Annotated in this window: 46 protein-coding genes and 1 pseudogene (2 of these 47 only partly in view); 14 read left to right on the top strand and 33 right to left on the bottom strand. The window is 43.7% G+C overall.

Going from position 1 to position 57,671, the window contains the following annotated elements:
• Positions 1-842 carry the 5' portion of a D-Ala-D-Ala carboxypeptidase family metallohydrolase gene (locus tag ACPEGP_RS02340; protein WP_200662148.1) on the bottom strand. Its footprint begins 136 nt before the window's first position, so 842 of the gene's 978 nt are visible here — the first part of the coding sequence; its start codon is at positions 840-842; its stop codon lies off the left edge, out of view.
• A 274-nt stretch (positions 843-1,116) separates the two neighbouring features.
• Here ACPEGP_RS02340 and rodA point away from each other — a divergent pair, with 274 nt between their 5' ends.
• Together rodA and ACPEGP_RS02330 are read left to right on the top strand one after the other, a co-directional pair.
• Complete coding sequence (rodA, locus tag ACPEGP_RS02335; RefSeq protein WP_191689991.1) at positions 1,117-2,259, top strand: rod shape-determining protein RodA; 1,143 nt, start codon at positions 1,117-1,119, stop codon at positions 2,257-2,259.
• 1,219 nt (positions 2,260-3,478) lie between these two features.
• A pseudogene (locus tag ACPEGP_RS02330) lies at positions 3,479-3,826 on the top strand (septal ring lytic transglycosylase RlpA family protein); the annotation flags it as partial.
• Between the two features lie 165 nt (positions 3,827-3,991).
• On the opposite strand, the gene radA reads toward ACPEGP_RS02330, so the two are convergent.
• The 14 genes from radA to ACPEGP_RS02260 form a co-directional block, all read right to left on the bottom strand.
• Positions 3,992-5,428 (bottom strand): DNA repair protein RadA, encoded by a 1,437-nt coding sequence (gene radA / locus ACPEGP_RS02325; RefSeq protein ID WP_068404223.1) that lies wholly within the window; start codon positions 5,426-5,428, stop codon positions 3,992-3,994.
• Positions 5,429-5,716: 288 nt separating this feature from the next.
• Complete coding sequence (gene lptB, locus ACPEGP_RS02320; protein WP_190295467.1) at positions 5,717-6,427, bottom strand: LPS export ABC transporter ATP-binding protein; 711 nt, start codon at positions 6,425-6,427, stop codon at positions 5,717-5,719.
• 190 nt (positions 6,428-6,617) lie between these two features.
• Positions 6,618-7,106 (bottom strand): lipopolysaccharide transport periplasmic protein LptA, encoded by a 489-nt coding sequence (gene lptA, locus ACPEGP_RS02315; protein ID WP_180952567.1) that lies wholly within the window; start codon positions 7,104-7,106, stop codon positions 6,618-6,620.
• Positions 7,107-7,247: 141 nt separating this feature from the next.
• Complete coding sequence (lptC, locus tag ACPEGP_RS02310; protein ID WP_068404219.1) at positions 7,248-7,832, bottom strand: LPS export ABC transporter periplasmic protein LptC; 585 nt, start codon at positions 7,830-7,832, stop codon at positions 7,248-7,250.
• Entirely contained in the window at positions 7,829-8,395 is a 567-nt protein-coding gene (locus ACPEGP_RS02305; protein ID WP_144296267.1) for a KdsC family phosphatase, read from the bottom strand. The genes lptC and ACPEGP_RS02305 overlap by 4 nt, the downstream gene beginning before the upstream one ends.
• Positions 8,396-8,521: 126 nt before the next feature.
• Positions 8,522-9,514 carry a KpsF/GutQ family sugar-phosphate isomerase gene (locus tag ACPEGP_RS02300; RefSeq protein WP_423813810.1) on the bottom strand — a complete coding sequence of 331 codons (993 nt, stop codon included), beginning with the start codon at positions 9,512-9,514 and terminating at the stop codon, positions 8,522-8,524.
• A 249-nt stretch (positions 9,515-9,763) separates the two neighbouring features.
• Positions 9,764-10,300, bottom strand: coding sequence for an RNA chaperone Hfq (gene hfq / locus ACPEGP_RS02295; RefSeq protein WP_191689997.1), 537 nt, complete (start codon positions 10,298-10,300; stop codon positions 9,764-9,766).
• A gap of 372 nt (positions 10,301-10,672) precedes the next feature.
• Positions 10,673-11,866: a tRNA (adenosine(37)-N6)-dimethylallyltransferase MiaA gene (gene miaA / locus ACPEGP_RS02290; RefSeq protein ID WP_423813809.1), complete on the bottom strand. Its 1,194-nt coding sequence runs from the start codon at positions 11,864-11,866 to the stop codon at positions 10,673-10,675.
• Between the two features lie 61 nt (positions 11,867-11,927).
• Complete coding sequence (gene mutL / locus ACPEGP_RS02285; RefSeq protein WP_423813808.1) at positions 11,928-13,688, bottom strand: DNA mismatch repair endonuclease MutL; 1,761 nt, start codon at positions 13,686-13,688, stop codon at positions 11,928-11,930.
• Between the two features lie 51 nt (positions 13,689-13,739).
• Positions 13,740-14,264 carry a tRNA (adenosine(37)-N6)-threonylcarbamoyltransferase complex ATPase subunit type 1 TsaE gene (gene tsaE / locus ACPEGP_RS02280; RefSeq protein ID WP_423813807.1) on the bottom strand — a complete coding sequence of 175 codons (525 nt, stop codon included), beginning with the start codon at positions 14,262-14,264 and terminating at the stop codon, positions 13,740-13,742.
• On the bottom strand, positions 14,257-14,880 hold the full coding sequence (locus ACPEGP_RS02275) for a 6-pyruvoyl trahydropterin synthase family protein (RefSeq protein WP_423813806.1): 624 nt from the start codon (positions 14,878-14,880) through the stop codon (positions 14,257-14,259). The genes tsaE and ACPEGP_RS02275 overlap by 8 nt, the downstream gene beginning before the upstream one ends.
• A gap of 153 nt (positions 14,881-15,033) precedes the next feature.
• Positions 15,034-15,363: a YnfA family protein gene (locus ACPEGP_RS02270; protein WP_102077361.1), complete on the bottom strand. Its 330-nt coding sequence runs from the start codon at positions 15,361-15,363 to the stop codon at positions 15,034-15,036.
• Positions 15,364-15,374: 11 nt separating this feature from the next.
• Positions 15,375-16,181 carry a PhzF family phenazine biosynthesis protein gene (locus ACPEGP_RS02265; RefSeq protein WP_423813805.1) on the bottom strand — a complete coding sequence of 269 codons (807 nt, stop codon included), beginning with the start codon at positions 16,179-16,181 and terminating at the stop codon, positions 15,375-15,377.
• A 54-nt stretch (positions 16,182-16,235) separates the two neighbouring features.
• The gene (locus ACPEGP_RS02260; protein WP_423813803.1) at positions 16,236-16,697 is read right to left on the bottom strand and encodes a methyltransferase family protein; all 462 of its coding nucleotides are present in this window, start codon (positions 16,695-16,697) and stop codon (positions 16,236-16,238) included.
• A 307-nt stretch (positions 16,698-17,004) separates the two neighbouring features.
• On the opposite strand from ACPEGP_RS02260, the gene htpX reads away from it, so the two are divergent.
• Complete coding sequence (htpX, locus tag ACPEGP_RS02255; protein ID WP_423813802.1) at positions 17,005-17,919, top strand: protease HtpX; 915 nt, start codon at positions 17,005-17,007, stop codon at positions 17,917-17,919.
• 86 nt (positions 17,920-18,005) lie between these two features.
• Here htpX and betT read toward each other — a convergent pair whose 3' ends face one another.
• The 3 genes from betT to ACPEGP_RS02240 form a co-directional block, all read right to left on the bottom strand.
• Complete coding sequence (gene betT, locus ACPEGP_RS02250; RefSeq protein ID WP_423813801.1) at positions 18,006-20,246, bottom strand: choline BCCT transporter BetT; 2,241 nt, start codon at positions 20,244-20,246, stop codon at positions 18,006-18,008.
• A gap of 297 nt (positions 20,247-20,543) precedes the next feature.
• Positions 20,544-21,815 (bottom strand): saccharopine dehydrogenase NADP-binding domain-containing protein, encoded by a 1,272-nt coding sequence (locus tag ACPEGP_RS02245; RefSeq protein WP_423813800.1) that lies wholly within the window; start codon positions 21,813-21,815, stop codon positions 20,544-20,546.
• A 257-nt stretch (positions 21,816-22,072) separates the two neighbouring features.
• Entirely contained in the window at positions 22,073-23,287 is a 1,215-nt protein-coding gene (locus ACPEGP_RS02240; RefSeq protein WP_423813799.1) for a carboxynorspermidine decarboxylase, read from the bottom strand.
• A 90-nt stretch (positions 23,288-23,377) separates the two neighbouring features.
• Between ACPEGP_RS02240 and ACPEGP_RS02235 the strand changes: the two genes are divergently transcribed.
• Entirely contained in the window at positions 23,378-24,043 is a 666-nt protein-coding gene (locus ACPEGP_RS02235) for a DUF924 family protein (RefSeq protein ID WP_144296281.1), read from the top strand.
• 163 nt (positions 24,044-24,206) lie between these two features.
• Here the strand turns inward: ACPEGP_RS02235 and ACPEGP_RS02230 are convergent, their stop codons facing one another.
• A complete protein-coding gene (locus tag ACPEGP_RS02230; protein ID WP_423813798.1) occupies positions 24,207-25,091 on the bottom strand; it encodes a ribonuclease HII in 885 nt (294 codons plus the stop codon).
• A 76-nt stretch (positions 25,092-25,167) separates the two neighbouring features.
• Complete coding sequence (gene lpxB, locus ACPEGP_RS02225) at positions 25,168-26,562, bottom strand: lipid-A-disaccharide synthase (protein WP_423813797.1); 1,395 nt, start codon at positions 26,560-26,562, stop codon at positions 25,168-25,170.
• 527 nt (positions 26,563-27,089) lie between these two features.
• Between lpxB and ACPEGP_RS02220 the strand changes: the two genes are divergently transcribed.
• On the top strand, positions 27,090-28,172 hold the full coding sequence (locus ACPEGP_RS02220) for a 3-deoxy-7-phosphoheptulonate synthase (protein WP_198327847.1): 1,083 nt from the start codon (positions 27,090-27,092) through the stop codon (positions 28,170-28,172).
• A 109-nt stretch (positions 28,173-28,281) separates the two neighbouring features.
• On the opposite strand, the gene pepN is transcribed toward ACPEGP_RS02220, so the two are convergent.
• A complete protein-coding gene (gene pepN, locus ACPEGP_RS02215; RefSeq protein WP_423814232.1) occupies positions 28,282-30,897 on the bottom strand; it encodes an aminopeptidase N in 2,616 nt (871 codons plus the stop codon).
• 395 nt (positions 30,898-31,292) lie between these two features.
• Between pepN and pal the strand changes: the two genes are divergently transcribed.
• Together pal and ACPEGP_RS02205 are read left to right on the top strand one after the other, a co-directional pair.
• On the top strand, positions 31,293-31,811 hold the full coding sequence (pal, locus tag ACPEGP_RS02210) for a peptidoglycan-associated lipoprotein Pal (RefSeq protein ID WP_068404186.1): 519 nt from the start codon (positions 31,293-31,295) through the stop codon (positions 31,809-31,811).
• Positions 31,812-31,906: 95 nt separating this feature from the next.
• On the top strand, positions 31,907-32,704 hold the full coding sequence (locus ACPEGP_RS02205; protein WP_423813796.1) for a 4'-phosphopantetheinyl transferase family protein: 798 nt from the start codon (positions 31,907-31,909) through the stop codon (positions 32,702-32,704).
• A 120-nt stretch (positions 32,705-32,824) separates the two neighbouring features.
• Here ACPEGP_RS02205 and ACPEGP_RS02200 read toward each other — a convergent pair whose 3' ends face one another.
• Positions 32,825-33,670 carry a hypothetical protein gene (locus ACPEGP_RS02200; RefSeq protein ID WP_198327851.1) on the bottom strand — a complete coding sequence of 282 codons (846 nt, stop codon included), beginning with the start codon at positions 33,668-33,670 and terminating at the stop codon, positions 32,825-32,827.
• Between the two features lie 614 nt (positions 33,671-34,284).
• Here ACPEGP_RS02200 and ACPEGP_RS02195 point away from each other — a divergent pair.
• Positions 34,285-35,043, top strand: a complete 759-nt coding sequence (locus ACPEGP_RS02195; protein ID WP_068404183.1) for an IclR family transcriptional regulator — start codon at positions 34,285-34,287, stop codon at positions 35,041-35,043.
• A 287-nt stretch (positions 35,044-35,330) separates the two neighbouring features.
• Here ACPEGP_RS02195 and mmsB read toward each other — a convergent pair whose 3' ends face one another.
• From mmsB to ACPEGP_RS02155, 8 genes are all read right to left on the bottom strand, one after another.
• Complete coding sequence (mmsB, locus tag ACPEGP_RS02190) at positions 35,331-36,305, bottom strand: 3-hydroxyisobutyrate dehydrogenase (RefSeq protein ID WP_423813795.1); 975 nt, start codon at positions 36,303-36,305, stop codon at positions 35,331-35,333.
• Positions 36,306-36,401: 96 nt separating this feature from the next.
• Positions 36,402-37,634 carry an enoyl-CoA hydratase/isomerase family protein gene (locus ACPEGP_RS02185; RefSeq protein ID WP_423813794.1) on the bottom strand — a complete coding sequence of 411 codons (1,233 nt, stop codon included), beginning with the start codon at positions 37,632-37,634 and terminating at the stop codon, positions 36,402-36,404.
• A gap of 57 nt (positions 37,635-37,691) precedes the next feature.
• Positions 37,692-38,474 (bottom strand): enoyl-CoA hydratase, encoded by a 783-nt coding sequence (locus ACPEGP_RS02180; protein ID WP_191691621.1) that lies wholly within the window; start codon positions 38,472-38,474, stop codon positions 37,692-37,694.
• Between the two features lie 79 nt (positions 38,475-38,553).
• The gene (locus ACPEGP_RS02175) at positions 38,554-39,714 is read right to left on the bottom strand and encodes an acyl-CoA dehydrogenase family protein (protein WP_306495774.1); all 1,161 of its coding nucleotides are present in this window, start codon (positions 39,712-39,714) and stop codon (positions 38,554-38,556) included.
• Positions 39,715-39,908: 194 nt separating this feature from the next.
• Positions 39,909-41,393, bottom strand: coding sequence for a CoA-acylating methylmalonate-semialdehyde dehydrogenase (locus tag ACPEGP_RS02170; protein ID WP_144296291.1), 1,485 nt, complete (start codon positions 41,391-41,393; stop codon positions 39,909-39,911).
• Positions 41,394-41,715: 322 nt separating this feature from the next.
• Complete coding sequence (locus tag ACPEGP_RS02165; RefSeq protein WP_423813793.1) at positions 41,716-43,812, bottom strand: propionate--CoA ligase; 2,097 nt, start codon at positions 43,810-43,812, stop codon at positions 41,716-41,718.
• Positions 43,813-44,146: 334 nt separating this feature from the next.
• Entirely contained in the window at positions 44,147-45,811 is a 1,665-nt protein-coding gene (locus tag ACPEGP_RS02160; RefSeq protein WP_423813792.1) for a fatty acid--CoA ligase, read from the bottom strand.
• A 314-nt stretch (positions 45,812-46,125) separates the two neighbouring features.
• Positions 46,126-47,310: an MFS transporter gene (locus ACPEGP_RS02155; protein WP_423814231.1), complete on the bottom strand. Its 1,185-nt coding sequence runs from the start codon at positions 47,308-47,310 to the stop codon at positions 46,126-46,128.
• A 438-nt stretch (positions 47,311-47,748) separates the two neighbouring features.
• On the opposite strand from ACPEGP_RS02155, the gene ACPEGP_RS02150 reads away from it, so the two are divergent.
• Together ACPEGP_RS02150 and ACPEGP_RS02145 are read left to right on the top strand one after the other, a co-directional pair.
• Entirely contained in the window at positions 47,749-48,792 is a 1,044-nt protein-coding gene (locus tag ACPEGP_RS02150; protein WP_423813791.1) for a dienelactone hydrolase family protein, read from the top strand.
• 195 nt (positions 48,793-48,987) lie between these two features.
• A complete protein-coding gene (locus ACPEGP_RS02145; protein ID WP_423813790.1) occupies positions 48,988-49,734 on the top strand; it encodes a hypothetical protein in 747 nt (248 codons plus the stop codon).
• Between the two features lie 245 nt (positions 49,735-49,979).
• On the opposite strand, the gene ACPEGP_RS02140 is transcribed toward ACPEGP_RS02145, so the two are convergent.
• Entirely contained in the window at positions 49,980-50,573 is a 594-nt protein-coding gene (locus ACPEGP_RS02140) for an Rrf2 family transcriptional regulator (protein ID WP_144296295.1), read from the bottom strand.
• A 73-nt stretch (positions 50,574-50,646) separates the two neighbouring features.
• Entirely contained in the window at positions 50,647-51,900 is a 1,254-nt protein-coding gene (locus ACPEGP_RS02135) for an NnrS family protein (protein WP_068405625.1), read from the bottom strand.
• 395 nt (positions 51,901-52,295) lie between these two features.
• On the opposite strand from ACPEGP_RS02135, the gene ACPEGP_RS02130 reads away from it, so the two are divergent.
• Positions 52,296-52,532, top strand: coding sequence for a hypothetical protein (locus ACPEGP_RS02130; protein WP_144296297.1), 237 nt, complete (start codon positions 52,296-52,298; stop codon positions 52,530-52,532).
• A 113-nt stretch (positions 52,533-52,645) separates the two neighbouring features.
• Here the strand turns inward: ACPEGP_RS02130 and ACPEGP_RS02125 are convergent, their stop codons facing one another.
• The gene (locus ACPEGP_RS02125; protein ID WP_423813789.1) at positions 52,646-54,136 is read right to left on the bottom strand and encodes an aldehyde dehydrogenase family protein; all 1,491 of its coding nucleotides are present in this window, start codon (positions 54,134-54,136) and stop codon (positions 52,646-52,648) included.
• A gap of 539 nt (positions 54,137-54,675) precedes the next feature.
• Between ACPEGP_RS02125 and ACPEGP_RS02120 the strand changes: the two genes are divergently transcribed.
• From ACPEGP_RS02120 to ACPEGP_RS02110, 3 genes are all read left to right on the top strand, one after another.
• On the top strand, positions 54,676-55,278 hold the full coding sequence (locus tag ACPEGP_RS02120) for a TetR/AcrR family transcriptional regulator (protein WP_289050401.1): 603 nt from the start codon (positions 54,676-54,678) through the stop codon (positions 55,276-55,278).
• 229 nt (positions 55,279-55,507) lie between these two features.
• Positions 55,508-56,725, top strand: a complete 1,218-nt coding sequence (locus tag ACPEGP_RS02115) for an iron-containing alcohol dehydrogenase (protein ID WP_289050400.1) — start codon at positions 55,508-55,510, stop codon at positions 56,723-56,725.
• Between the two features lie 141 nt (positions 56,726-56,866).
• Positions 56,867-57,671, top strand: the 5' portion of a protein-coding gene (locus ACPEGP_RS02110; RefSeq protein ID WP_423813788.1) for an NADP-dependent oxidoreductase. 245 nt of this gene lie beyond the right edge of the window; only the first 805 of its 1,050 coding nucleotides appear in the window; the start codon lies at positions 56,867-56,869; its stop codon lies off the right edge, out of view.

Genomic DNA, 57,671 nt, shown 5'->3' with positions numbered 1-57,671 from the left:
TCGCAGAGACTATCTTGCATGCGACTTAGCTGCCATAAGTTGCCTTCATATTCAGGCACCCAGATATCCATCGCGCCTGCGGTCATGTGCTTACTCGCACTCGCCCCGCCCGCGCAATTATTTAACCCCGGACTGCGATATACTGAACGTATCTCGGTACTGGCAGGTAAAATACCTTGGCGTTTTAGCTGACTATAAAGCTGCAAGGTCGGTACAATATTTGCCCATAACTCCTGCGGTGGTAGCTGATAAGGCTCATAACCACATTTATCCCAACTACGAGCGGTCGTCAACAGCTGAGATAAGGGCGGTACATTTCTTGCGCCGACGCGTGAGCTTAAATATTGTTGATAATTGGCCACTTGGCTTGCGCGGTAACTATTACTATTTAACCATACATTAAAATCCATACTGGTAAAATCGTTATAATTACTATTTCCAAAGTTATTATTACCGCTGCTATAACGTGGCGTCCCTCTATTGGTAATGACGCGTTTGTTTTCTTCTATCGATACTGCGCTATCGAAGTTAAACTCGCGCTGTTTTTGTTGAATCAGCCCTTGCATACTGTCGCCGCTAATACCATTTGACCGACGAGCGCCTTCACTCAAGATGGTTGCGCCGCCGCTATAGCTATTGCTTTGACTGCCATAACTGCTAGCGGGTGTGATATAAGCATTGCCACTATTATTGTTCGTACCACTGCCATGACGGATTTGGATGCGGCGCTCACTATTATCACTTATAATAGCGGCGTGCACAGAAATACTGCTGGCACAAATACCTAGGACGATAATAGGCTTATAAATGTGCCTATAAATAAATTTTTTTGTCTTTATCATTACCAGAAACTACCGCTAAAAACGTTTTATCGATACTATCAAATTTTAAGCAAGCAAGCTAAACTATCGCAGCGAATTGATGGTCACTGATTCGTTATTAACACTTATCCTTATAATGTTTATATTGTCGTTACTTTATTACGGATAAATTAGGGTTTTGCTACCAAATTCTTAATTAAGCTGCCCGATAAATATTTTGCCCTCGTTGATTGCTTACTTATCGTTTGTCAAAGCAGACTTTTCTTTCACGCCAATTATCAGTCACATATCACCTATGCCTTCTAACCTCCAGTACCGTTTTTCTCGTCAAAGCCATCACTTTGGTCGAGGTCGTGCGCCGACGCTTTGGCAACGTATCCATATTGATCCGTGGCTGACCTTATTGCTATTGACCGTTTGTTGCATTGGCTTGACGATTTTATATAGCGCAGCAAGCCAAGACACTGATATGGTCATCCGCCAAGTCATTAGTTATGGCGTGGCATTTACGGTGATGTTTACTATGGCGCAGATACCGCCTAGCCTTTATCGTACCTTTACGCCCATATTTTATGTATTGGGGCTGATATTGTTGGTGTTGGTCGATATCATTGGCGAGGTGCGTATGGGTGCGCAGCGCTGGATTAACTTACCTGGTTTTGGTAGCGTTCAACCTTCAGAGTTTATGAAGCTTGGTATGCCAATGATGTGTGCGTGGTTTTTATCCAAACGTGACTTACCGCCTTCATTATCAAGTATTGCCATCACCTTAGCGTTAATTGTCGTGCCGGTATTATTAATCGCCAAAGAGCCTGACCTTGGTACTTCCTTGCTGGTCGCAGCCAGTGGCATTTTTGTATTGTTTTTAGCGGGTCTATCATGGCGCTTGATTGCTAGTGCGGCAGCATTAGCCGTGCCATTGGTGGCATTTGCTTGGAACTTTTTATTACACGACTACCAACGTACGCGCGTTTTAACGCTATTCAATCCTGAAGCTGACGTCCAAGGTGCTGGATGGAATATCATTCAGTCCAAAACCGCCATTGGCGCGGGCGGTTTGACCGGTAAAGGCTATTTAGAAGGCACGCAGTCGCATCTACATTTTTTACCAGAAGGTCATACTGACTTTATTATTGCTGCCTTTTCCGAAGAGTTCGGGCTGCTTGGCGTGATATTGTTGATGTTTATATATGCTTGCCTGCTTATGCGTGCTTTATATATCGCATTTTCGCACCCTGATGTTTATAGTCGATTGCTGGCAGGTGCACTTGCGATGTCTTTTTTCGTATATATTTTTGTCAATGTCGGCATGGTTGGCGGCATCTTACCCGTTGTTGGGGTACCTTTACCTTTTATCAGTTATGGCGGTACTGCTATCGTGACGTTAATGGCAGGTTTTGGCCTACTAATGTCAATTCATACTCACAAATCCAGCTAAGCCATAGCAGGTATTATTTACAATCTATTCACCTGTAAAGTTCATCTTTAATAACCAATATTACATTCGATAATCTCGATAAACTTGGGTTTAAATGTCTATATAACTTCCTTATATAGACAGGGTTAAAATGGTACGTTAACAAATTTGCCTAGAAACTGAAGCAAAATGTGCTTGGCTAAGTAATCTAATGTAATAGCGAAATTGCTCAAATTAAATGAATATCTACTTTTTTAAGCCTTTCTTATTTGTCATTAATTCTCCATAAATTACTATTAAAACCTTAACTTTCTTGCTTTAGAAATAACCATAAGTTGTTGTTATTTATAGCTATTATTCTTCTTATGTTTTGGCAAAACCCAGATGAAGCCCTATTAGTGACCGATTAGTACTGTTAGGTTTTATTCCTTGTTTTTTACAAATAATTGCGTTACCCTCCTTTTATTGTAGTTTGATACACAACGCGTACATAGCTACTAAGAAAGATATCATTTAATTATATTGCAGTTGTAGCTCGTCCGTATAGTTAGCAAATTGTAGATTTTGGGCTTGCAAAGTCAGTACTTAATTAACGGTTTAATAACAAAGTAATACGCAACATACTTTAAACCCTTTATTAACTTAGCAATGCAAAAAAGTCCTTTATCGATTGGTGCAACCTTACTTTGGTTGTTTGATTACTATTGTTAACTATCATTTGAGCGTGTCATAAGTGGGTTTTGCGAGTCGTATATAACGAGAATTCCCGAGCCACTTATGATGATATAAATGAAAATTACCATATGTTAGAGCTTATAAAAGCCCATATTTACTATCATCGTGATAAAACAGATAGATGATAGAGCGGCTTTCGAGTTTGCGGCACTGTTAGAGTGGTCTAATATTGTCTCGCTCCCTCTAAGAGGTTTTAGAGTTAGGTTCTAATGTATACGCTATAGAGGTATTTATGAATAAGCGTTTATCTGGTTTACTTACAATGTCAGCCGTTTTATTTGCTGGCTCTGCAATCGCTACTAATGCAAATGCTGTAGAATCAAAAACCTCCCTTGCAACGATTTCGCAAGATAACGCCTCCCGTATTGACCGTGTGCTCGGTGAACTTAGTCGTCAACATGACGGCGCATCAAGCTTAGTTAAGTCTGCTCGTCAGCCCACTTCATTAGCGCTTAGCAGCCCATTGCTCGCCAGCGACACTGCCCAAGTATCCAATGATGAAGATGTTTTAGAGCGCTTAACGGCAGTCGCTTCTAATTCTGTAAGCAAATTTAAACAAACTGGTTTGGCTTCTTGGTACGGTCGTCAGTTTCATGGCCGCAAAACTGCCAGTGGCGAAACCTTTGACATGAATGGTTTAACCGCTGCTCACCGCTCGTTACCCTTGAACTGCTACGTTAAAGTTACCAATAAAACTAATGGCAAAAGCGTCGTCGTTAAAGTAAACGATCGTGGTCCATTCCATGGTAACCGTGTGTTGGATTTATCTTACGGTGCTGCCAAGCAACTTGGTATTACCAATAAAGGTGTGGGTAACGTCTCTATTGAGCGTGTTTCAGGCCCCTCTTCTTAAACCATTAACGTTTTAGACCATTCGCGGTTTAAACCTTTAACGGTTTTTTATCGAAAAAACTGCTTAACGTTAGTTGTAAAAAAAGCGCCTAACTCATTTAAAGTTAGGCGCTTTTTCGTTTTTAACGTTTGACGCTAAATAGTTAACATGGTATAGCTTTTAAAACTATAACTCAAATGCGCTTTCAATCGCATCATCGAGACGCTCAACCGCGATGACATTGATACCCTTAAACTGCGGCGCATCTTTGGCAGGCGCATTGGCTTTAGGAATAATTGCGTGTTTAAAGCCGTGTTTCATCGCCTCCTTTAGGCGCTCTTGTCCGTTAGGAACCGGTCGAATCTCCCCTGATAAGCCGACTTCACCAAAAACGGCAAGTGATGAGGGTAAAGGCTTTTCTTTGATACTAGAAGCACAAGCCAATAGTACGGCCAAATCAGACCCGGTTTCAATCACCTTAACGCCGCCAACGACGTTTACATACACATCTTGTCCGCTGGTATGGATACCGCCGTGACGATGCATGACCGCAAGCAGCATTGATAGGCGCTGAAAATCGAGCCCTAAAGCCATACGTCTTGGTGAACCTTGTGAGTCATCAACCAAGGCTTGCACTTCAACCAGCAGGGGTCTAGTACCTTCACGGCTTACCATCACCACAGAACCCGCTACGGGCTTATCATAACGGCTTAAGAATATCGCTGAGGGATTGGCGACTTCTTTGAGTCCCATATCGGTCATGCCAAAAATGCCCAGCTCATTAACTGCACCAAAACGGTTTTTTACCGCGCGAATCATACGAAAGCGTGAATCGGACTGACCTTCAAAATATAAAACCGTATCAACCATGTGTTCGAGGACACGTGGCCCTGCCAGCGTCCCTTCTTTGGTCACATGCCCGACTAAAAATAGTGCCGTGCCAGTTTGCTTCGCATAACGGGTCAAAATAGCTGCCGACTCACGAATTTGACTAACGCCGCCTGGAGCAGAATTAATGGCATCGGTATAAATAGTCTGAATCGAGTCAATAATAGCAATCGCCGGCTGCTCTTGGGTTAAAGCCGCACAAATGGTTTCAACATTGGTCTCCGCGAGCACACGTAATCTATCCGCTGGCAAATCTAAACGCTTGGCGCGCATCGCTACTTGGGCGAGCGACTCTTCACCCGTCACATACAGCGCGCTACCTGCCAATGAATCAGCCTTTGCCATATTGGTCGCAGTTTGCAGCAAAATCGTAGATTTACCGATTCCTGGGTCACCGCCGATCAAAACGACCGAACCGGCCACCAGTCCACCGCCCAACACTCGATCAAACTCACTAATGCCAGTGGGCAGGCGTGTATCTAGTGTCACGCTTACCGCATTGAGTGGCATGACCGCACTGTGCGTACCCGAATAATTGCCAGCAGGTGCACCCGCACTACGAGAAACCGCTCGGCTAGCATTCGCTTTTGCGCTACTCTTATTATGGTGCGGCATACTGACATTTGGTGCTTCTACCAAACTGTTCCATTCACCGCAGTCTGTACACTGCCCCGCCCATTTGCCAAAATGCGCCCCGCACTGTTGACAGACATAACTGCTTTTATTTTTTGCCATAACGTATGAACCTTATTGAACTGGTCAATAGAAAGTAATAAATCGCGAATAATAAATAGAATTCTAGAATGCTCTATACGAGCTTAAGTGTAAGACTAAGAGAAAAAATGAACGCGCCTTTTTTAATAACCAGGCATTAGATTATGAGAGGTAGATAGCAATTTATAGGGGGCATGGACGTTAAGAGAAAATAGACAAATATTCGTTACACCCTACAATGATAAGATATTTGGCTAATGATTCAAACAAGGCTTTATACAGGCTCACCTCTACTAAATAGCGAAGTGCTTATACGCGAAAGTCTTTACCAAGATAGACAGATTTTACCAAATCATTCTCTAACACTTCACATGACGTCCCTTCCGCAATGATGGCGCCTTCTGAAACGATATAGGCTTTTTCGCAAATGGCGAGGGTATCGCGCACGTTATGGTCGGTGATGAGTACACCAATACCGCGATTTTTTAGGGTTAAAATAACATCTTTAATATCACTAACAGAGATAGGGTCAACACCAGCAAACGGCTCATCTAATAGGATAAATTTTGGATTGGCCGCCAAAGCACGCGCAATCTCGCAGCGGCGGCGCTCACCGCCTGAGACACTCATACCCAATGATTTGCGTACATGTTCTAAATGGAACTCGCCGATCAACTTTTCAAGCTCTTGACGCTGCTCAGCGGCACTTAACTCTTTACGAGTTTGCAGAATGGCTAAGATATTATCTTCAATGGATAATTTACGAAAAATAGAAGCTTCTTGCGGCAAATAGCCAATACCAGCACGCGCGCGCTCATGCATGGCATATTTTGATAAATCCATTTTTCCTAAGGTAACGCGGCCCTTATCCATATTGACCAGTCCGACCACCATATAAAAGCTAGTAGTTTTGCCCGCGCCATTTGGTCCTAATAATCCAACAACTTGCCCTTGCTCAACAGAAAATGATACATCCTTTACCACCCAGCGTTTGCCGTAGCGTTTGCCCAAATTTTGCATTGTTAAACGGGCGACAGGCTCGGAGCTATTGGTTGCCGCTACAGAACCATTATTAAGCTCGTTACTATGAATTTCATTAGTCTTAACAACATTGTTTTTAATATCGCTCATCACTTACCTGTCAATTACTGTTAAAGTTGCAAAGTTTTTAGTATTACTATCGCTTACTTTTATATTAAAAATACTGTGCTTAGCGTATGCTGCTTCGGTTGCTGCCGCTATTGGGCGGGAAGACCAATTCTACGCGCTGACTGCCACCAGCAGTTGCTTCTACATCGCCAGCTTTTAAGCTATAACGAATGACATTACCGGCAAAACTGGCGCCATTTTGTACCAATTTTGCATTACCCGTGAGCGTCACGATACCCGTGACCGCATTATAATCAATCTTATTGGCCTGCCCTTTTGCCAAGCCCTTTTCTTGCGTCACTACCTGCTGCATAGTGGCTGGACGGCCGGTGGCGACTGCCGAGTTGATACTACGGCCTTGCGAGAGGTTGACCGTAATATCATCGGCGGTCATTTTGAACGTACCCTGCGTAATCACGACAGTGCCTGAATAGCTGGTGATACCTGTACGTTCACTATAAGTAGCCTTATCCGCCAACAGCTTAATAGGCTGATTGGCATCTGATGGCAAGGCATGGCTGTATAACGGCAATGCTAACAACATTAGCATCGGTAGCGTTCGTAAACCGTGTGTTACTTGGATAGAGCGTGTCGATAGCAAGCGTAAAGTAGGCAAAAAAGTAGATTTCATAAAAGTTACTCGTATCATTATGGGTAGTGGCGTTTGCAAACTTCCTGCTAGGTGCTGCTGTTAAAACAAAGCTTTATCTTGGCGTTTCGCGGGCGTAAATGCAACCGCGACTTGACCAAATTCATAGTCCCCAGTTTCAAGGTTGGCTTTCATGCTTGACGCCTCGAAGCGGTTCATCCCTTGTTCGACTTTTACTGGCGCATCACTATAGACTTGACCTGTTTTGGTATTGCCTTTTAAGGTAGTGCCCATGACTTTAATCGGCTCAATATCAGACTCGCCCGCTTTGCCTTCGCTAACTAAAGTAAAACCACCTGATAAGCTCATCTCACCTGTCTGTTGACTGATGGCAGCGCTGCCCGCTTCAACGCGGTAACGCTGCTCGTCTGATGGCTCCCAATTCATGGTGATGCCTTTCATCTCATCTTTATTGGTCACAGGATTATGGGTCAAGGATTCTGCACTTAGTTCGTACTCGGTCTCACCTTTTTCATTGGTCTGTACCGCCTTAATGTCAGTGGCTTCATAATCCACATCCGTCGGTTCCATACTAACGGGCGGCGTGATCTCCCCTTGCTGTTTGAAGAACCAGCCAGCAATTACAGCAATAATTAATGCTAGAACGATTAAAACACGAGTATTCACGATAAGTTATCCTCAGGTTTCGCTGCATCAAGCGTATAGTGCGCAATAAAATCTTGATAGTGACCATGACCTTTTAAAATAAGATCACATATTTCCCGTACTGCGCCGGTACCACCTGTGCGGGTGGTCACCATATCACTGCGCTTTATCACCTCTTGATGGGCATTTGGGACAGTGGCCGCAAAACCTACCGTTTGCATCGCTTTAATATCTGGTAAGTCATCGCCCATATAAGCACAATCAGCAGCGGTGATATTAAGCTCAGCATCAAGCGTCGCTAATAGCTCATTCAACGCAATCAGCTTATCATCACGACCTTGGACGATATAATTGACACCCATTTCAGCAGCACGCTTGTCCACCATAGGACTGCTACGACCAGTAATAATAGCGGTCAAAATACCATAGCGCGCCAACGATTTGACACCGACACCGTCCTGTACCGAAAAGGCTTTGGTTTCAGTACCGTTGGCATCATAAATAATTTGACCGTTTGACAAGATACCATCAACATCCATGACCAATAACTTTACTTGTCCGGCTTTTTTTATTAAGTCTTGCATCAATTTTCTCTTATTAATGATTTTATTATGAGACGTATTCTTATTAAACACTCTTTTATTAAGGCTTTTTTAATATGTTACTTCTTAATTGCGCCAATTATTAATACATTGTTTATTAAAATAGGGCTACTTAACACCGGCTTGTAATAAGTCATGTACCGTAATAATGGCCTCCAAACGCTGTTCCTCATCGATGATCAGCAGCTGGCTAATACCATTTTCATTCATCACACTTAAAGCATCGGACGCGCGCATATCCTTACTGACGCGGCGTGGATTACTGACCATCAGCTCACGCATCGTGGTTTGCAAATCAATGCCTTTTTCTAAGCCGCGGCGCAAATCACCATCGGTAAATACGCCGACGACTTTTTGTTCGTCATCAGTTACCACTGTCATACCTAGACGCCCAGAAGACATGGTCAATAAAGCGTCTTGTAGCGGTGCTTGTTGATTAATAAGCGGTAAATTTTCTGAATTGGTATGCATTAAATCTTCGACCCGCGTCAGCAGCTGGCGTCCTAAGGCGCCTGCAGGATGCGATAATGCAAAGTCTTCTGAAGTAAAATTACGCGCATGCACCAAGGCCACAGCCAATGCATCGCCCAATGCTAAGGTCGCTGTGGTACTAGAAGTCGGGGCAAGGTTGAGCGGGCAAGCTTCTTGTGATTTACCAAGCGTCAAAATGATATCCGCCGCTCGTGGTAGCATACCGCGTTTGTCTCGGCTAATACTAATCAGGGGAATATTTAGACGCTTAACCACGGGCAGTAGCATTCTAATTTCATCTGACTCGCCCGAGTTTGAGATAGCCAGTAGGACATCGCCCTGTACCAACATCCCCAGATCACCATGCCCCGCTTCCCCAGGATGCATAAAAAACGCTGGCGTGCCCGTAGAAGCAAAAGTCGCGGCTATCTTACGACCAATCAGACCCGATTTGCCCATCCCGGTCACCACCACACGTCCTTTGCAGGCTAGGATAATATCGCAGGCTTGAGCAAATCTATCATCGATTTGTTCCGTTAACAATTCTAGTGCCGCCATCTCCGTATGAATTGCTTCGATAGCAGTGCTAATAAATTGTTGATGGGTCAGGTTGCGGTGCGGATTACTCATACGTTAGCTCTATATTTTCGGTGAATCAATGAAACATTTTACTATACTATGGCTGATATTAATAATATAGGGCAAGACGTCGCTTTCATCATTGCCTACTTACTAAGCAGTGTAAATAGTCGCTTGCGCAGCCATGATTATACGTCTATTTATACAAAAAAAACCCACTATAATTAATAGTAGGTCTTAATCAGCTATATAACATTTTAATAACATACTTTCAATCAAATAGACATCAGATAGCGTTATTTATTGATTGCTATCGTCTATATCATCGTTTGATTTGTTTTCAAACATAGCATTGTCTGAAGAATTGTCGAAGCCACGATCTTGACCAAAGCCGCCGCGCTCAAAGCCGCGCTCTTGACTTTGTCCAAAGCTGCCTCGCTCAAAACCACGATCTTGGCCTTGACCAAAACCGCCACGATTAAAACCACTACGATTGGCAAAGCCGCGCTCTTCAAAACCGCCACCACCAGCAAGGTTACTACCACGCTCAAACCCACTACTCATACCACCTTGGTAACCAGTAGGTGCACCCGTTGAGGTTTGCGCACCCGTACCAGTCGTCGTGCTGCTTCTAGGATTACGGGCGGGCACGACTGTTGAAATGGCATGCTTATAAACCATTTGACTCACTGTATTTTTTAACAGCACCACGTATTGATCAAATGATTCAATTTGACCTTGCAGCTTAATACCATTAACTAAAAAAATAGAAACCGGAATACGATCTTTGCGCAACGAGTTCAAAAACGGATCTTGTAAAGTTTGTCCTTTTGACATGACATCTCTCCTAAATATTATATAATTATTTTTAGTGCCAATTATTATAAGTATTGCTTTAATTATAATGGCTAAGGGCAGATACAATAATAAGTTTTATTTATAAAACGTATCTAAATAAGCACTAATTCTTGTTAAATAATTTCACTTTACCGTGAATACGTTATTATTGTAAATAATTAAGTAACCGCTTATTTTTTAAGACTTCCTACCAACAAAAGTTAATTAACGACCGTTAAAAAAGCAATGATACCGATATAATTCACACTATTTTACTATGATTTAAATTATAGCAGTTATCCAACCTTTATTTTGAAACTAATTGTCATTATTTTTTACGGGGCTAATTAACGCGCTTTATATAATTTGGTTTTAGTATAAATACTCTCTTACTTGGGTCATGGTAGCAAACGTTTTTATTTTGATATCACCGCGCATAAGCTTGTCATCTTTTTCATTTAGCTTTATTGCAATATTTGACGCATTATCAGGCAAATTGGGCAACTGAGTAAGTTTGCGCAGCCAAGTATATTGACGCTTCGCCAGCTGTCTAGTCGCATATAATGCCTTATTTTGCATTTGCTGACAAGCAAGTGCCTCGGTTTGAGCGCTGAGCGTCAATGGCTGATCGAGCGCTTGAGTAGTGGTGTCTTGTGGTCGTTTACTTGCACTCGCCGCTTCTACTTCTGAAAAGGCGTCATAAAATTGCGCTTTATCCAAGTGCGGCTGTTTAAATATTGGATGCTTAATATGGACTAGGTATTCTAATACTTGCCGATAACCGACGCAGCGCATAGAGGGTAAGTTTGGTGTCAAAGGGTACTGCTCAAGCAATCTAATCACTTCCGCCACTAGCCCGTCATGCCACATTATATCCAAACGTTGCTCGATACGCTGATGTAGCCATGAACGTTCTGGCATCACCGCCAGCGCATGCCATTGCTGATTGGGATTATGCGCCAAGGCATGTTTGGGCTTTTGCTGCCAGTCACTGATAGGTATATTGGTTTGCAGATAAACTTCAACCGCGCGCGTGATACGCTGAGTATCGGTCGCATTAAGACGCTCGTGGCTTATCGGATCTATTTTTCCTAGATAATCATATAGTGCACCAAGACCTTCGTCTTGCCGCCACTGCTCCACACGCGCGCGCACGTCATCATCACTGTCAGGCACGGACGATAACCCATCAATAAGCGCCATGTAATACATCATAGTACCGCCAACGAGCAAAGGTATTTTACCTTTCTTATGACAGCTATCAATTAAATGAGCAACATCATTAACGAATTCAGCGACACTATAGCTTTGCATCGGGTCAATGATATCAACCAAATAATGCGGATAACGTGCCAACTCTGCAGCGGTTGGTTTGGCTGTACCGATATTCATATCACGATATATCAATGCTGAATCGACCGAAATCAGCTCATAACGCCCAGTATCGTATAGCTCATACGCTAGAGCTGTCTTGCCACTCGCCGTCGGTGCCATCAAGCACACCACGCTATTATCTGCCAAATTGGGATTGAGGCGATAAGATGAGCTAGCAGACGAGATTTGCATAGGATTACCTTTATTTTTTATAGGACTACTAAAACGTGTCCTCACTCTATTCAATGGACATCTAAATGGCTGTAGATAATAGCATCAACGCGATTAAACGCTGGTTATTTATAGACTTAAAAGCATGTTTAGCAAGTAAGTCTTCGATATCTGCGTTAAATGCCCATAAATCTTCTGTAGACATTTTTGTGGCTAAGTCAGTAAGCTGCTGATTGACAGCATTCGCATCATTAAATGAAACCTGCTCTCTAAATATATCCGACTCAAACAATAAGCTTAATTGCGCCTGCCATATTTCAGCGCCAATCAGAAAAAATTGGCTGCAACTATAAAACAGCAACCATGGTAGCGTTTTCTCACTGACACTTTTAATTGCATCTAAATCATGACCGGTATTTAAAATAACCTCCAAACAATATGGTAAAGGAGCATTTTTTACCGATAGATTTTGTGACGTATTGGCCGTACTTATTAATGTGCTGCCTGGATTTATATTTTCAGTAAAAGTTGCCTGTTCTGATTGAGCATTATCGGTATTTTCTGACAACTGATATGGCTGTTTGGGCGCTTGTACTTGCTGACTTTTCGCTGAATAAATGGTTGATGACGTCTGTTGCCTTACAGTAGCAAAGGCGTTATTGATAGATAGATGATTATCTAATACCTGACTACTTTCATCAGCGGAATTGATGGTCTGATTGATGTTCTGTTTGGTAGCAAACGTTTTAAGCTTTGCTTGAATCGCATGACTAAGATGCGCCATGATGTTATTTAGCGGGCTGATTTTGATACGCTGTTTGGACGGATGGACATTGATATTGAGCCAATCAGTTGGCAGATCAAAATACAGCGCGTAGCCAATACCTGCTAACTGCGCACTTTGGGCAAGTTGACGCAGCTGATTGCTAATCAACGCTTCTTTTACCAACCGTCCATTCACATAAATTAATTTTGGAAAAGTACTTTGAGAGTCATTGCTAAGCCATAACCAACCGTTGATGTTCGCTTGACCAGCAAAGTTATTATTCACATAGTCTTTAGGCAATTGCATCAAACTGGTAAGGTCGATGGATATTTCTAAGGCGTTGTCCGTTAATGGTAACCCAGTCGCTTGTTCAAGACGTGATAAAGGCAGACGATGAGCGTTATTGTTGCTGCTATTGGTATTATCGTTATCATTTGCAGACATTGCTCTTGAAGACAGCGATAACCGCTTTTTATTGTCATGAAACAAGGCTAGCGTCACATCTGCACGCACCAAAGCCACTTCGCGGACAGTGGTTTCGATATGACCGAACTCGGTCGCAATAGATTTTAAGTTGCCGCGGCGTGCGGGCACATTAAAGTATAAATCCTTGACGGTAATGGTCGTGCCGCGTTGATGCACGACTGGCAGCAATTTTGGCACCTCGTCCAATACACCGGCAACTTGCAACTGGCGACCAATCCCACTGTCGTCATGACTACTGGTTAAAGTCAAACGAGAAACTGCCGCAGTCGCTGCTAACGCTTCACCGCGAAATCCCAGTGTGGTAATACCATGCAAATTAGCCACATCGGCCACTTTACTGGTTGCATGGCGAGTAATGGCCATGACCATATCATCAGGATGAATACCCGTGCCGTTATCCAGCACTTCAATCATACCCATGCCGCCTTGGGTAATACGTATCTCAATATTGCTCGCGCCAGCGTCTATCGCGTTTTCAAGCAGCTCTTTGACCACAGCGGCAGGACGCGTCACCACCTCGCCCGCTGCCAATTGATTGATAAGCAGCGGCGATAGTTTTTTGATGCGGCTATTGGAGGGATTATCTGGCATTAGTGAGCGTCATACTTTTATAAAACCTCAGAGGCTGTGATGCGGTTTAACCTAAAGGTTAAGAGAAGACAAATCTAAGCCTTGCGCTTGACCCGCCTTCGATAGTCTCAGCTCAACCTGACGCGCTTCTTTATCATTATCATCGCGATCGGCTTGCGTCATATCAATAAACAAACTCGGCGGTGGTAAATAGCTGTCCGCACGACTCGCCCATTCGATAATAACCAGCGCATTCGGCTCATCTAGATATTCATCAAAGCCAATAAAAGACAGCTCTTCTGGGTCTTGCAGACGGTATAAATCTGCATGATAAACAGGTTTAATTGAACCATCTTTTTGCTCAATACTATAAGGCTCGACCAAGGTATAAGTTGGGCTTTTGACCGCACCTGTATGACCGAGCGCCTGCAACCAATAACGCGTCAAGGTGGTTTTACCAGCGCCTAAATTACCCGACAGCCACACGCTACCCGATAAGGGCAACGCTGCCAATTGCACCGCCAAGCGCTGAGTATCTGCTTCAGAATGCAGCGTCAAGGTTTTCACATGTTGGTCTTGTTTTATATTATTAGGCATCAAGCTTACCTTCCCTTACTTGCGTCTGTACTTGCATAGTCACGGCTGGATTGATAAAGCTTTCACCGCGAATCAGCTTGGCATATAGCTCGGGGTCATGCCATTCTGCCTTTACTTGCTCGCTGAACTCAAAGTCTTCTAGATGAAGCTCTCCCATTTGCGCGTTTGCCACATCTTCTGCAAAGCACTGTGCGTAACCGGTTGCGGTTTCGTGGGCAATCACCGAGTAGACGCTGACATCAGATTCACCGTTTTGCATTTGGGTTTGTTTGAGAATTTCTTGTGCCCAAAAGAAGATAACGCGTGAGAACTGCTCTGCTGACGGCGATACTGGCAAACTGATCCAGCGCGCGCTGAATTTTTTACAGGCGGTGATATATTCAGGGTCGTCTTTATTCCAAAAGCAAATCGCATGATCAAAGCTATCAATAATGTCTTTAATAGACGATTTTAATAGACCAAAATCATACACCATTTGCCCATGGTCTAATCGCTTAGCTTCAAGAATCAGCTCAATCTGATAGCTATGACCATGAATAGAATTTTTGCAGCGCTCAGAGCTACAATTACGCACGATATGCGCATTTTCAAATTTGAACAGTTTACGAATACGCATAATAATTGACCAAAACAGTAAGCTTTACCGTGTTAAACATGAATATTATAAGGGTTTACCGCGACGACACATCGGCGTGCGGCTCATTATAGCAAATCGTAATGACTGCGTAAGTAGTCACTTACTAATAGCAATATTGGCAAAACCCATTCACTAATGACGTGGTGCAAACATAATAATTGCCATGCCTAAGAGCGCGACAATAGAACCCAATATGTCCCACGTGGTTGGTCTGATGCCGTTCACCGTCCACAGCCAAATAATAGCCATCGAAATATAAACACCGCCGTAAGCAGCATAAACGCGACCAGCGGCGGTGGGATGTAAGGACAGCAGCCAAACAAAAGCGACCAAACTGAGCGCACCTGGAACCAGCAGCCAAATCGACTTACCTTCTCGCAACCATAAATAAGGCAAATAACAACCGATAATTTCAGCCAGTGCGGTCAGCGCAAACAGTCCAACGGTTTTTAATTCAGTCAAACCAACCACTCCTAAACCGTGATAAATCCTGTCATATACTGCACAGCATTACCAGAAATTAGCACCCTATCGCCTGCAACGACGCAGTTTAAAATACCGCCTCGTTTTGATGCTTGATAAGCTATTAATTCATCTTTACCCAAACGCTCTGCCCACAGTGGTGCAAGCCCCGTATGAACCGAACCCGTCACTGGGTCTTCATCGCCACCATTGGCAGGCCAAAAATAACGTGAAATAAAATCGTAATCCTTATAGTCAGCGGAGGTGGCCTGACAGGTGACCACCACATTTAACGGCGCGAGTTGTTTTAATTGCTCGTTATCACGCGTTACGTTTAAGACATCGGCTTCAGCATTATAAAGCACAAAATAGGCTTGAGTGTTTTTATAAACTTCGACTGGTGCAACAGACAATCCTGCCAACAAGCTATCGGGAATATCTTTAACCTTTTCCGGCTTAGTATTAGGAAAGTCCATTTGTATTTTGCCATCGTCTGTTTGCACGATGGTCAATATACCAACGGCTTTGGCGTAAAATTTAATGGTTTCTACATCAGGATTTTTGTTAAATAACACAAAGGCTGACGCCAAGGTTGCATGCCCGCAAAATGCAATCTCAGTCAAAGGAGAAAACCAGCGAATATGATAAATGCCGTCATCATCACGTACAATAAAAGCTGTCTCCGACAAATTATTTTCAAAAGCAATAGACTGCATTAACTTATCGGCAAGGCAATTATCTGTGATAATAACGGCTGCTGAATTGCCTTTAAAAACGGTATCCGTAAAAGCGTCGACGACATTGATTTCTAGTTGCATATTAAGCTCTTCTTTTTTATTAACATTAATTTTGGCTATTTTTTATCCCGCTGTTTATACCCAACGTCTGACTTTTGCCTTATAAACCTGATAAGCCTTGCCAAATTTCTGTGCCAACATCCGCTCTTCTGGTTGGATTTGAAAACGGGTCATATGAAGTATAAATAGAGGCAACAACACGAAGGCAAGAAAGTGCGACAGATACAATGCCCAGCTAAATAATATAAGCACCAAGCCTACATACATCGGATTTCGGCTATATTGATACACACCACTAGTCACTAAGCTTGAAACTTTTTCAAGCGCTTGCGGATTGGGTGTGGTCTGCGCTTTTTTAAATTGAGTAACACCTAAAATGGCGCTACCCAGTCCTATAGCGCCCAAACCCATTGCCAATGCCGCAGAACCTTTCAAAGAAAATTTCAAAGCAGGTGTGACTTTAGAGACGCCAGCCATGGCCGCTGCGGTGACGATAACTTGCGCGACTGGCGGTACTTTTAGCTCTAGAGAATTCATCTTAACTCCTTATAATTGCAATTTTATAAATAAGACCTTATATAGAATTAAATAATAAATGAGCGCTTAATTACTTATTATAGTATTCAGTGTTTATTTAGCTTTTCGCCTTTTATTCTTCATTAGTTAAACACTTTACACCGCTGTTGTCCCTACTCTACAAGTTTTAAGTGATGATTGATATTAGAATGAGCGGCTTTATTATCCATAGAAGGTTATAATTGCCATTTGTTTCATTTTTACCCTTTACTCTAGTGAAGGTGTTGTTTCTAAGATGTAGTTGAACTTAAATGAGGAAGTTAGCGTCATGATGCGTATTGGATTGTTCTTATTAACCAACTTAGCGGTGATTGTGGTTTTTAGCATCGTGTTTGGTATTTTATCCAGATTTTTTGGGATTGGCGGCGTCCATGGCGCAGGCGGGCTAAATTATACTAGCCTTGCTATTATGTGCGGTATATATGGCATGGTCGGCTCGATGGTCTCGCTATTTATCTCAAAATGGATGGCAAAAAAATCAACGGGCACAGTAGTCATCGAAACGCCAAGAAATGCTACGGAAAAATGGCTGGTTGATACTGTCGCTAAACACGCACAGGCGGTAAATATTGGCATGCCGGAAGTGGGAATTTTTAATAATTCGCAGCCAAACGCGTTTGCAACCGGTTGGAACAAAAACCAAGCATTGGTCGCGGTCTCCTCAGGGCTACTACAAAGCATGACACCCGATGAAATAGAAGCCGTGCTCGCGCATGAGATCGGTCATGTGGCCAATGGCGATATGGTCACCCTTGCGTTCATTCAAGGGGTGGTGAACGCCTTTGTCATGTTCTTTGCGCGTATTATTGGTAGCTTCGTCGACCGTACTGTCTTTAAAAATGAAGGGGATGGCCCAGGTATCGGTTATTTCATCACCAGTATCGTGATGGATATTTTGCTGGGGTTTTTGGCGTCTGCCATCGTCATGTGGTTCTCGCGCCTACGTGAATTCCGTGCTGATGAGATGGGGGCAAAGCTTGCCAGCCGTGAAAAAATGATTAGCGCACTGGATGCCTTGCGTCCTTCTGAGCAGCGTCCAGACCAGATGCCTGAGAGCATGAAAGCGTTTGCAATCTCGTCTGGGCAGTCTACGGGCTTTAGTGTCGCTAACCTTTTCCGCTCACATCCAACGCTTGATGAACGTATTGCGGCGTTGAGAAAGTATAATCCTAGCAAGGCTTAAGCCGCAGCCCTAACATACATGACAGATGATAGCGGATGGCTAGAACAGCAACGCTATTATCTGCATCGTTTGACCGTTATAAACAATCAACCTTTACCTGTGATTCGTACTGCCGCGGTGGCTGTGTTCACCTCTGTCTCTGGCGGACTGGTAATAAAAGTCAGATACGCTTCGTATTGTTCAAGCACATCGTCAATCACTTGCTGTTTGGTCAAGCCCATCAAATCATAACCACCAGAGCCGGTTTGCGTCGTTACTTCTAAACGATAATATACGTCGCTAACTGGTGACATCTTGCCACTAAAGGTCGGTGACGGCGTCTCGACCATAGACACTTGATAATAAAAGTCGTTTTGGGCGTCAGTAGATACCTTTAATAATGGCCCACCAACATCAATATCGCCCGCTATATGAGGAATATTATCACGATCAATCTTATAACCTTGGCGCTCAAACTCATTGGCGACATCGTTTAGCGCCGGACGGACGACACGCTCAAGAAATTGCTCCGTTTCTCGTTTGCTCGGATAAGCCAGCATTTGTCCCAAGCGCTGCTTCCAAGAACGCTCCGGTATATGCCCGCCACTTGGCGTAACAGAAGGACGACGCAGCACCGTACCTTCGCGCTCAGCCCGTTCTATTTTTAGCGCTTTAGAAAAAGAGAACATCACCAGATAAACAATAATAGTCACAGGAAGAGCAAAGATAAGCGTGGCATATTCCATGGTAATGACGCCGCCTGCAATCAACATAGAGATGGTCAATACTGCCGTCAACACCGCCCAAAAAATGCGTAGCCACTTTGGGCCATCTTCGCTTGGGTCAGGGATAGAGGTTGAAAAGTTCGACATCACCATCGCCCCTGAGTTAGCACTGGTGATATAAAACAGCAATCCTGAAAGCGTAGCTAACGCTATCAAAATAGTCGCTCCCGGAAACAGCTCAAGTAGCGCGTACCAACCGCGCTCTGGGCTTTGAACCGCAAGCTCGGCAAAGGCGGTATTGCCTTGTAATACCTCATAAAGGGCGGAGTTACCAAAGAAAGAAACGATGATAAAGTCACATAATACCGGCACTGTAATCGCGGCAATGACAAACTCACGTAATGTGCGTCCACGCGAAATACGCGCTAAAAACACCCCAACAAACGGTCCCCATGCGAGCCAAAACGCCCAAAAGAATAGCGTCCAACTGCCCATCCAATCGCTACTACCGGGAACATAGGCAAAGGTTTTAAACATCCGAGCAGGGAGTGTGACAAAGAACTGACCCAAATTTTCGACTAAGGCATTTAACAAAAACGCCGTCTCGCCAGCGATTAGGATAAACGCCATCATTGCCACCGCGCTCCATAGATTGAGCTCGGAGATCCAGCGGATACCGCGATCAACCCCTGAAGTAGTGGCCAAAATGGTCAAAACAACCGCGCCAACCACGAGGGCAATCTGTAACGTTAAGCCTTCTTCAAAACCAAATAACTTTGAGAAACCAACGTTTAAGAGTACCACGCCGATACCCATCGTCGTCGCCACGCCGAACACTGTGCCGACCAAGGCAAGAATACTAATACCATGACCGATAGGACCTTTTACCCGCTTACCGAGCAGCGGATAAAGCGCCGCCCGAATGGATAAAGGCATGCCCCAACGGTAGGCAAAATAACCCATTGCCATACCAAGCAGTGCATAAATAGACCAGCCGGCAATGCCGTAATGGAACATTGTCCAAACCACAGCGTCCTGCATAGCAGCTGCATTCGCCCCTTCGCCAGACGGCGGGGTCAAATACTGTACGACGGGGCCAGTGACTGAGAAAAACAGCATGTCAATGCCTACCCCAGCGGCAAATAACATCGCTGCCCACGTTCCCAGTTTATACTGTGGCCGCGAATCATCAGGCCCAAGGCGTATGCTACCTGCTTTAGACAGTGCTACCCACAGCACAAAACCGATGACCATCACCATGGTAATCACGTAATACCAGCCAAGATTGGTCGCAATCCAATCAACGACTGTTTTCATCGTCGTGCTGGCATTGATAGGCATCAAAATTGCCCATAACGAAAACGCCACAATCACAACTGATGAGACAATCAATACGCTCCAATTAATATGAGCCACACTGTTTTCTGACAGCTCCTGTGCTCCTTTTTTCAGATCGCTACGGGAGATTGGCACATCTTCATCAAACGGTTTTGATTGGCGTTCTGTACCGCCAAACTGCCTGCGCTCAAACGGCAGGCGCGAGCTTTCGCTAGGCTCATTTACCAATGGGTTATTTGACTCGTCAGCCTCCCTTAAGCCATCGTCATTCGGTTTGTCGCTCATTTATATTCCTTATTTTTATATGACTGTCCGTATTAGGTTCACTATATTCTACCCCTAGTTTAATGTCATTATGCTGAATGTGTTTATCCAATGATGATACAGGCTTAGCGTCAGTAGTAAAGCATCGTGAGAGAAAATCATACGTATGAAACTATTTAAAGCTAAAGTAATGAAAAAGGTTAAAGCCAAAGTAATGAAAAAGGGCACTGTCATTCACTATAAAGTTTCTTGCATAAAAAAGCCCACCTAACGCTCTTATCGAGAAATTAGACGGGCTTTTTTATGGCTTAAGATATATTACATATCAAACTCAAGCGCTCTATCACCGTTGGCGTCTTGGATACGCGTTGGCAAACCAATCTCATTTAGCAAGTTGATAAATGGCTTGGCATCAAGTTCTTCAACGTTGACCATTTTGCCTGCATCCCACTCGCCAGTCGCCACCAACATTGCAGCAGCAACAGGTGGCACGCCAGCGGTATAAGAGATACCTTGGCTACCAACTTCGTTATAAGCGTCTTTATGATCAGAGATATTGTAGATAAATACCTCGGTATCAACGCCGTTAATTTTGCCTTTAACCTTGTCGCCGATGCAGGTTTTGCCCGTATAATTTGGCGCAAGCGAACTTGGATCCGGCAGTACTGCTTTGACCACCTTAAGCGGAATCACTTCTTGCCCTTCAGCAGTCATCACCGGCTGCTCAGACAATAGACCTAGGTTTTGGAGCACAGTAAACACATTGATATAATGCTCACCAAAGCCCATCCAAAAGCGGATATTTGGCACATCTAGGTTAGCCGATAAAGAATGAATCTCGTCATGACCACTTAGGTAACTATTTTGCTCGCCAACGACTGGCAAATCATCGGTACGTTTGACTTCAAACATCTTATTCGACTGCCACTTACTGTCTTGCCAAGAATAAACCGTACCAGTGAACTCACGGAAATTAATCTCAGGGTCAAAGTTGGTGGCAAAATACTTACCGTGGCTGCCAGCGTTGATATCGATAATATCGATATCCGTCACCGAGCCTGCATCCATCATGTCATAGCCAAGACGCGCATAGGCATTGACCACACCAGGATCAAATCCAGCACCCAAAATTGCCGTGATGTTCTTGTCGGCACAGCGCTGTTTACGCTGCCATTCATAGTTGTCATACCATGGCGGCGTCTCACAAATCTTGCGCGGATCCTCATGAATGGCGGTATCAATATAAGCCGCGCCCGTTTCAATACAAGCCTCTAAAACGGTCATATTGACAAATGCCGAACCGACATTGATAACGATTTGAATACCCGTCTCTTCAATCAGCTGTATCAGCGCTTGCGTATCCATCGCATCGACTTGATGGGTATGTAATACCGCAGGCAGCTTAAAGCTATTCTTTTCTTTGACACTTTGGGCGATGGCATCACATTTATCTTGCGTGCGTGAGGCAATATGAATCTCGCCGAGCACATCGTTATGCATCGCACATTTATGCGCGACCACTTGCGCCACACCGCCTGCACCGATGATGAGCACGTCTTTTTTGTTAGGGTTGGTTTGATTTGTGTTCAATGAACAATCCTCCTTTGTGTCCCTGTCGATACCATCGATGGTGGCGAGTCAAAACAGAAACGAGTGAATGATATGCGTGAATTAAAAAGGAAGACCGAGGAAAACCCACGCACCCGTCGGGCAAAGCAGTATTTGGCTACTTGCTTTTGCCCGCGGCGATTATAACAATTTTTACCCACCTTTCGGCAATAATTAATCGATAAGATGACATCTAACTCTATTACTCAAATACCATCACCGTCATCTTAATAGCAAAATTAAGACAAGCTGGCCTTGTAATCTTGATAATCAAACTCACGCTGCACATGTATCGACCCATCTAAACGGCGGATAACGATTGCAGGCATACCCACACCATTAAACCAGTTTTTCTTGACCATGGTATAACCGGCAGCATTTCCAAACGCAATGGTATCGCCAATTTTCAAATTACTCGGTAAGGCGTACTCACCAAAAATATCGCCTGCCAAACAAGAACGACCGTAAATAATAGTGTTGTCTGCAGCGCCCTCTTTTTGATCTTTATTTACCGGCATCATATCTATTGATTCTTCATTAATGGACACAATGGGAGCAGACTCGCGATAAATGAGCAAATCAAGCATATGCGCTTCGATAGAGGCATCGACGACGGCAAGATTTTTTTCATTGTGCATAGTGTCTAAGACGGTTGTCACTAATGAGCCAGCGCCGTGAATGCTCGCTTCACCCGGCTCAAGATAGACTTGCACGCCATATTTTTCGCTAAAGCCTTTTAATCTATCAGCCAGTTTTTCGAGTGGATAATCAGGCGCGATAAAGTGAATACCACCGCCCAAGCTCACCCATTCAAGCTGCGCCAGCACCTCACCAAACCTGTTTTCGATATCGGCTAAGCTTGCGCTAAATGCCTCAAAACTATCGTTTTCACAGTTATTATGAATCATGACGCCAGTGATATCAGCAAGTACGGCGGTAATCTTATCTTTATCATGCTCACCCAAACGGCTAAAGGGACGCGCTGGATCAGCAATAATAAAGGACGAGTTGCTGGTTTTTGGGTTTAAGCGCAGCCCTACTGGAATATTCTGAGCAGCAGCTTGAGCTTTAAATGTATTCAATTGCGAGATAGAATTAAAGATTATTTTATCGGCATAGCTTAACACTTCATCGATTTCATCGGCGCTATAAGCAACGCTATAAGCATGGGTTTCTTTTTTATTATCACTGCCTCTACCTTTACCAAAGGTCTCATAGCCTAACCGCACTTCATTCAATGAAGACGAGGTTGTACCATGCAAATAAGGCTGCATGACATCAAACACGCCCCAAGTGGCAAAACATTTGAGCGCGAGCAAGGCTTTGGCGCCAGATAGCTCGCACAGACGCGCGATAATCTGCATATTGGCAACGATTGCCGCTTCATCAAGCAGATAATAGGGCGTTGCAGGCAAGGATGAGTGACTGGTTTGTAACGGTAAATTTGTATTCATAAGAGGTTACCTAATAGCTGCGGTCGGTATCATGACAGACCTAAATAATTGCGCTATAGTAGACTAAATCCATCATAAATAGAATATCTTATGGCACTCTCGACCGATTATTCTACGGCTAAAAACCCAGCCAATCTATCCCAGCTAGATCCACAAAACATCAGCTTAGAACATCTTGCTGCGGATGCGCGTGCGGTATTGGATTTTTGGTTCGATAAAGACAATGAGCAGTACTGGTTTGCGCAAAATGATGCTTTTGATAAACAGATAAAAGACAAATTTTATAATATTTGGCAGGCAGCAAAACAGGGTGAATGCGTGTCGTGGCGTATCGCAGATGCAGCGACTGATAGCAATAGCTCAGTCACAGCGCTAGCAGGACGCTTGGCAGAAATTATCGTGTTAGATCAGTTTTCGCGTAATTTATGCCGTGAGCAAGCGTGCGCTTTTGCCCAAGATGGCATGGCGCTAGCATTGGCACAAGAAGCCATTGGACAACCATATTTTGATACGCTGCCAGCGCAGTGGCGCAAATTTATTATCATGCCATTTATGCATTCTGAATCGGCCATGATTCATGAGCGCTATCTGCCGCTGTTTAAGCAATTAAATGATGCAACAACCTTAGAGTTTGAAGAGCGTCATAAAGAGATTATCGATAAATTTGGACGCTATCCACATCGTAACGACACGTTGGATCGTGAAACGACTGACGAAGAAGAAGCGTTTTTAAAGCAGCCCAACTCATCGTTCTAAGTATTTTTGGGACTTTGAAGATTTCTGTTGTTAAAGGTTTAAATAAAAAAACCATCTGTTGATTATGAACAGATGGTTTTTTTATGACTGAAAGCATTTTCTTATTTAATTTTGCTTAGGCTATTTCATTAAGCAGTCTTATTCTGCTAGCTAATGATCATTTTTAGGTCAGGCAATATTGGCTTTCGAGCACTTTTCTTACCGGTGCAAAGCTACGTCTATGCGCGGCTAATACGCCATGAGCTGCAATCGCTTCCATATGGGCGCGCGTTGGATAGCCTTTATGCTTGGCGATGCCATATTCAGGATGTCCAGTATCAAGCGCATACATGTTTTGGTCACGGCTGACTTTTGCTAAAATACTGGCCGCCGCGATACTGGTATGTCGGCCATCGCCTTTTACCCATGCTTGGCAGTCAATCGCTGACTCTTGAATACCAAATTTAGTGAGACTGGCATAATCTAAATCTGGACAACGATTGCCATCAATTAATATCTCAAACAGTGTTTTGTCACCCGTATTCAGGTGTTTAGCAACTACCGCCAATAAAACCTCAGTACATAAGCGCATCCCTAGCATGGTCGCTTGCAAGATATTGACTTGGTCGATGACCGCTGGTGGTATATCAGCGACGATGTGCGCGACTGCATGCTGCTGAACCAACGGATAAAGAATATCGCGCTTTTTTTCACTCAGCTGCTTTGAGTCCGTCAGTATAGACAATGGCGTATTTTTTAGTGGCTCATTTTCAATTAAACCTGACCACGCCGCAGGTAATATTGCCGCAGCGACATTCACACTACCCAGCAGCGGTCCACGCCCTGCTTCGTCAACGCCAATTTGTATGGCTGTTGGTTGCAAGTTTTCTAAACTTAATGAGTATTGCGCAATCAGTTCTGAGATATTGACTTGCCCTGATAACTGTATGGGCGCTGCCAGTTGTATATATCGTCCTTTAATATCAATTTGCTCAATAACTCTTTCAATCTGAACGCTATGCTTAAGCATAACTGGGCTTTTTATAGGATCATTTTCTGTAGAAGACATAGTACTCATAACTTTATTATTTTTTAACTTTACGGTTTAATAAATTTTTTGCGTGCCTAACATAATTAGCGTTTGGTTACTGAGCTTGATAATTGTCTTGGCTGTCGTAATTTTCTTGACTGACATGACCGTCTTGTCCATTAAAATCATGATTTTGATGACTGGCGCGGTTTTGAATAAACCACTGTTCGATGACGCTATGCGCAGGGTCATGATTGCTTTGTTGTTGCAATGCATACTTGGTATCAATCAGCGCTTTTAATTGTTCTGCATACGCGCGCGGCTGCAACAAACGCATCACGGTACGACAGATATTATCGCCACTTGCCTGCTCTTGGATAAGCTCAGGCACGATTGCGCTATCTGCCAAAATATTAGGCAAACCGACATAAGGGACTTTGACCAAACGTTTTGCTATCTGATAAGTCAGCTGATTTAATTGATAAATCACCACCATTGGACGCTCAAGCAGCATGGCTTCTAAGGTTGCAGTACCCGATGCCAGCATCACCATATCTGATGCCGCCATCGCCTGCTGACTAAAGGCTGGCTGACTTTCATCATAGACCACCGCAATCGCGGCCCGCAGCTGCTCTGAGCGCTTATCGATCACATCTTGCACAATATATTGATGGTTTTGATCGACAGTTGGAATGATAAAGCACAGCTTAGGATCTAGCAGTAGCAGCCTTTGGATACCATCGAGCATAAGCGGCAAAATAGCCGTTATCTCACCACGCCTAGAGCCGGGCATGACGCAAATAAGCTGACTGACCTCATCAAAGCGGTCGATAAAAAACTGCTGCAAGCCATCATTATGCCAGACCAATTCGCTACGGCGCTGATTGATGGGCGTCTCAAGTAAGGTCTGATCAATGGTTCGTAGTAGCGGATGACCAACGCAAATCGCGGGATGATTATAACGCTCGTAGACGGGTAGCTCAAATGGGAATAAGCAAAGTACCAAATTGGTCGCTGCCATAATGTTATGAATACGCGACTCACGCCACGCCCAAATAGAAGGGCTGACATACTGCACGCAAAACACCCCTTGCGGCTTTAATTTCTTTGCCACTCTGAGGTTAAAATCAGGCGCATCAATGCCAATAAACCAATCAATGCTTGCGGCTTTAAATGCGGTCAGCAGCTCTTGACGCGCTTTAAGCAAGTCCGGTAACTGCGCCACCACTTCGACCAAACCCATCACAGCCAAGCGCGATAACGGAAAAATACTTTGTAGCCCTTGCGCCTGCATCTTTGCGCCGCCAACCCCAACCCAAATAATATCATCACGCAGATTGTTCATCTGCTGCATAAAATCTGCACCCAAACTGTCGCCTGACACTTCCCCGGCGACAATCCCTATCACCAGTGGCGAGCTTGTAACCTCAGGCAATTTATCAAAAGCACTATAAGTATCTGGTGCTGGCGTTATATCAGCAGGTTGGTGAGGCGTAGCAGGATCTGTCATGATAAGCTCTCAATATTAAAGTGGTACAATTTAATTGATGCCATTTAAGTAGCACAGTTAAACAAAAAAAGATAAAATGCGTCTATCATAAGAATGATTATATAAAATATAACATAGCTTAGCCGTAATAAGATGCCCATCAAAAGGCATCTTGATAGCATTCCATGATGCTCGAACTTAGTCGTTTATATCGCCATCATACGTGACAGTGCTGGAAATAGCTAAATTAGTGCACAAAATCCAGTCAGTATCACTCATTTATATCTGCCTATAAACGTTGTGTTTAATGCAAATTTGGACTTAGGTTAGCGATAAAGCGTCATTTCACCTATGCTTTACATTGCCTTATCATTCTTATACACCTATGAATGACAGCATATTAAGACGGGTTGCAGCGATAAGGTATAACAAAGTTTTGGTCGCCACATTCCAGTTAGCAGTCAATTAACTGTACGACTGCCCTTGTCAACCAGCGCTTTTGTCCGCATAATGAATATCCCTATAAATCAGCTAGACGATATATAATCATGACAACACCAGCTACTCATAATGCAGATATTGACGACGTGAATATTGAAAAATTCATTCCTTTAATCACACCCGCTGAGCTAAAGTCTGAGCTACCTTTGTCAAATGACGCCTATAACACGGTGCTAAAAGGTCGCAATACCATCCAAGATATCCTTGATGGCAAAGACAAGCGTTTATTTGTGGTTATCGGCCCCTGCTCTATTCACGATATTAAAGCCGCCCACGAATACGCCGATCGCTTAGCCGTATTGGCCAAAGAGATTGAAGACAGCATCTTCGTTGTGATGCGCGTTTATTTTGAAAAGCCGCGTACCACGGTTGGCTGGAAAGGCATGATTAATGACCCTGATATGAACGACAGCTTTGATATCGAAAAAGGTCTGCGCACCGCTCGTAAGCTACTGCTTGATTTAAATGAAAAAGGTCTGCCGTGCGCGACCGAAGCATTAGACCCAAATACGCCGCAGTACATTCAGGATTTGATTAGTTGGTCAGCGATTGGCGCGCGTACCACCGAAAGCCAAACGCATCGTGAAATGAGCTCAGGTTTATCGTGCCCAGTTGGCTTTAAAAACGGCACCGATGGCGGCATGACCGTTGCGGTTAATGCCATGCAAGCGGTAAAAGAAGGTCATAGCTTCCTCGGCTTATCAGCAGATGGCAAAGTTTCTATCATCAAATCTAAAGGCAACCCCTACGCGCACGTAGTCCTACGCGGTGGTAATGGTAAGCCAAACTATGATGAAACCGCTGTTGCACAAGTTGAAAATGAGCTGGCAAAAGGCAAAACCAATAGTAAAATTATGATTGACTCAAGCCACGCCAACTCAGGTAAAGACCCGTATCTGCAACCAATGGTCATTCAAAACGTTGCCGAGCAGATTAAAAATGGTAATAAATCTATCATCGGTTTGATGATTGAGAGTCATTTAAAAGGTGGCAATCAAAAGCTAACGACTGACTTAAGCCAGCTTGAATATGGTAAATCTATCACCGATGGCTGCCTAGATTGGGAAAGCACCGTTAGCGCTCTACACAATCTACGTGATATGGTTAAAGACGTTCTGCCGAATCGTTAAAAGCGCTTGGTGGTAATGAATACTGATTGACCACTCACTAAAAGGCCCGTTTGATAACAGATATCAGACGGGCCTTTTTTGTGCTTTTTAACTTATAAAGTACTGCTCTTTATGCACTTGCAGAACCTTCATTTGCCGCGCCTAAAACACTGTTTAAGCTTTCAATTACATGCTTAGAAGTCGCTTGCTTTTGTAGTTCAAGCAACTGCTCATGCGCCATTTGACGACGTGGTTCAGCCAAAGTATTCCAACGTGCCAGCACTTGCAATAAGCGTGACGCTAACACCGGATTGGCGTCATCCAGCTTTTTAATCACAGCGATATAAATATCTAAACCCTCTGGTGTCCACAACACCGTAGGCTGCGAGGTAAAGGCGCTGATGACCGAACGTACACGATTGGGCGTATTCCAATCAAAATCGTTATGTGCAAGTAAGGATTTAATAGTATCGGGCGTAACCGCATCAGCAGAGGCTTGCACACTAAACCATAAATCGATGACCAAATCATTATTTTCAAAACGATGATAAAAATCCGCCAGATACTTATCAGCATTTGCCAGTTGATGATTGACCATCGCCTTTAACGCGCCAAAACGCTCGGTCATACAGCTGGCGTTATCATACTGCTGCTCTGCCCATTCAGTAGCGCCATCGACGTTAGCGGTCAGTGCCATATCAAGCACCACATTACGTAAAGCGCGATTGCCACGAGCTTCCGCACTGTCTTCATAAGCCTGCATCGGTAGCTGTTTATAAAGCTCAGACCATTGATCTTTTAACGCTAAAGCCAGCTGTTGATATAAGCCTTCACGCTGTGCTTTTACCAGCTCTGGATCGTAATCTTTATGAATGGCAGATGCCAGCTCATGTGCTGACGGAATATCAAGCAAACGCGCCGCCAACATCGCATCATTAGCAGCCAGTTCAGGTAAGGCCTGCGCCACTACTTGCAAATATATCTCAGGACTGCTTTTCGCGCCGTGACCTTGCAGTAAAATGCGATTGACCAGCATTTGCGTCACTTGCCAGCGGTTAAAACCATTGGTTTCATATTTGAGCAAAAACGCCAAGTCTTCATCTTGATAATTATAATTGAGCTGAACGGGCGCACTAAAATCACGTAGCAAGGATACGACTGGCTCGCTCATTATATTTTCAAAGGTAAAGGTTTGTGTGACTTGATCGAGAAGCAACATACGCTCGGCGATGATATGACCAGAATTTTTATCAAATAGTGCGGTCGCTACAGGAATCGGCAAGGGTTTTGGTGCATCAAAACCTGCAACCTGACGAGTTTGCTGACTCAAAGTAATAGTCAATGTCTGCGTCGCGCTGTCATAATCTTGGTAACCAGACACCACAGGCGTACCGGGCTGACGATACCAGTCGATAAAGTCTTCAATTTTGCTATCGGTAATACTAAGCGCCGATAAAAAGTCCTCAACCGTCACCGCTTGCCCATCATAACGGCGGAAATACTCGTCCGTACCTTTACGGAAGTTATCACGCCCTAGCGTATTGGCAATCATACGCACGATTTCAGCGCCTTTTTCGTAGACGGTGGTAGTATAAAAGTTGTTAATCTCAACGAAACTCTCAGGACGTACAGGGTGCGCTAGTGGTCCGGCATCTTCAGCAAATTGATGGGCGCGCAAGGTTGCCACATCGTCGATACGCTGGACAGCACTTGACTGCTGATCGGCTGAAAATGATTGATCGCGATAAACGGTAAAACCTTCTTTTAGGCACAGCTGAAACCAATCACGGCAGGTAATGCGATTACCCGTCCAGTTATGAAAATACTCATGAGCAATGATAGATTTGACACTAAAGCTGCGCGCATCTGTGGTCGTTTCAGGACTAGACAAGACACAAGCGGTGTTAAAAATATTTAAACCCTTATTTTCCATCGCGCCCATATTAAACTGACTGACGGCAACAATCATATAACGGTCTAAATCATACGCGCGGCCATAATTGACCTCATCCCACTGCATCGAGTCTTTTAAAGCTTGCATACCGACAGCACATTTATCGATATCTTCAGATTTCGCATAGAGCTCAAGCTTCACCTCGCGTCCCTCGCTCGTGGTATAGCTGTCAGTCAATACATCCAAATCAGCGATGACACAAGCAAACAGATAACTTGGTTTGTTGGTCGGGTCTTGCCAAATCGCATAATGACGCTCAGGCGCGTCCGACACTTCACCCGCTTCGAGCAAATTCCCATTACTCAATAGTGTCGGGAAACGCTTATCGGCTTCAAGCCGCGTGGTAAATCTTGCCAGCACATCGGGACGGTCCGGATAAAAGGTAATCTTGCGAAAGCCCTCAGGCTCACACTGAGTGACGAACATCGTATCGTCACCACTACCGGCGATATATAAGCCTTCAAGCGCGGTATTGGTATGGGGATGGATACGTACTTGTAATTGTAATTTGCTATGCGCTGGCGCATTAGTAATGATTAATTTACCCTCTATTTGCGTATAGCACTCACTGGTAAGCAGCTCATCATTGAGCTTAATAGATAACAGCTCAAGTCCTTCGCCATACAGCACTAAGTCGCCGTCAGTCTGACGCTGCATCATCAAAGTACTATCCACAATAGCATGGTCATCGAATAACTTAATATCCAAATCAACGGTTTCGACCGCAAAGCTTGGCGGTTGATAGTCTTTCAAATGAATTTTACTTGGCGCATGTGGCGGCACATCTGGCATGTCAGGATTGATAATTTGTGCGTCAGTTTCAGTAGTAGACATGAAAATTCCTATTATTATTCACATTTTAAACAGTCAATTGATTATTTTATAGCGCCCTATTAATAAGCACGGTGTTCGTTATAAACAGAGTTTTTAAGATAGTTACATTGACCTAAACTATGAAATTTCAAGTACGATGAGTAATTAAATTGGTCAAGGTAGAAATCAATTCAAAGGTTTTAATCAGAATGCTACATATCTTTAGGTAAACTCTCGAACTATTTACAGTAATACTACTTACATAAAGTAACATTTAGTATATGATAGATAGTAATTGCCTAAGTTTTACCGTAAGCAGTTCAAAAACAACAAATACCATTAAAACTAATGTTATTAAAATTTTAGGAGCTTATATGTCTACCAGTATTGCAAAAGTTGCTGCCCTCGCAGTATTATCAAGCGCTGTCGTATTTGCGTCAGGTTGTGCTAACAAACGTGCGACATCAGAAGTGGTCGTTGCCCCACTAGGTATCCCAGGTGGTCAAGTTGGTTATAACGGTGCGGTTATCGTTGATAATTCAAATGCCGTTATCACTGGTGCAGAAAATCTACAAGCCGTGGTTTATTTTGCTTTTGATAGCAGTGAAATCACCTCAGAAGCTGCCAGTGTATTAAACCAACACGCTAGCCTCCTAAGCTCAAATCCAAACGCTGGTGTCGTTATCGCAGGTCATACCGATGAGCGTGGTAGCCGCGAGTACAACATGGCACTAGGCGAGCGCCGTGCCCAAGCGGCTCGTAATTATCTTGCTGCTCAAGGTGTTGCGGTAAACAACGTCCGTATCATCAGCTATGGTGAAGAGCGCCCTGCTGTTGCCGGTACAACTGAAGATGCTTATGCCCAAAACCGCCGTGCTGAGTTGTCTTACTAATAGTATTTAATAAGAGTTAATCAGCCATAATTTAAAGAAGCCCAGCAATCTATTGTTGGGCTTTTCTTATTCTATTCATATTCTACAGATAAATTATGTCATCTTTAAAATTACGTGATATTGACTACCAACAACTTGACGCTACAACCTGGTATGCGTCAGCTCAGATTATCATGCCTTCTATTTTAAACTATCCCGTTTTACTCAGCGATTTACCGCTGTTATTTAATCCCAATCTATTTTTAAGTACGAGCGTGGAAGAATTGCGCCACATGCAATGGCAATATCGTATTCCTACCGTGTCTCTATCCACACGCGAGATAGCTCATCTTCAGCGCCAACAGCAGCGCACTGGCGTACGATTATTATTACAATCACTACTTAATAAGCTAGAGATGATTGATATCTTGGATGATGCAAGTTTTCCATATCGACTTGCCAATAGTCAATACTACGTCTGCTTTAGCCATACTGGCGCCCATAACAAAGTTATTTCTAATCAGCATAAAAAAAATAAACCTTTCGATTATTTAGACAATAAAGTCGCGGTGGTCATAAGTGCTCATCGTCCTGTAGGTATTGATATAGAAATAAATCCCGTTAAATGGCTGGTTGCGCAGCGCTTTTACCATGCCAATGAAATGTCTATCTTGCAGACCTTACCACCTATGCAAAGAAATATAATCGCCAAACTACTATGGCAAATAAAAGAAAGTTTTATTAAGGTTTTTCAGTATAAGTTGGCACAAGGATTAGGAAAGGACTACTCCCACCTCATTGCTGATTTAATAAAAGGTGCTACAAGAAAATCACCCTTACTGGCCATTAACGACAATGAAAGCAATTACCGTATCGCTCTTCTATACTTTCAGCAAATCGTAATTGTTTATTGATGCTACTTTAATTTAATCAAAGTAGCGCTACCTTATTTTAGACGAAAAAAAACGACCCTAAAAAGGATCGTTTTTTATTGCTACTTATCTTCTAATAACAGTCGTTAAACTGTAATTAGCTTAGAAGCGGTAAGTTGCACCAACTTTAACAATTGGCATCCACTCTAACCAGCTTTTATCTTCTAGATCTTTTTCTGCGCGATCAGCAACAATATTTGCAGCAGAGTTTGGATTATCATCAGTGCGATTGATTGTAGCGTCTACTTTACCCATATACGCTGCACCAAGTTCGCCGAATACACCAAAGTTATTGGTGATGTTAGGACGGAAACCTACAGTTAAGTAAGGGGCTAGTTTGTTACGATGTTCGATACTACCTTCTAGGTTACCAACGTACTCACCAGCAACATCTGGAGCATCTACAGGAGCTTGACCTGTATAATATCTATCACCATCAATACTGTAATAACCATCACCTTCAGCATTTGCACGAACGTCGATATCGTTGTCAGGAACGATGATACCAGCACCTACTGTGAACCAGTTGGCAGCAGGACGTAATTGTACACCTAGGTACGGGTTGCTAAAATCTGTATCTACGTCATAGTTGATGTCATTTGCATCGAAGTCACCGCCGAATAGGTCAGCAACGTCGCCACCTGCCCAACCAGCCTGTAGTTCAGTTGTCTCATTAAGACCCCAACCGATATTAGCACCATAACCTAGCGTACCCACTTCAGCGCTGATAGCTGCTGGATGAGTCACAGTTTGGAAAAAAGTTCTGTCGCTATATGAGTTTGCTGGTTGTACAACAGCAACTGGCTCAGCTTGATAAGCTACGGCAACTGGCTCAGCTTCGTATACAACCGCATCGTTGTTATCAACAACGATAACTGGTTCAGCTGCTAGTGCAGCAGTAGATGCTAATACAGCAGCAGAAATTGCTGTTAATTTAATAAGTTTCATAAATACTCTCCTAAAGTGTGAAATAACTCGCCCGTAAAAAAATGATAATTTAACTTTTTTATAAACAACCATTTTGTTGAGCAGATTAAAACAATTTTGGCTTAAAAAGTCACCCCCATGAATGCGCTTTTTATTTGCCGTTATGTAAAGATTGCATAGATATTGTAATATTTGCTACACCAACCTGCAAAACTTCGGTTTCCTGTTACACAATACTCTCAAAGCAACTGAATAGTCAGAACATGAATATTGAATCGCTTAACGCTCATGTAAAGGTATTACAAAACATGTCAGTATAATGACCTACCTCCCCCTTTAACTCAATTACAGTTATAGAGTTTATTACTACAGTTTGTTGTGGTTTGTGAGTTAACGTATCCAATGCTACCCAAAAGACAAAGTAAGACAAAAATGTGAGAAATTAGTCTGAATTATAAAAACGTAAATATATCGTTTATATCTAATAAGATAGCTTGTTTGAGTGCGTTATTATGCTAAATTAGAGCTACTAATAGATGTCTTTTTAGTATTTGCATTTTTGAAATTTTCAATAGCGTATTAATGAATTTTTCTACTTTTCGCTTTACCCTTATCATTTTTATTGAGCCATTTTTATGCCAAAAGTTTCGTCGATTACCCGTGTTTTAGAGATTATCGAAGCGGTGTCTTATGCGTCAAAACCCCTCTCACCACTTGAACTGTCGCAAGAGCTTGATATCCCAAAACCTACTATCCATCGCTTGATTCAAAACTTAGTCGATGAAGGGTTTGTGACCGTCGATATTGGCGGCGGTATTATTCCTGGCAAGCGGGTGCGTAATTTGAGCGTTGAGCTTTGGCAGCAGCGTCAATTTTTTAATGAGCGGCAAATTATTTTACAAAAATTGGTTGATGAGATTAAGGAGACTTGCGGTATCGCCATTCCTTACCAGATGGACATGATGTATACCAATCGCGCTAACACCTCGCTGCCTTTGCAAATATATCTGCCTGTCGGCGCGAAATCACCGATGTGGTGTACGGCTACGGGTAAGTTATATCTAAGCCAGTTGTCTGCGACCAGCCGCGCTAAAATACTACAAGGCCTACCGTTAGATAAATTTACCAAAAATACGATTACCGATATTGATACATTAAATGCCGAGCTTGATCGTATCGCAGAGACAGGCATTGGTATCGATAATGAGGAATTTATCTCAGAGATGGTAGGGGTGTCAGTGCCTGTACTAGACAAAAAATCTCGCTATCTGGCGTCGCTATATATCCACGCACCAACCATTCGCGTGTCATTAGATGAGCTAATGGAGCATGTGCCGCGCTTGCAAAAAGCAGCGCATGATATTCAAGCATTGGTGTATGAGCTACAAAACTAGAGTGTGTGACATTAAGAAAAAATATGACTGAATAAAAAAGGTCTGCGTTATAAAACTAGCGCAGACCTTTTTTATACTTTGTTAATAAAATGATGATAAATATAGTGAGTGAAAAGTAATATCGATAAATCACGCACTGCTGATATAAATTTTTCTTACTTGCTGTGCCCGCGCAGACAGAGGCTACAAAAAATTGATATCAGCCATACCGTCGCGTTTTTAGGATATTTTGACTATAGAAACACACTCTATGCAGAGTTGATTAAGGATTTTAAGCGTTTCGTGCTTTAAGACAAGACCGAACTGTCATGTCGCGCCATAATGCTAGAAAAATCTTTATCGCCATTTTCTACTGTGTGAGATTCATAAAGCTCAGTAGCCTTGGCTCCCATCGGCGTTTCAACATCGGTATCCCTAGCCGTTTGCATCGCAAGATTAAGGTCCTTTTGCATGAGTTTACTCATAAAGCCGCCTTTATAACCGTTGCTAGAGGGCACATTTTCCATCACCTGCGGATAAGGGTTATAAACCTCTAGCGTCCAGTTACGGCCCGAGCTTTGTAGCATAATATCTGATAGCACTTTAGGGTCGAGACCGTTTTTTACGCCTAAATTAATCGCCTCTGCCGTCCCTGCCATGAGAATACCTAACAGCATATTATTGCAGATTTTCGCCACTTGTCCGGCACCATGCTCGCCTGCATGAAAGATGTTTTTGCCCATAACGGCGAGTATTGGTTCGGCTTTAGCGAATGCATCGTCACTACCACCGACAATAAAAGTTAAAGTGCCAGCAATGGCGCCTCCTGTACCACCGGAGACTGGCGCATCTAAGAAGTCGATACCAACCTTACTTGCTGCTTCTGCCACCAATCTTGCATCAGCTGCTGCGATGGTACTGCTATCGATGACCAACGTACCCTTAGGTAATTCTGCTAGTAAACCATCAGCGCCATTATTTCCTAGATAAACAGAATGGACGTGCTTGCCCGCAGGCAACATGCTAATGATAACTTGTGCATTGCTCGCCGCATCTTTAGGACTATCAGCCACACTGGCACCTGTTTGCTGCAAGCGCGCGGTTGCCTCTTCAGATAAATCATAAACCGATAGCGTATAACCTGCCTTTAACAAGTTCTCTGCCATCGGTGCGCCCATATTGCCAAGCCCAATAAAGGCTATATTTGGCTTAGTAGTATGATTATCGCTCGCAGCAGTATTATTTGTGTCTTTATTACTTAAATTCAAATCCTTTGTACCCATCTCATCGCTCCTTGATGATTGCTTATGCCGACAGTGCTACACATAGTTTTACGTTTTTTAATTTATACCTGATTCTTATAATGAGCCGATAAGCTCTTAGCGTACAAGCTGGCTGCCTAAAGCGTCTTCACCCAACCAATCGCCTAACGGATGCTCACCTTTAGCATAAGGATTCACAAAGTGCTGATGTATATACGCCTGCCCTTCGCTACTGAGACAGTCTGCCAGTGAACGTGACCACTGCGGATTACGGTCTTTGTCAATCAGTAGCGCACGTACGCCTTCTTTAAAATCAGGATTGGCGGCACAATGCACAGCTACGTTGGTCTCTAAATACAGAACTTGCTCAAGCGATAAGTCGGTGACTTTGTGGTAAAGCGCATAGGTCAAAGCGGCAGTTACAGGGCAGCCGTGACGATAAGTAGCTACTGCGCGCTGCGTCCAGCTATCTGCTGCAAAGTCTGTATCTAATTTTGCAAGCGCTTCGTCACTTTGTAGAAGTGCATCAATATCTCCTAAGCCGCCGCTGTTCATTAATTGCTGGATAGGTTTCCAATATATCGCAAGCTTACTTGCAGGCAACTCAGCAACAGGCTGTGCGGTAAGCGCACGACTAACGATACTATGAGCGCTATTATTATGATGTTTATCATTGTTGTCAGCTGCTCCTTGCCAATTACTCTGTTTTAAACGTTGTATGACAGCATCGTAATCACTACTGGCAACAGCATACTCTGCAAGATTGGCTAATAAAGCGTCACTGCCATTACACATCGCACCTGTTAGCCCTAAGAACAAACCTGTTTTAGCAGGCATGCGCTGCAAGAACCAACTACCAGAAGCGTCAGGGAACAGTCCAATGGTCACTTCTGGCATGGCAAAACGCGTGCGCTCGGTGACTAAACGATGACTACAACCTGCCATCAGACCCATGCCGCCACCCATGATAATGCCGTCACCCCAGAGGATTAATGGCTTTGGATAAAAATGCATCTGCCGATACAAACGGTATTCATGACCAAAAAACTCTGTCGCATAAGGATTCGGTAGCGGCACACTGCTGGACATGCTGTCATACAGCTTACGGATATCACCGCCAGCACAAAACGCCTTGTCACCTGCCCCTTTTAACACCAATGCCACTACCTGATCGTCGTTTTGCCACTGCTCTAGCTGCTTGGCTAATAATTGACACATCTCAACGCTGAGCGCATTCAGAGACTTTGGCGTATTTAACATCATTATGCCAATCAGGTGACCGCACTCTGTCGGCTCAGTATTGAATAGGACCGGCGCTTCTTGTTCTATGTTTTCTGTTACTGCTGTCATAAAAGAGACCTACCAAAATTAAAATGAGTAAAGTAAATATTAAGACATCCCTACAGGCTATTTATTTTGCCAATTGGGTGTGCGCTTCTCTAAGAATGCTTGTACGCCTTCGCGCTGATCGTTGGTGTCAAATAACTTAACAAAAGCTTCACGTTCATGGATAAGGTTTTGGGCAGGCGGGGTATTTCTTGCCGCTTGGATAAGCTGTTTCGAATAACTGACCGCCACAGGTGATTGCTTAGCGACTTTTTGCGCTAAGGCTTGCGCCGCTAATAAACCGCCACCCTTTGCCGTGACTTCTTCGACTAAGCCAATGCGCAATGCTGTCTCGGCATCGACGCGCTCACCGCACAATATCATACGCTTCGCCCAACCTTCACCAACCAGTAAAGGTAGGTTTTGCGTCCCGCCTGCACAGGGCAGTAAGCCCACGCCCGTCTCTGGTAAAGCCATCTGTGCATGCGCTTCTGCGATACGAATATCGCAAGCCAGCGCGCACTCAAGTCCACCGCCCATCGCATAGCCATTGATAACCGCGATACTGACGCCGCGATAGGCTGATAAGGCTTCGAATGCCTCACCAAACGCGATAGCCATACTTATCGCACGTCCTTTATCACCGTCTGAAAAATTATTTAAATCTGCACCTGCTGAAAAGAACTTTTCCCCATCGCCATGGATAATTAAGGCATAAACATCATCATTGGCATTGAGGTCAGTGACCAGTTGCTTGAGCGCTGGCAGACTGTCCATCGTCCAGGTATGGGCTGGTGGGTTATTCAGTGTGACGGTAGCAATATGGCCGTCAATTGAGAGCTTTAAATTGGTATAATCGGTCATGGAACTTCCTTGTTATTATCTTTCTATAAAATGACTTTATTCAAAACGCTTAATAAAGCAGTTTTATAATATTGTTGGGCTAGCGTAACTGACTCAACGCATCATCTTGCATAAGCTGGCGCGAGACAATCACCCGCATAATCTCATTGGTGCCTTCTAAAATCTGATGCACGCGCAAGTCTCGTACATGGCGCTCAAGCGGATATTCATTGAGATAGCCATAACCACCATGCAGCTGTAAAGCTTCATTGGCAACATCAAAACAAAGATCAGTAGACAGACGCTTTGCCATGGCACAGTAGGTAGAGGCTTGCGCGTCATTATTATCGATTTTGCTAGCCGCTAAATACAGCATTTGCCTTGCAGTAATGGTTTGGGTGAGCATATCAGCAAGTTTAAACTGTACTGACTGTAAGCTGGCAATCGGGCTGCCAAACTGGCTACGCTCCTGCACGTAATTGGTCGCGGTCTCAAGTGCTGACTGCGCTGTACCAACTGCACAGATACCGATATTAATACGACCGCCATCTAAGCCTTTCATCGCAATACGAAAGCCTTGACCTTCCTCGCCGATGAGATTTTCTGCTGGTACTTTGACATTTTTAAAACTAATCGTTCGCGTTGGTTGCGCTTTCCAGCCCATTTTATGCTCGTTTTTGCCATACTCAATACCAGCGCTATGGGCATCTACGACAAATGCCGAGATCCCTTTTGGCCCTGCAGCGCCTGTACGTGCCATAACTACTAACACATCGGTTGAACCTGCCCCTGATATAAAAGTTTTTTCGCCATTAAGCACATAGTAATCGCCTTGCTTATCGGCTTTGGTACGTAATGAGGCGGCATCAGAACCGGCATTCGGCTCTGTTAAGCAGTAACTGCCAAGCCATTCACCGCTGACCATATGGGGCAAATACTTTTTACACAAAGCGTCGCTACCATATTCCCCGATCATCCAACCCGCCATATTATGGATACTCATATAGGCGGCAACGGCGGTATCACCCCAAGCCAGCTCCTCAAACACCATGGCAGAATCTAGGCGTGGTAGCCCTAAGCCGTCATATTCTGGGTTGGTATACAGCCCTAAAAAGCCAAGCTCGCCGGTTTTTTTGATGACATCGACTGGAAAGTGCGAAGTACGATCCCATTCAGCCGCGTTGGGCTTTAGCTCTTTTTGCGCAAACTGTCTGGCAGTTTGGCGAAAGGCGATTTGGTCTTCGGTCAATGAAAAATCCATAGAGTCATCCTTGTGCATGTATAGCAAATATGGGAAAAAAGGTTATAAGCCGTCAGTCTACTGTGGTTTAAACCGTGCTGGTTATACAGTATAGCAGCGCTATAACGACAATCATAAATCATGCTTTTGCTAAAAAATACTGAGCAAGAGTGTCGCTATATTGCTTGGACGCTGCAAATATAGTCGATTGACGACTACATTGAAATAGTGGTATTGACGCTGCGGCTTGCCTCGTCATCAAACCAGCGGGCAGTGACCGTTTTGGTTTGGGTATAGAACTGTACCGCTTGCTTACCATAAGGACCCAAATCGCCAAGCTTACTGGCACGTGAGCCTGAGAATGAGAACATCGGTAGTGGCACAGGAATCGGCAAGTTAATACCGATTTGACCAACCATAATATCTTGTTGAAATTTATGCGCAGCAGCGCCTGACTGAGTGAAGATAGCCGTACCATTACCATTTGGATTGGCATTAAGCAGCTCAATCGCTTCATCAAGGTCAGCTGCACGCATGATACACAGTACTGGGCCAAAGATTTCTTGCTGATAAATTTGCATATCCGCGGTGACGTTATCAAAGATAGTCGGGCCTACAAAGTTGCCCTTCTCAAACCCTTCAACCGTGATGCCGCGACCATCAAGAAGTAGACTAGCACCCTCTTCTACTCCCGTACCAATCAGATGCTCGACACGCGCTTTTGCAGCAGGTGAAATGAGCGGACCTAAATCCTTGTCGTTTTTGCCTGCTGAAACCACTAAGCCTTCTGCTTTGGCTTTGATATCGTCAATCCATTCACCTGCCTCACCCACTAGCACCACGACCGACAGCGCCATACAACGTTGACCGGCTGCACCAAAGGCGGCACCCGCTAGCTGATTGAGCGTTTGTTCTTTATTGGCATCAGGTAGGATAACGCCATGGTTTTTGGCACCCATCATACACTGGGCACGTTTGCCAGATTGACTAGCGCGCTCATAGACATGCTTGCCGACGTTGGTTGAGCCAACGAATGAAACTGCTTTGATATCTGGATGATCGCAAATGGCATCAACGGTTGCTTTACCGCCGTGCACGACGTTTAACACGCCTTCAGGGACGCCAGCTTCAACTGCCAACTCAACCAAACGCATGGTTACCATCGGATCTTGTTCAGAAGGTTTAAGGACAAAGGTGTTACCCGTCGCAATCGCCATTGGGAACATCCATAGTGGAATCATCGCGGGAAAGTTAAATGGCGTGATACCAGCACAGACACCAAGTGGCTGCCAGATACTATAGGTGTCGACGCCTGTTGCGACGTTTTCAACGAAGTCGCCGATTTGCAGATTGGCAATACCTGCGGCATGCTCGACCACTTCTAAACCACGAAATACATCACCGCGCGCATCAGCAATGGTTTTTCCCTGCTCTGCGGTTAAGATTTCTGCCAGCTCATCCATATGCTCGCGAATCAGTTCTTGATACTTTAAAAAAATACGCGCACGTGTGGTGATAGGCGTTTTACGCCATGTCTGAAACGCTTTTTGGGCGGCAGCGACGGCTTGATTGATTTCATCGTCAGTCGTTTGCGGAACTTTGGCGATGACTTCTTGGGTGGCGGGATCTGTGATGTCAATCCATTCGCTGGTATTAGAATCAACAAATTGACCATCGATAAGCTGCTGAACGTGATGCATAAGATATCCTTATCTTGTTTGTTTGCTCACCATTTAATGGTGGGCCAGTATTTATAAAAAAGTATTCATACAAGTATATTGTTAAAAGGGATAAAAACTGTCCATTATTACCCTTTAAATATTTTTTTAAAATGATTTATTTCGTATCGTTATTGACTATAGCAATAAATCAATTTTAGGGTCAAGCGCTTTATCAAACTTTTATTTGCGATAGTCGCCATCTATAAAATTTATCAGTCTAAAAACCAAAAAGCCCATGATGGTACATGAGCTTTTCCCGATATTAAGATGACTGAATTTTTTCAATTAATACACTATTAGATTAATAATCTTTCATCGATTTTTTAATCGCATCAATCGCCGTTGGATTGTCAAGCGTTGACATATCTCCCGTTTCATTACCTTCCGCTAAAGCACGAATAGCGCGGCGTAAGATTTTGCCAGAGCGCGTTTTGGGTAATGCTTGCGGGAAATAAATCGCCGCTGGACGAGCGATACCGCCCAAGGATTTTACTACCGCACCAATCACTTGCTGCTCAATACGGAAACGGTTTTCGGTCGTCGCCACTTGCTCATGGTCTTTTAACACACAAAAAGCAATCGGCAACTCGCCTTTTAATTGATCTTTGATACCCACGACCGCACATTCAGCCATCTCTGGATGAGTACTGATGGCCTCCTCAATCTCTTGCGTGCCAATACGATGACCGGCGACATTAATCACATCATCGGTGCGTCCTAAAATATAAAAATAGCCTTCGTCGTCGGTCACTGCATAATCTGATGTAGAGTAGTGCTTGCCATCAAACAGACCAAAATAGCTGCTGATAAAGCGCTCGTCATTACGCCATACAGTCGTGAGACAACCAGGCGGCAGTGGAGCGCGAATGGCGAGTAAGCCCTTTTCACCAGCTTTACAAAGCTCGCCGGTTTCTTCATTGATGACGTGGGCATCATAGCCATACATCGGATAACCGGGCGAGCCTTGTTTGTGCGGTTTATGATTAAATTTGGGTGTATTGCTCAAAATTGGCCAGCCAGACTCTGTCTGCCAATAATGATCTAAAATCGGCACCCCTAAATGCTTGGTTAACCAATTGGCCGTTGATTCATCGAGTGGCTCGCCTGCTAAAAAGAATGACTTCAGGCTAGAGACATCATAGCGGGTCATCCACGTTTCATCTTGTTTTTTCAGCATACGCACACCCGTCGGTGCGGTAAATAAAATATTCACTTTATTTGCTTCGACAATCCGCCACCAAATACCTGGGTTTGGACGATGCGGCAAGCCCTCATACATGACACTGGTCATGCCAGCCAGCAACGGCGCATAAATGGTATAAGAATGCCCAACTGCCCAGCCGATATCTGATATCGCCCAAAAAGTTTCGCCCGCTTTGCCATCGTAGATATAATCTATCGACGTCGTTAGCGCCACTGCATGACCGCCGGTATCGCGCTGCACACCCTTTGGCGTCCCAGTGGTGCCTGAAGTATACAGAAGATACGACGGCGTATTTGACTCTAACCATACTGGCTCAACAATGGCGTTGGCCTCACAACTGATACGGCGCTGGGCTGCATAATCGACATCGATAGATTTTGGCTCGAACGGTAATACACCACGATTGACCACTAGTACATGCTCGGGCTTGATTGTCGCTTGCTCAACACCTTGATTAACGAGGCTTTTATAATTAATCACTTTACCGCCGCGTAGACCTGCATCGACAGTGATGACCATTTTTGCCTCAGCATCATCCATACGGATGGCTAAGTTATGGGCTGCAAAGCCACCAAACACCACCGAATGCACCGCACCGATACGCGCACAGGCGAGCATGGCATAAGCGGCTTCTAAAATCATCGGCATATAAATGATGACGCGATCGCCCTTCTCGATACCATGACGCTGTAGCACATCGGCGAAGTAATTTACTTCTTTATAAAGGTCGTTATAGGTCAGGCGCCGCTTAGTATAATCGGTATAAAGCTCAACGTTATTGCCCAAATCATTAAAAGCATCAACTACGGCAGGAAAAGTTTCGATTAACTCTTGGTTAATTTCAGAGGATAGCCAAATAAAGGCATCTTGCTCAGCGCGCTCTGCAAGATGGCGATCGACACAGTTGTAGCAAAGATTGGTTTCACCGCCGACGAACCATTTGGCAAATGGCAGATTGCTGTCATCAAGGGTTTGCTCAGGCTCTTTGTGCCAATAAATCCGCTTGGCTTGCTCCGCCCAAAACTGCTCGCGATTATCAATAGAGGATTGATAAATGTCGGCAAAGCTTTGCGTGCTATCAAATGATGGGTGAGAATCTTGGCTAGAGGATTGAGTAAGGTTTTGATTATTATTGTGATTTATAGCTGGCTGGCTGGTTTGTTGAGAATTTCGACGAATGACTTGCTCGTTCATAATGGCTGTCCTTAGCGTAAACGATGGGTAATGCTGTATTTTTTTATAACAAGCGATACTATAAAAAGTGCTTTTATAAGAGATGACTTTATAAACTATAAAAAGCGCTTTTATAGAGATCATATTTATAATATGACGCTTTATAAGATACGCTCTTATTCAATACTATCATAGTATAAAACTGGCTGTCCCTGCCAGAACTGAAAAACCGATACGTTATGTATCGGTTTAAAATGTAGCAGAGCTAGTGATAAAGGTCAACTATTAAGCGTGTCAGCCATTTGATATTTTGCTTAACGCAAGCGTTTTAAACAGCTGACTATTTAATGAAGTCTTATTTCTGCTCATCGTACATTTCGCGCATGACTTTTTTATCGTGTTTACCGACCGAGGTTTTTGGCAGCTCATCGACAAACTTAAACTGACTTGGCACGCCGTATTTAGGAATAATTCCCCGCGCTACCGCCTGTTCGGCAAGCGCTTTGATGTCATCGGCGTTAGTATCTTGACAGGCAGGTTTGAGTACAATCAAAGCTAGCGGACGCTCGCCCCATTGTTTATCACGGATACCAATCACCGATACGTCAGCGACTGCGGGATGCAAGGATAAAATCGTTTCAATCTCTAATGACGATATCCACTCGCCGCCTGACTTGATGACGTCTTTTAAACGATCGGTGATTTTAATATAACCATCAGGACGCATATAGGCGATATCTTGGGTATGCATATAGCCATTTTCCCACAGCTCTTTACCAGCATCGTCATTTTTCAGATAGCTTTGTGTTAGCCAAGGCGCGCGCAGCACTAACTCGCCGGTATTGTCTTTGCCCGTACCGACGGACTCATTATCAGTATTCCATATTTGAGCGTCCACCATCAGTACTGGCTTACCCGTCATACAGCGGCGAGCGATATCTTCGTCCTCAGACATCTCAGGCTCATTTAGGCTAAATTCTGTCAAACTAATAAGCGGTGCAGTCTCAGACATGCCATAACCAGTATAAACCTCAATATCTTGCGCTAATGCTGCTCTCGCTAGGCCTTCCGTCAGTTTCGAACCACCGATAATCATTTTTAAACCATTAAAACTGGTATCGCGCTCTTGCGCTTCTTTGAGTACCATCTGCAAAATCGTTGGTACGCAGTGGGTGATACTGACCTTTTCATTGATAATCAAATCCATCAAGGCATCAGGCGCGTAACGTCCGGGATAGACTTGTTTTAAACCAACCATTGTGGCGGTAAACGGGAAGCCCCAAGCATGAACGTGGAACATCGGCGTCATCGGCATATAAACATCGCCGTAACTGACGCCTTGTTTATTGGGCAGCATACCCAAGGTCGCGGCTTCCGTCAGACTGTGCAAGACCAGTTGGCGGTGGCTAAAGAACACCCCTTTTGGATCGCCTGTTGTACCTGAAGTATAAAAAGTCGTGGCAATAGTATCTTCATCAAAATCTGGGAAATCAAACTCGCTACTGGCGGCCTCTAACAATGCTTCATACTCTCCAGTGACGCGATTTTGATTACCGCCAAAGACGCCTTCATGTGACACGCCATTGTCATCAAGCCAAATAATATGCTCAATGCTAGAGTTTTCAAACTGATAGTCTTTCACCAATGGCGCAAACTCAGAGTTTAGTAGCAATACTTTTGGCTTAGCGTGGTTGATGGTATAGAGGATTTTTTCAGGTGACAGGCGGATATTGACGGTTTGCAAAATATATTCTGACATCGGTACGGCGAAATACGATTCTAAATAGCGATGACTGTCCCAATCCATCACCGCAATCACATCACCGGCATCAAGATTTAGGTCGGCTAAAACATTAGCTAAACGATTGATACGCTCAAACAACTCTTTATAAGTGAGGCGTTTTTTATCGGCATAAATAATTTCTTGCTCTAGCGACACCGTTTTGGCACGGTTTAAGAGTTGCTTGACGATTAAGGGATAATCGTAAGCTGATGGCGCACTATGATAAATATTTGACATAAATTTGACTTCCTTGTGGGTGATTTTAATTATTTTAAAGCACTTTTAATAGGGTTTAAGACACCTATAAAAACAGAGTATTTTTATCGGTATACGCGTGGCTATTATTGATGGCAATACTTATCGTCATTCTTGATAAGCTTCATTGATAGTAAGAAAAAACCTAAGCCATGTAAAGCCTGCTTGCGTAAGTCGCTGACGACTATAGGTTCTTTGATTGACGTTTAAATACTTAGATTATTGTGTTATGGCAAGTTAGGTTATAGGGTCGAGTGAGGTTAAAAGTGTATGTTAAAGGGTAGTAAAAATCTATATTACTCCGCGCGAGCCACTGTTTTGACCATCCCAATGCTAGCGACCAATAGAGCCAGCACTTGTACAAACAATAATAACCAAATCGTCAGCGACCATTGTCCACGCGCGTAAGCAATGCCGCAGAGCCACGCGCCCATCGTGCCACCCGCGTAATAGCCCATATAATATAAGCCTGAGGCCAATGAGCGTCCTTTTTTGACATTAACCGCGATATAGCTGATGGTGGCCGCTTGGGTAATAAAGACGCCGCTAGACATGATGGCAAGCCCCAGTACGATGCCCCAAAGCGGCGTCACGAGCGTTAAGAGCACGCCAAACATCGAGATAATAACTGCCACGCGAACCGTACGCGCTGAACCAAAGCGGCGCAGCAACGTCGTCGATAATGGCGTAATGACAACGCCAATTAAATACACCGCAAAAATATTGGCAAGCGCACCTGTGCTTAATTCATAAGGTGTATCGGCCAAATGCAGATTAATAAAGGTAAAACAGCCAACCAACGAGAACAACACGCAAGCACCAAGCAAACAGGAAGTGACAACATAGCGATTGATCAAATGCTCACCGAGGGTCTGCATGGCTGAGCGAAAGTTGGGATTAGCAACGAAGTGCCGTGATGCGGGCAGCATTTTACCCACCCACAGCGCCCCGATCAGCGTCATACCTGCCATCACATAGTAGCCAGCGCGCCAACCAATAAGCTCGTGCAAGTGCCCAAGTAAAAAGCGCCCCATAAAGCCGCCGAGCACCGACCCTGACACATAAAACGACATCAGCTCAGTGAGCGCCCGTCCCTCAAACTCTTCGCCGATATAAGCAATCGTCACCACCGTAATACCGGGCACAGACAATCCCTGCATAAAGCGCCACATGCCCATCCAGCCGATATTCGGACTTTGGGCAATTAACGCAGTGGGTATCGCTAAAAACAATAACGCCCCAACGATAAATGACTTGCGTCCTACTGCATCAGACAGCATGCCCAAAAATGGTGACATGATAGCAATTGCCAATATGGTGGCACCGACAATCATGCCCGCCTGCACCTCAGTTGCGGTGAAATCCATCATCAAGACTGGCAAAATAGCTTGAATAGAATAGACCTGCAAAAAAGCAAACATTCCAATCAAGCCAATCGTCAGCTTGAGTACCCATGAAGGCGCGTCAAAGGGCGTGTTGATACGGCGATTGCTGACGCTGTTATCTTGGTTAATACCAGCGGCTTTGCCATTAACATCGCTATCACTATTTATACTGTTATTTATATTATTATTCAAAGTATGACTGACTATATTGAGTGCTTTTTTAGCTAGAGCTGACTTTTGTGCTGGCTCGTACTAAATGACGCATGGGTGATAGAAATAAGTGGTAGCAATTACATCATGCCTACCATAAAACTTATAACTGACTATAAAAAGATGCCTGATTGGTGATTTTATCACAGCAAATACCAGACTCAGGTTTCGGTATGTTATTCACGCCAGCTTTTTAAATGCCGCTTTATAAAAGCCGTTTTAGCACTGGAAAGGTGACTGATATTTTTGACAGTGAATAGATTACTGTCTACTATTATTTTGCTTTGCTATTAAAACCAACCATCATCTAACAGACCCTTTATCATGTTAAACAACCCTTTTTATCTAAGATTGATTACCCTAACCGGCACACTGATTATTTCTGTGAATATGGCAGCAGTGGCAGCACAACCAACAGACTCAATTCAAACCCTTTCAATTAAAGAGCAATCAACCGTTACCTTACCAACTACAGCAACCAAAGCGGCTTCAAACGAAACATTATTAATCCCTGCATCATTAGCCAAAGTGTCTGCAAGTAAAGCAACTTTAACCACCACAACATCTACAGCCTCCAGATCAAACTGTATCGCTGATAGTGTCATTACCGCAGCTGAGCTGTCAGCTACGCGTGATAACGGTCCTTTTACGGTGGCGAGTAAAGCCATTCCCCGTCAGCTGGCCAATGGCTTTGGCGGCGGCACCATTCATTATCCTACCAATGCTGGAGACTGCGGCCTGTTAGGCGGCATCGCAGTGATTCCCGGTTATGTGTCTTATGAAGCATCGATTAAATGGTGGGGTCCGCGTCTGGCATCTTGGGGATTTGTGGTGATTACTATCGAAACCAACTCTATTTATGATGATCCAAATAGCCGTGCGACGCAGTTGAGCGCCGCCCTCGATCATATTGTGAGCGATAGTACAGTAGGTGCGCAAATAGATAGCATACGTTTGGGCGCCATCGGTTGGTCGATGGGCGGTGGTGGCGCGCTGCAGTTAGCAACCCAGCGCAGTGACGTTCGCGCCATTATTACGCAAACGCCCTATCATGATAAAGACTACGGCATTATGGACACGCCCGCGTTATTTATTACCTGCCAAAATGACCGCATTGCCTCTAATAAGAAGTACAGCAGTCCGTTTTATAATCATGCTGCTGGGCCAAAAATGAAGATTGAAATAAAAAACGGCAGCCACTTTTGTCCAAGCTATCGCTTTAATGAGATATTACTCAGCAAACCGGGTATTGCTTGGATGCATCGCTACATCAATGGTGATACTCGCTTCGATAAATTTTTATGCCATAACGAAAACTATGGCAACAGCCCCCGTATATCTTCTTACGATCATAAAGATTGTGGATAAGCACTGCTCTTAAATTGCCTTGTATTTAATACTTTTCCTCACTTATCTTTTTTAAACTTACATATTTATAGTGCTGATATCCTTTTGCTTACAGACTTTGCATGCTCAAAAAATCATAATCAAAAACTATCCATATTTATTGCTATGACTAACAATTAAAAAAACTCATAAAATAATGATTAAGGAAGAATATTAATGACCGATAAAATACATGATTTAGGCGCAGGATTTTGGAATATTCGCGGTACGTTTCGCATAGGCGGCGTCCTTAATATAGGTACTCAATGCTCACTGATTAAGTTAGATTCAGGGCGTTTTATCTTTTTAGATAGCTATAAGCTTACTGGCGACGTACGGGATGAGGTAATGAGCTTAACCAATAATGGGCAAGATGTTGAAGCTGTGCTCAACGTCCATCCCTTTCATACGATTCACTGCGCGCAGATGGCAAAAGATTTCCCGCAAGCGACTTTTTATGGCAGTTGCCGTCATCATAAAAAAATCCCTGAGGTGCAATGGGCAGACGATTTGGTCGAAAGCGAGGCCGTCGCCAAGCGTTATCCTGAGCTAAAGTTTTCTATGTCAGAAGGCATTCACTATATCTCACCTAATGAGATGATTCATGCAGGGTCGCTGTTGGCCTTTCATCCTGCCAGTAAAAGCCTACACGTCGATGACACCTTTATGAGTCCGCCAACCAAACTCCTAGAAGCGGTGTTGCCTGAGCTGCTATTGCACCCAACCACCAAAAAAGCGCTTAAGGATGAGCCTGATGCTGGCAAGCAATACTGCGATTGGGCGACCAATCTTGCCCACGAATGGCGAGAAGTGCGTAATTTTTGCGCCGCGCATTCTTATTTGGTGAAGTTTAAGGAAGGCGAGTTTGAAAAAGCCTTATTAAAAGCTATTGATAAAGCACGTCCGAAGCTTGAAAAAGCTTAAACGTTTAGATGCTTAAGTTGAATGAATTAGAAATTGATAATAAAAAAGGCTACCCATATTATTACTAGTGGGGCAGCTTTTTTTTGTGGCGATTTTATATATAGTAGAATCACTTTAAAATTGATACAGTGCGACTGGGATGAATTTTTCGTAGCCTCTGTGATAACAGCAAGCAAGGAAAATTTATACCAGTCGCACATAGCTATAACGTATCGCTTTTATTTTGCACTGACTATATAAAGCTTCTATTTTACAAAGCCATTGAGGTTATTTCTATAAAACAATAGCTCAGCCAATTCTGACTCATTACTGATAATATCCGCCAAGGTATAACGCTCAAGAACGTTGATAAAAGCAGTCAGTGCTTCAAAAAATACCTGCTTTAACTGACAAACAGGGCTGATGATACAGCCTGATTTGACCACCGCACTGGCCTCTTCATCGATAAGCGTCAAAGCCAAATCTTTAGCGACCCCGCTGTCTTCACTAATAACCGGACTATTCGCCGTGCTATTAGTATTAGCATCGGGTTTGGCAGTTACTAATAAATCAGTCGAAAAACATTCAACCAAATTAAAATCTGGCTCAATTTGCTTAATCAATACGCCCAAATTGATATCCTTTGGCCGACAAGCCAAGCGAATACCGCCATTTTTACCGCGTACGCTGTCGATATAACCAAGCTGCCCAAGCTGGTGAATAATCTTGGTTAAATGACTTTTAGAGATATTGTAGCTGTTGGCAATGTCACTGATGTTTGCCAATAGATGCGGCTCAGGCTTAATCGCCAAATATATTAATGAGCGCAGCGCATAATCACTATAGTTGGTCAGTCGCATTTTTTGCGCTCCCCTGTTTGAGATGAATATTAACTTGACGTTGTAAAATAACGTTGATCACGTCAAAACCTTATTAACCAAATAAGCCATCTGGCCGTTGGCGTGCCAGCATCGGTAAATAACTGATGCAAAATAATGCAAAACAAGCAATCCAAGCACCTTGCGCCGTCATAATCCATAATAAGTAATGGCTCATATCGACTAATGGTAAAAATACTCGACTGACAAACGTCAGCACCATCAGTGCAAACATAAGATTGACGATTTTGGGCGGTTGATGGATACTGCGACCTGTATGACCGAGCGATACCCGCGCCATCATTGCTACTGTCATCATACCCACGCCAGAGATGGATAATCCATGGACGGCGATACTGTGGCTGTAACCGAGCCATGGCTGTAGTGCGTATAACACAAAACTCAGACACATGCCTAAAAACGCGATATATAACGACCATAAGAGTGGTTTTTGCCAAATGCCGCGATGATACCAGCCCGCTAAGCGCACGATATTGACCACCGCGACCCCAAGGGCACTGATGGTCAGCAAGTATTTATTGGGGTAAAATAAATCAACGAGGAAAAAAACAAAGAAAAACAGTAAACTTGCGATATCTTGTGCTTTATTATTACGTACTGTGACTTCTTCTTTTTCGCCTTTAGCGTTTGGAATACTTAAACCACGCTCGATAAAGAACGGCACCACGCGACGACCGATGGTCAACACTAGGCCGATAATCAAGTAAAAACCTAAATAGATACCTAACTTGGTCAAGTTCATATTGGCGCTGATAATGCCCCAATAGCATAGCGCATTACCGAGTGTTAGAAGCGTAAGCTTGGCTAAAATACCCATCTGCTTATATTGCTTCACTTGTAGCACTGCCCGAGAAATCACAAATGCCATCCAGCCGACAAACAATAAATCAAATATCGCCGCGGCATATAGTAAGGCTGCCCCGCTACCAGCTACCGTGATACCGAGGCCAAATGCTACCCAACCCAAGCGTGCCAGCAACCAACACATAAAGATACCGAGCAGCTTATAACCATGTGGCATCATCACGCCCGTCCAGGTTTTCACTGCGGTCAATAAGAAGCCCGCCACGACTGCCAGCGCATAGCCATAAATCATTTCATGACCATGCCAATACAGCGGATTTAACGTTTGCGCATCGATATCCGTGTGTCCGGTAAACACAAACGCCCATAGCGTCATTGTGATAATGGCAAATAAAGCCGCGGCACTGAAAAATATCCGAAAGCTCAGGTTGAGAATAGGATGCGGCGAGCTTGGCGGTTTGGTAGGTAAATTAATTGATTGCATAACAGACTTCTTATAGTCAAAGTTAGAAGGTATGTCTTAAAGATATATTTTAAATGAATGTTATACATAATACAACTGAAACTATATGACTGCTACGATGAATTAACGCACCTATTATATACACCTTTGACTCATATAACGCGCTACACTAGATAACTTATATTATATTAATCTATATTCTATCATTTATGCTAAACCACGGCTATTAAATAACTTATCGCAAATGACTGATATCGGCGAATTTACGGCGGTATAAATGTAAATTCTAAAAGCGACGCGCTACGAACTAAGCGCTAAAGTAGCCAGCACCTTGATATTTGCTTTCATTATTACCATCATCAATAGTGACCACGGCTAATTTGACTACATAAATGGTCCACCTTGAGGAGAATGTCATGACAGAAGCACATGCACCAATTGAAAAACGTAAAATTGTTAATCGTTTTTTAACTCTACTGACCGAACAACAACCACAAATGTATTATGCCACGACATCAGAGGTCGCGCGCAGTATCCATACCATGATTAAAGAGCACGCCAATCGCTTGACGGTAGAAGAGCAAGCACTGACCCGCCGTATGTCTATCGAGGAAATCGAAGCGTTATTGGGTTTTCATACTAAGCAACATTAGAATAATCAACTTTTAGAGTAACGACATTATTAGTAAGAAAAAAGACCACCATCAAGGCGGTCTTTTTTCATAGCAGTACGTTTAATTAAATACGTCTAACCAAAATACGTTGATTAGAACGGATACTCACGTGGTTTATGCTGTACTGAAATCCAATGCAAAGTGGTAAATTCTTCTAGTATCCACTCACCATTAAAGCGTCCGATACCAGAGTTTTTCTCGCCACCGAACGGCGCATTACTTTCATCATTGACCGAGATATCGTTGATATGGGTCATGCCCGCTTTGATACCGCGCGCAAAACGCAGACCTTTTTCCATATCTTGGGTAAAGACCGCACTCGATAGACCATACATAGAGTCATTGGCAATCGACAGCGCATCGTCTTCATCCTTGGCACGAATGATACCAACCACAGGGCCAAAAACTTCATTACAGGATAAGTCCATCTCACGCGTCACTTCACTAAAGATATGCGGCGGCACCACCTGACCTTTAATCTCACCACTTAATAGCATCTTAGCGCCCTCTTTCTGCGCTTTGGCGATTTTTTCTTGTAGCGATTCGACTTGTTTTTTATTGATGATAGGGCCAACTGCGGTGTCTTTTTTGCTAGGATCACCGACATTTAGGGTTTTTACGTGAGCTAGGAAACGCTCAACGAAATCATCATAAATCTCATCTTCGACAATGATGCGATTAATCGCAATACAGATTTGACCTTGATGCAGGAATTTACCAAAGGCTGCTGCTTTTACCGCTTGTTCGATGTCGGCATCTTTTAACACCACAAACGGGCTATTACCGCCAAGCTCAAGCGCCACTTGCTTGATATAATCGCCGCCGTTGGCAAGCTCGCCGATATGTTTGCCAACCGCCGTTGAACCAGTAAATGACACCAAGCTTGGAATATCGTGAGTAACAATCGCATCGCCAATCTCGCTACCTGCGCCAACGACCACGCTCAGCAGCCCTTTTGGCAGACCCGCTTCTTCAAATATTTTTGCCAATAGTAGACCGCCAGTAATCGGCGTATCACTGGCAGGTTTGAGCACCACGGCATTACCCAAGGCTAACGCAGGCGCAATAGAACGCTGGGTTAAATGTAGAGGAAAGTTCCATGGGCTAATCACAGCAATCACGCCCATCGGCTCACGATAAATAAAGTTCTCTTTACCCGGCGTATTAGAAGGGCGAATCTCGCCATGCACGCGGTTAGGAAAAGTAGCCGCTTCAAGCGTAATCGCACGCGCACTACCAAACTCGACCATGGCTTTAATACGGGTACTGCCCGACTCTTTAATTAACCACTCAACGATTTCTTCTTGACGCTCATCAAAAATATTGACAACTTTATATAATACCGCTGCACGCTGGGCTGGCGTTTGCTTCGCCCATTCTGCCTGTGCTTTGGTTGCCGCCTGAAAAGCTTCATCGAGCTGTTTATCGGTTGCTTGCTGAATCTCTACCAAGGTTTCGCCATTAAAAGGATTGGTATCGGTATTGACGCTATCGTCTTGACCTTTTTGCCAAGTACCGGCGATATATTGCAAATGAAAATCGTTATACGCGCTTTGTTGAGTATGCTTAGTATCGGTTGACATAATTATCCTTATTTATTTTAAGTTTATTTTTAAGAGCCATTCAATTAAAAGTATTTTCTAGATAGAAACTTGTATAAAACACCCCACTCTCAACTTATTTTTCTAAGGTATTGGTTTACTTACTTTTTAAAATTTCAGTTAAAACAATTAGAATTTTAAATTCTATAAAAATCAAAAGCCTACGATAAGTTGAGATTGACGTATAAAACCCTAGGTTGTATCACTTTATAAACAGTCGGCACAACTATTGTGCAAAAAACTTGCTGCTCAACGTTGATAAAAGGTTTCATTGATAAAAGAATTCATTTATAAGTTGCGTTAATAAATAAAAGCCTTCTCACCAAACGTAACTTGCTAGACGACTGGTCTAATGCTACCATAGTAAGCACAAAAACAAGAATAATTTATCATTATGTATTGTTGAGAAAACGTAACGCTTAAAACTATTATCAAAGTAGTGCTCTCAACCCTGGTTTCTATTTAACTGATTTCCATTCGATTACATAACCAAATAATACCCTAAGGAGAACATCCTCTTCATGTCTGATATTACCACCCCTATTCCATCCGATACGAAGGCGCTTCTGTTAGCGATAGGTTATAAGCTTATTGCCCAAAAAGGTTTTACCGCTGTCGGTATCAAACAAATACTCGATACTGCCGGTGTACCTAAAGGCTCGTTTTATCATTACTTTGCTTCAAAAGAAGCTTTTGGTGAAGCCATCATCGAGCATTATTTTGCTAACTATAAAAGGCGCTTAGAGTCGATTGCAGCTGAAGATATTAGCGCGCAACAAAAGATTTATAACTATTTTCAGAACTGGTATGACACCCAGCAAAACGGCTGCGACCATGAAAAATGCTTGGTAGTTAAGCTCAGCGCTGAAGTGGCTGATATCTCAGAAACCATGCGTAAAGCCTTGTATGCAGGTTATCAGCAAACTATCAACTGGATTGCTGAGCAAATAAAAGCCGGCTGGGCAGATGGCTCAATCCCTCACCCTGATAATATCGCCGCTGAGAGTATGGCTAAGCGTTGGTACTTTGCGTGGTTAGGTGCCAGCTTAATCGCTAAAATCAGTCAAACCGATACACCATTGGCAGAAGTTTGGCTGATGACCACCTCGCAACTTGGTCGCTAAATATTATTCAGAATTTCCATGAGCAACTATTTAGACCGCTAGCTAATCAATGACGATTTTCGGTTATACGATAGTTTTGTAAAATTAATAATAAACTACTAGACGACCGGTCTAGTTGATGTAAAATACGCTCAAACAGCAAAAGTTACTACGATCTAATTTTTGCGCTCACAACCTACACACTTCTTAAAACTCACCTTACAGCTTCTCATTAACAACTAGGAATTTTATGAATAACTTTCAATATTACAATCCCGTTCGTATCGTCTTTGGCGAAGGTCAAATCAAAAAATTGTCAGAACTGGTGCCAACCGATGCACGTGTATTAATCACTTATGGCGGTGGTTCAGCGCAGCGTACTGGCACCTTAGATGAAGTAAAAAATGCGCTAGGTGCTAACGGCAACCGTGAAGTATTTGAGTTTGGCGGTATTGAAGCCAATCCAGAGTTTACCACGCTGCTAAAAGCCGCTGACATGGTCAATGAGCATAATATTGATTTCTTATTGGCCGTTGGTGGCGGTTCAGTCATTGATGGCAGTAAATTTGTCGCCCTTGTGTCTTCATTAACTGAAGAAGGTAGCACAGATGGTACGGTTTCTCGTGAAAAAGCGTGGGACGCATTGACCAGCTATTGCAAAAACATCGACTCAGCGATTGATTTAGGCGCAGTATTGACCATTCCAGCGACCGGTTCTGAGATGAACTCTGGCGGCGTAATTAACTATAGCGAACGTCAAGCAAAACTACCCTTTGGTAACCCGCTTACCTTCCCTAAATTCTCAATTTTGGACCCGACCAAAACCTTGACATTACCTGAGCGCCAAGTGATGAACGGTGTCGCTGACGCCTTTGTTCACGTCATGGAGCAGTACCTTACCTATCCTATTAATGCCAAAGTACAAGATGCCTTTTCTGAGAGTTTATTAAAAATTCTTATCGAAGAAGGTAAAGCGGTTAAGGCCGACCCAGAGAATTTAGAAACGCGTAAAAACATCATGTGGACAGCAACCATGGCATTGAATGGCCTGATTGGCACGGGCGTACCACAAGATTGGACGACGCATATGATTGGTCATGAATTGACTTCTCTACACGCGATTGACCATGCTCGTACGCTCACGATTGTACTGCCGTCAGTCATGCGTGAGCTTAAAGATAGTAAAAAAGACAAATTGCTCCAATATGCGCGTAACGTTTGGAACATTACAGATACAGATTTAGACGACGACACCGTCATCGAAACTGCTATTGTGCATACTGAGAACTTCTTCCGCGAGCTTGGACTGCCAGTGAGCTTAGAAGACGCAGAGTTAGATAATTCGGCGATTGACCCTATCATCAAGCAACTTGAAGCACACAAAATGGTGAAATTGGGCGAATATGGTAAAAATGATTTAGACGTATCACGCCGCATCTTAGAACGCGCCGTGACGAGCAAAGCCTAATTATTTAAAGTCTTATCATCGTAACTTTCTATATTCACGACAATCGGTAGCCATCCATCTTGCTATGGCTACTGACTTTAAGAATTTTAAAACGTTAAAAAACCAATAACTAGAATAATAACTAGAATAAGGAGCTTTAACATGAGCTTTAATGAACAACAAAACCAGCAACAAAATCGTCAAATCAAACTTGCCAGCCGCCCTAATGGCGCTCCTACTAAAGATAACTTTGAGCTGACCACCAGCGACATCCCAACACCTAATGACAAGCAAATGCTACTACGCACGGTTTATATGTCACTTGACCCGTATATGCGCGGACGTATGAGCGCGTCAAAAAGCTATGCTGACCCACTAGAAGTCGGCGATGTGATGCTTGGCGGTACGGTCGCCCAAGTGGTCGAATCTAATATCGATAAATTTGCCGTTGGTGATTTGGTGGTATCAAATTCAGGCTGGCAGGATTATAGCGTCAGTGATGGCGAAGGCGTGCTAAAACTTGATAAGAATATGTCCAACCCTTCGTATGGTTTGGGTGTCCTTGGTATGCCAGGCTTTACCGGCTACATGGGTTTAACCGATATCGGTAAACCAAAACAAGGCGAAACCTTAGTCGTCGCAGCAGCAACTGGTCCTGTGGGCGCAACGGTCGGACAAGTCGGCAAGCATTTAGGCTTGCGTACCGTTGGTGTGGCAGGCGGTGCGGAAAAATGCGCCTATGCAGTTGAAGAATTAGGTTTTGATATTTGTATCGACCATAAAGCCGACGACTTTGCCGAACAGCTGAAAAACGCTTGCCCAGATGGTATCGACATCTATTACGAAAACGTTGGCGGTAAAGTACTCGATGGCGTATTGCCATTACTAAATGCTCATGCACGTATCCCAGTGTGCGGCCTAGTGTCACAATATAATACGACTGAACTTCCTGATGGCAAAGACCGCC

The organism is Psychrobacter sp. 219-2-C, assembly GCF_049560815.1.
GTDB classification, from domain to species: Bacteria; Pseudomonadota; Gammaproteobacteria; order Pseudomonadales; family Moraxellaceae; genus Psychrobacter; species Psychrobacter faecalis.
The sequence above is the reverse complement of the archived record's forward strand: the minus strand, read 5'-3'. Positions and strand labels throughout refer to the sequence as shown.

What these genes read in the sequence shown, in the direction of transcription:
- mmsB (WP_423813795.1), bottom strand. Translation starts at nt 36,305, where the DNA reads ATGGGTACAAAGGATTTGAATTTAAGTAATAAAGACACAAATAATACT.
- ACPEGP_RS02160 (WP_423813792.1), bottom strand. Translation starts at nt 45,811, where the DNA reads ATGTCAAATATTTATCATAGTGCGCCATCAGCTTACGATTATCCCTTA.
- ACPEGP_RS02175 (WP_306495774.1), bottom strand. Translation starts at nt 39,714, where the DNA reads ATGGATTTTTCATTGACCGAAGACCAAATCGCCTTTCGCCAAACTGCC.
- betT (WP_423813801.1), bottom strand. Translation starts at nt 20,246, where the DNA reads ATGAGCGACAAACCGAATGACGATGGCTTAAGGGAGGCTGACGAGTCA.
- ACPEGP_RS02265 (WP_423813805.1), bottom strand. Translation starts at nt 16,181, where the DNA reads ATGCAACTAGAAATCAATGTCGTCGACGCTTTTACGGATACCGTTTTT.
- ACPEGP_RS02230 (WP_423813798.1), bottom strand. Translation starts at nt 25,091, where the DNA reads ATGTCTTCTACAGAAAATGATCCTATAAAAAGCCCAGTTATGCTTAAG.
- ACPEGP_RS02145 (WP_423813790.1), top strand. Translation starts at nt 48,988, where the DNA reads ATGACCGATAAAATACATGATTTAGGCGCAGGATTTTGGAATATTCGC.
- ACPEGP_RS02170 (WP_144296291.1), bottom strand. Translation starts at nt 41,393, where the DNA reads ATGCATCACGTTCAGCAGCTTATCGATGGTCAATTTGTTGATTCTAAT.
- rodA (WP_191689991.1), top strand. Translation starts at nt 1,117, where the DNA reads ATGCCTTCTAACCTCCAGTACCGTTTTTCTCGTCAAAGCCATCACTTT.
- pal (WP_068404186.1), top strand. Translation starts at nt 31,293, where the DNA reads ATGTCTACCAGTATTGCAAAAGTTGCTGCCCTCGCAGTATTATCAAGC.
- tsaE (WP_423813807.1), bottom strand. Translation starts at nt 14,264, where the DNA reads ATGCCTAATAATATAAAACAAGACCAACATGTGAAAACCTTGACGCTG.
- ACPEGP_RS02150 (WP_423813791.1), top strand. Translation starts at nt 47,749, where the DNA reads ATGTTAAACAACCCTTTTTATCTAAGATTGATTACCCTAACCGGCACA.
- ACPEGP_RS02305 (WP_144296267.1), bottom strand. Translation starts at nt 8,395, where the DNA reads ATGCAAGACTTAATAAAAAAAGCCGGACAAGTAAAGTTATTGGTCATG.
- ACPEGP_RS02125 (WP_423813789.1), bottom strand. Translation starts at nt 54,136, where the DNA reads ATGTCAACCGATACTAAGCATACTCAACAAAGCGCGTATAACGATTTT.
- hfq (WP_191689997.1), bottom strand. Translation starts at nt 10,300, where the DNA reads ATGTCAAAAGGACAAACTTTACAAGATCCGTTTTTGAACTCGTTGCGC.
- ACPEGP_RS02165 (WP_423813793.1), bottom strand. Translation starts at nt 43,812, where the DNA reads ATGAACGAGCAAGTCATTCGTCGAAATTCTCAACAAACCAGCCAGCCA.
- radA (WP_068404223.1), bottom strand. Translation starts at nt 5,428, where the DNA reads ATGGCAAAAAATAAAAGCAGTTATGTCTGTCAACAGTGCGGGGCGCAT.
- ACPEGP_RS02200 (WP_198327851.1), bottom strand. Translation starts at nt 33,670, where the DNA reads ATGAAACTTATTAAATTAACAGCAATTTCTGCTGCTGTATTAGCATCT.
- ACPEGP_RS02180 (WP_191691621.1), bottom strand. Translation starts at nt 38,474, where the DNA reads ATGACCGATTATACCAATTTAAAGCTCTCAATTGACGGCCATATTGCT.
- ACPEGP_RS02185 (WP_423813794.1), bottom strand. Translation starts at nt 37,634, where the DNA reads ATGACAGCAGTAACAGAAAACATAGAACAAGAAGCGCCGGTCCTATTC.
- ACPEGP_RS02300 (WP_423813810.1), bottom strand. Translation starts at nt 9,514, where the DNA reads ATGAGTAATCCGCACCGCAACCTGACCCATCAACAATTTATTAGCACT.
- ACPEGP_RS02120 (WP_289050401.1), top strand. Translation starts at nt 54,676, where the DNA reads ATGTCTGATATTACCACCCCTATTCCATCCGATACGAAGGCGCTTCTG.
- mutL (WP_423813808.1), bottom strand. Translation starts at nt 13,688, where the DNA reads ATGCCAGATAATCCCTCCAATAGCCGCATCAAAAAACTATCGCCGCTG.
- ACPEGP_RS02140 (WP_144296295.1), bottom strand. Translation starts at nt 50,573, where the DNA reads ATGCGACTGACCAACTATAGTGATTATGCGCTGCGCTCATTAATATAT.
- ACPEGP_RS02130 (WP_144296297.1), top strand. Translation starts at nt 52,296, where the DNA reads ATGACAGAAGCACATGCACCAATTGAAAAACGTAAAATTGTTAATCGT.
- ACPEGP_RS02115 (WP_289050400.1), top strand. Translation starts at nt 55,508, where the DNA reads ATGAATAACTTTCAATATTACAATCCCGTTCGTATCGTCTTTGGCGAA.
- miaA (WP_423813809.1), bottom strand. Translation starts at nt 11,866, where the DNA reads ATGCAAATCTCGTCTGCTAGCTCATCTTATCGCCTCAATCCCAATTTG.
- lptA (WP_180952567.1), bottom strand. Translation starts at nt 7,106, where the DNA reads ATGCTAATGTTGTTAGCATTGCCGTTATACAGCCATGCCTTGCCATCA.
- ACPEGP_RS02240 (WP_423813799.1), bottom strand. Translation starts at nt 23,287, where the DNA reads ATGAATACAAATTTACCGTTACAAACCAGTCACTCATCCTTGCCTGCA.
- ACPEGP_RS02275 (WP_423813806.1), bottom strand. Translation starts at nt 14,880, where the DNA reads ATGCGTATTCGTAAACTGTTCAAATTTGAAAATGCGCATATCGTGCGT.
- ACPEGP_RS02135 (WP_068405625.1), bottom strand. Translation starts at nt 51,900, where the DNA reads ATGCAATCAATTAATTTACCTACCAAACCGCCAAGCTCGCCGCATCCT.
- ACPEGP_RS02260 (WP_423813803.1), bottom strand. Translation starts at nt 16,697, where the DNA reads ATGAATTCTCTAGAGCTAAAAGTACCGCCAGTCGCGCAAGTTATCGTC.
- ACPEGP_RS02235 (WP_144296281.1), top strand. Translation starts at nt 23,378, where the DNA reads ATGGCACTCTCGACCGATTATTCTACGGCTAAAAACCCAGCCAATCTA.
- ACPEGP_RS02205 (WP_423813796.1), top strand. Translation starts at nt 31,907, where the DNA reads ATGTCATCTTTAAAATTACGTGATATTGACTACCAACAACTTGACGCT.
- ACPEGP_RS02195 (WP_068404183.1), top strand. Translation starts at nt 34,285, where the DNA reads ATGCCAAAAGTTTCGTCGATTACCCGTGTTTTAGAGATTATCGAAGCG.
- ACPEGP_RS02220 (WP_198327847.1), top strand. Translation starts at nt 27,090, where the DNA reads ATGACAACACCAGCTACTCATAATGCAGATATTGACGACGTGAATATT.
- pepN (WP_423814232.1), bottom strand. Translation starts at nt 30,897, where the DNA reads ATGCCAGATGTGCCGCCACATGCGCCAAGTAAAATTCATTTGAAAGAC.
- lptB (WP_190295467.1), bottom strand. Translation starts at nt 6,427, where the DNA reads ATGCAAAATTTGGGCAAACGCTACGGCAAACGCTGGGTGGTAAAGGAT.
- lpxB (WP_423813797.1), bottom strand. Translation starts at nt 26,562, where the DNA reads ATGACAGATCCTGCTACGCCTCACCAACCTGCTGATATAACGCCAGCA.
- htpX (WP_423813802.1), top strand. Translation starts at nt 17,005, where the DNA reads ATGATGCGTATTGGATTGTTCTTATTAACCAACTTAGCGGTGATTGTG.